This is a genomic window from Streptomyces tailanensis, from assembly GCF_008386495.1.
In the GTDB taxonomy this organism is placed as follows: domain Bacteria; phylum Actinomycetota; class Actinomycetes; order Streptomycetales; family Streptomycetaceae; genus Streptomyces; species Streptomyces tailanensis.
In genome coordinates this window covers 1-40,483 of record NZ_VTHJ01000015.1, presented here as the reverse complement: position 1 = coordinate 40,483, position 40,483 = coordinate 1, and the positions used below count along the sequence as shown (strand labels likewise).

32 protein-coding genes and 3 pseudogenes are annotated in these 40,483 nt (G+C 68.4%); 21 read left to right on the top strand and 14 right to left on the bottom strand.

Annotation, left to right across the window (positions count from 1 at the left end):
- Positions 1-241 precede the first annotated feature (241 nt).
- The 4 genes from F3T56_RS14685 (at position 242) to F3T56_RS14665 (ending at position 3,866) form a co-directional block, all read left to right on the top strand.
- The gene (locus F3T56_RS14685) at positions 242-535 is read left to right on the top strand and encodes a DUF503 domain-containing protein (RefSeq protein WP_149825726.1); all 294 of its coding nucleotides are present in this window, start codon (positions 242-244) and stop codon (positions 533-535) included.
- Between the two features lie 84 nt (positions 536-619).
- Positions 620-1,066, top strand: coding sequence for a 30S ribosome-binding factor RbfA (rbfA, locus tag F3T56_RS14680; protein ID WP_149825635.1), 447 nt, complete (start codon positions 620-622; stop codon positions 1,064-1,066).
- On the top strand, positions 1,063-1,977 hold the full coding sequence (truB, locus tag F3T56_RS14675; protein WP_149825634.1) for a tRNA pseudouridine(55) synthase TruB: 915 nt from the start codon (positions 1,063-1,065) through the stop codon (positions 1,975-1,977). The genes rbfA and truB overlap by 4 nt, the downstream gene beginning before the upstream one ends.
- Positions 1,978-2,912: 935 nt before the next feature.
- On the top strand, positions 2,913-3,866 hold the full coding sequence (locus F3T56_RS14665; RefSeq protein ID WP_149825633.1) for a bifunctional riboflavin kinase/FAD synthetase: 954 nt from the start codon (positions 2,913-2,915) through the stop codon (positions 3,864-3,866).
- 81 nt (positions 3,867-3,947) lie between these two features.
- Here the strand turns inward: F3T56_RS14665 and F3T56_RS14660 are convergent, their stop codons facing one another.
- The 3 genes from F3T56_RS14660 to eccE form a co-directional block, all read right to left on the bottom strand.
- Positions 3,948-7,058 (bottom strand): SCO5717 family growth-regulating ATPase, encoded by a 3,111-nt coding sequence (locus F3T56_RS14660; RefSeq protein ID WP_149825632.1) that lies wholly within the window; start codon positions 7,056-7,058, stop codon positions 3,948-3,950.
- Between the two features lie 263 nt (positions 7,059-7,321).
- Positions 7,322-8,152 (bottom strand): hypothetical protein, encoded by an 831-nt coding sequence (locus F3T56_RS14655; protein ID WP_149825631.1) that lies wholly within the window; start codon positions 8,150-8,152, stop codon positions 7,322-7,324.
- Positions 8,152-9,513 (bottom strand): type VII secretion protein EccE, encoded by a 1,362-nt coding sequence (gene eccE / locus F3T56_RS14650; RefSeq protein ID WP_246203622.1) that lies wholly within the window; start codon positions 9,511-9,513, stop codon positions 8,152-8,154. The genes F3T56_RS14655 and eccE overlap by 1 nt, the downstream gene beginning before the upstream one ends.
- 176 nt (positions 9,514-9,689) lie before the next feature.
- On the opposite strand from eccE, the gene eccB reads away from it, so the two are divergent.
- Positions 9,690-11,228 carry a type VII secretion protein EccB gene (gene eccB / locus F3T56_RS14645; RefSeq protein ID WP_149825629.1) on the top strand — a complete coding sequence of 513 codons (1,539 nt, stop codon included), beginning with the start codon at positions 9,690-9,692 and terminating at the stop codon, positions 11,226-11,228.
- 35 nt (positions 11,229-11,263) lie between these two features.
- A complete protein-coding gene (mycP, locus tag F3T56_RS14640) occupies positions 11,264-12,532 on the top strand; it encodes a type VII secretion-associated serine protease mycosin (RefSeq protein ID WP_149825725.1) in 1,269 nt (422 codons plus the stop codon).
- Between the two features lie 306 nt (positions 12,533-12,838).
- Here the strand turns inward: mycP (F3T56_RS14640) and F3T56_RS14635 are convergent, their stop codons facing one another.
- On the bottom strand, positions 12,839-13,162 hold the full coding sequence (locus F3T56_RS14635) for a DUF397 domain-containing protein (RefSeq protein ID WP_149825628.1): 324 nt from the start codon (positions 13,160-13,162) through the stop codon (positions 12,839-12,841).
- Between the two features lie 405 nt (positions 13,163-13,567).
- Between F3T56_RS14635 and F3T56_RS14630 the strand changes: the two genes are divergently transcribed.
- Together F3T56_RS14630 and F3T56_RS14625 are read left to right on the top strand one after the other, a co-directional pair.
- Entirely contained in the window at positions 13,568-13,954 is a 387-nt protein-coding gene (locus F3T56_RS14630; protein ID WP_229913773.1) for a WXG100 family type VII secretion target, read from the top strand.
- 19 nt (positions 13,955-13,973) lie between these two features.
- Positions 13,974-14,285: a WXG100 family type VII secretion target gene (locus F3T56_RS14625; RefSeq protein WP_149825626.1), complete on the top strand. Its 312-nt coding sequence runs from the start codon at positions 13,974-13,976 to the stop codon at positions 14,283-14,285.
- A 63-nt stretch (positions 14,286-14,348) separates the two neighbouring features.
- Here F3T56_RS14625 and F3T56_RS49705 read toward each other — a convergent pair whose 3' ends face one another.
- The gene (locus tag F3T56_RS49705; RefSeq protein ID WP_172638946.1) at positions 14,349-15,062 is read right to left on the bottom strand and encodes an ATP-binding protein; all 714 of its coding nucleotides are present in this window, start codon (positions 15,060-15,062) and stop codon (positions 14,349-14,351) included.
- Positions 15,059-15,337, bottom strand: a complete 279-nt coding sequence (locus F3T56_RS14615; protein ID WP_149825625.1) for a hypothetical protein — start codon at positions 15,335-15,337, stop codon at positions 15,059-15,061. The genes F3T56_RS49705 and F3T56_RS14615 overlap by 4 nt, the downstream gene beginning before the upstream one ends.
- Positions 15,338-15,566: 229 nt before the next feature.
- Here F3T56_RS14615 and F3T56_RS14610 point away from each other — a divergent pair, with 229 nt between their 5' ends.
- Together F3T56_RS14610 and F3T56_RS14605 are read left to right on the top strand one after the other, a co-directional pair.
- Positions 15,567-16,430 (top strand): helix-turn-helix domain-containing protein, encoded by an 864-nt coding sequence (locus F3T56_RS14610; protein ID WP_149825624.1) that lies wholly within the window; start codon positions 15,567-15,569, stop codon positions 16,428-16,430.
- Entirely contained in the window at positions 16,427-16,672 is a 246-nt protein-coding gene (locus F3T56_RS14605) for a DUF397 domain-containing protein (protein ID WP_342786927.1), read from the top strand. Before F3T56_RS14610 ends, F3T56_RS14605 begins: the two co-directional genes overlap by 4 nt.
- A gap of 181 nt (positions 16,673-16,853) precedes the next feature.
- On the opposite strand, the gene F3T56_RS14600 is transcribed toward F3T56_RS14605, so the two are convergent.
- From F3T56_RS14600 to eccCa, 7 genes are all read right to left on the bottom strand, one after another.
- Entirely contained in the window at positions 16,854-17,654 is an 801-nt protein-coding gene (locus F3T56_RS14600; RefSeq protein ID WP_425473574.1) for an HARBI1 family protein, read from the bottom strand.
- Between the two features lie 467 nt (positions 17,655-18,121).
- The gene (locus F3T56_RS14595; RefSeq protein WP_149825621.1) at positions 18,122-19,351 is read right to left on the bottom strand and encodes a hypothetical protein; all 1,230 of its coding nucleotides are present in this window, start codon (positions 19,349-19,351) and stop codon (positions 18,122-18,124) included.
- Between the two features lie 15 nt (positions 19,352-19,366).
- Complete coding sequence (locus tag F3T56_RS14590) at positions 19,367-19,741, bottom strand: hypothetical protein (protein ID WP_149825620.1); 375 nt, start codon at positions 19,739-19,741, stop codon at positions 19,367-19,369.
- A 117-nt stretch (positions 19,742-19,858) separates the two neighbouring features.
- Complete coding sequence (gene mycP / locus F3T56_RS14585) at positions 19,859-21,241, bottom strand: type VII secretion-associated serine protease mycosin (RefSeq protein WP_149825619.1); 1,383 nt, start codon at positions 21,239-21,241, stop codon at positions 19,859-19,861.
- A 31-nt stretch (positions 21,242-21,272) separates the two neighbouring features.
- Positions 21,273-22,799 carry a hypothetical protein gene (locus F3T56_RS14580; RefSeq protein ID WP_149825618.1) on the bottom strand — a complete coding sequence of 509 codons (1,527 nt, stop codon included), beginning with the start codon at positions 22,797-22,799 and terminating at the stop codon, positions 21,273-21,275.
- Entirely contained in the window at positions 22,799-23,317 is a 519-nt protein-coding gene (locus F3T56_RS14575) for a hypothetical protein (protein ID WP_149825617.1), read from the bottom strand. The genes F3T56_RS14580 and F3T56_RS14575 overlap by 1 nt, the downstream gene beginning before the upstream one ends.
- Before the next feature lie 79 nt (positions 23,318-23,396).
- Positions 23,397-27,356, bottom strand: coding sequence for a type VII secretion protein EccCa (gene eccCa / locus F3T56_RS14570; RefSeq protein WP_149825616.1), 3,960 nt, complete (start codon positions 27,354-27,356; stop codon positions 23,397-23,399).
- A 163-nt stretch (positions 27,357-27,519) separates the two neighbouring features.
- Between eccCa and eccD the strand changes: the two genes are divergently transcribed.
- From eccD to F3T56_RS14540, 6 genes are all read left to right on the top strand, one after another.
- Positions 27,520-28,989, top strand: a complete 1,470-nt coding sequence (gene eccD, locus F3T56_RS14565; RefSeq protein ID WP_172638945.1) for a type VII secretion integral membrane protein EccD — start codon at positions 27,520-27,522, stop codon at positions 28,987-28,989.
- A gap of 225 nt (positions 28,990-29,214) precedes the next feature.
- The gene (gene rpsO, locus F3T56_RS14560; protein WP_033529274.1) at positions 29,215-29,502 is read left to right on the top strand and encodes a 30S ribosomal protein S15; all 288 of its coding nucleotides are present in this window, start codon (positions 29,215-29,217) and stop codon (positions 29,500-29,502) included.
- 406 nt (positions 29,503-29,908) lie between these two features.
- The gene (locus F3T56_RS14555; protein ID WP_149825614.1) at positions 29,909-32,131 is read left to right on the top strand and encodes a polyribonucleotide nucleotidyltransferase; all 2,223 of its coding nucleotides are present in this window, start codon (positions 29,909-29,911) and stop codon (positions 32,129-32,131) included.
- The gene (locus F3T56_RS14550) at positions 32,128-33,507 is read left to right on the top strand and encodes a M16 family metallopeptidase (protein WP_149825613.1); all 1,380 of its coding nucleotides are present in this window, start codon (positions 32,128-32,130) and stop codon (positions 33,505-33,507) included. The genes F3T56_RS14555 and F3T56_RS14550 overlap by 4 nt, the downstream gene beginning before the upstream one ends.
- Positions 33,508-33,530: 23 nt before the next feature.
- Positions 33,531-34,283 carry a 4-hydroxy-tetrahydrodipicolinate reductase gene (gene dapB / locus F3T56_RS14545; protein ID WP_149825612.1) on the top strand — a complete coding sequence of 251 codons (753 nt, stop codon included), beginning with the start codon at positions 33,531-33,533 and terminating at the stop codon, positions 34,281-34,283.
- A 5-nt stretch (positions 34,284-34,288) separates the two neighbouring features.
- The gene (locus F3T56_RS14540; RefSeq protein WP_149825611.1) at positions 34,289-34,741 is read left to right on the top strand and encodes a tetratricopeptide repeat protein; all 453 of its coding nucleotides are present in this window, start codon (positions 34,289-34,291) and stop codon (positions 34,739-34,741) included.
- Positions 34,742-34,821: 80 nt separating this feature from the next.
- On the opposite strand, the gene F3T56_RS14535 is transcribed toward F3T56_RS14540, so the two are convergent.
- Complete coding sequence (locus tag F3T56_RS14535; protein WP_149825610.1) at positions 34,822-35,376, bottom strand: hypothetical protein; 555 nt, start codon at positions 35,374-35,376, stop codon at positions 34,822-34,824.
- 185 nt (positions 35,377-35,561) lie between these two features.
- On the opposite strand from F3T56_RS14535, the pseudogene F3T56_RS47775 reads away from it, so the two are divergent.
- From F3T56_RS47775 to F3T56_RS14520, 5 genes and pseudogenes are all read left to right on the top strand, one after another.
- Positions 35,562-35,852: pseudogene (locus F3T56_RS47775) on the top strand (FAD-dependent thymidylate synthase); the annotation flags it as partial.
- Positions 35,832-36,758: pseudogene (locus F3T56_RS47770) on the top strand (HNH endonuclease); the annotation flags it as partial. The pseudogenes F3T56_RS47775 and F3T56_RS47770, both read left to right, overlap by 21 nt.
- 3 nt (positions 36,759-36,761) lie before the next feature.
- A pseudogene (gene thyX / locus F3T56_RS47765) lies at positions 36,762-37,211 on the top strand (FAD-dependent thymidylate synthase); the annotation flags it as partial.
- Between the two features lie 211 nt (positions 37,212-37,422).
- The gene (dapA, locus tag F3T56_RS14525) at positions 37,423-38,322 is read left to right on the top strand and encodes a 4-hydroxy-tetrahydrodipicolinate synthase (protein ID WP_149825608.1); all 900 of its coding nucleotides are present in this window, start codon (positions 37,423-37,425) and stop codon (positions 38,320-38,322) included.
- A 151-nt stretch (positions 38,323-38,473) separates the two neighbouring features.
- Positions 38,474-40,159, top strand: coding sequence for a ribonuclease J (locus tag F3T56_RS14520; protein ID WP_149825607.1), 1,686 nt, complete (start codon positions 38,474-38,476; stop codon positions 40,157-40,159).
- The last annotated feature ends 324 nt before the right edge of the window (positions 40,160-40,483 follow it).

Here is a 40,483-nt window from a genome sequence, read left to right as displayed (position 1 = left end):
GGGTCGTGTGTGGTTGCTCGCGCAGTTCCCCGCGCCCCTATAGGGGCGCGGGGAACTGCGCGACAAGCCCCCACCGACCCGCACCCGAATATCGGGGGGAGGGACGGGTAGGGGCGGCGGGGGCGAAAAACAATCCCGTCGAGCCGCCCGCAGGGTTCGTTGTACGGTTCTGATGTTCCCGCCCAGGCACATCGCCGGACGGGCCACCTATCCCGTACCGGCGGGTGAACCGGCTACACACATGTACGTGGGGACTCTGTCCTTCGATCTCCTCCTCGGCGACGTACGGTCACTGAAGGAGAAGCGCTCCGTCGTCCGCCCCATCGTGGCCGAGCTCCAACGCAAGTTCGCGGTGAGCGTGGCGGAGGTCGACCACATGAACCTGCACCGCCGGGCCGCCATCGGAGTGGCCATGGTGTCCGGCGACACGGGACACCTGAGCGACGTACTGGACCGGTGCGAGCGCATGGTCGCAGGCCGCCCCGAGGTGGAACTGCTCTCGGTCAGACGACGCCTGCACGGCGACGACGACTGACCGACTGAAGGACCGCCCGACTGCCCGACCGCAGAGACAATTCAAGAAACAGCAGTAACGCAGAACGAGCTAGGAGACGGACCAGTGGCCGACAACGCGCGTGCCAAGAGGCTGGCGGACCTCATCCGAGAGGTGGTGGCCCAGAAGCTGCTGCGCGGGATCAAGGACCCGCGGCTCGGCTCACACGTCACCATCACGGACACCCGGGTGACCGGGGACCTGCGGGAGGCGACCGTCTTCTACACGGTGTACGGGGACGACGAGGAGCGGGCGGCAGCCGCCGCGGGACTGGAGAGCGCCAAGGGCATCCTCCGTTCCGAGGTCGGGCGGGCCGCGGGTGTGAAGTTCACGCCGACCCTCACCTTCGTGGCCGACGCCCTCCCGGACACGGCCAAGACCATCGAGGACCTCCTCGACAAGGCGCGGACCTCGGACGCCAAGGTGCGCGAGAGCGCGTCGGGGGCCGAGTACGCCGGTGGCGCCGACCCGTACAAGAAGCCGGGTGACGACGAGGACGACGCCGCCGAATGACCGAGCAGCGCCAGAAGAACACCACGCCCGACGGCCTTGTCATCGTCGACAAGCCGTCGGGCTTCACTTCGCACGACGTGGTCGCCAAGATGCGCGGCATCGCCCGGACCCGGCGGGTCGGGCACGCGGGCACGCTCGACCCCATGGCCACCGGCGTCCTCGTCCTCGGCGTCGAGAAGGCGACCAAGCTCCTCGGCCATCTCGCGCTGACCGAGAAGGAGTATCTGGGGACCATCCGGCTCGGACAGACGACGATCACCGATGACGCCGAGGGGGAGATCACGTCCTCCGTGGACGCCTCCAAGGTCACCCGGGAGGCCGTCGACGCCGGGGTCGCCAAGCTGACCGGTGCCATCATGCAGGTGCCGTCCAAGGTCAGCGCCATCAAGATCGACGGCGTACGGTCGTACAAGCGGGCCCGGGACGGCGAGGACTTCGAGATTCCCGCTCGGCCCGTCACCATCTCCTCCTTCGCCGTGTACGACGTCCGCGACGCCGTCGCCGAGGACGGCACCCCGGTCCTCGACCTGGTCGTGTCGGTGGTGTGCTCCTCCGGGACGTACATCCGGGCCCTCGCCCGCGACCTCGGCGCGGACCTCGGCGTCGGCGGCCACCTCACCGCGCTGCGCCGGACGCGCGTGGGGCCGTACAAACTGGACTCCGCGCGCACCCTCGACCAGCTCCAGGAGGAGCTGACCGTGATGCCGATCGCCGAAGCGGCCGCGGCCGCGTTCCCGCGCTGGGACGTGGACGACAGACGCGCGCGGCTGCTGCTGAACGGGGTGCGGCTGGAGATGCCGGAGGAGTACGCGGGCCGGGGCGCGGTCGCCGTCTTCGACCCCGCCGGCCGCTTCCTGGCCCTGGTGGAGAACCAGAAGGGCAAGGCGAAGAGCCTGGCCGTCTTCGGCTGACGGTGCCTTTTAGGGCATGGGGGACTGCAGGTTTTTCAGGGGCGCGGGGCTGTATCAATTTGCGGCTCCGCCGCGTGGGCGCGAGTAACCACGATTCACCCGCACTCGCCACTCAACCCCGCACTTCCCGAGCTCATAGGCGGGGTCCAGGGGCGTAGCCCCCTGGCTTCGACGGGGCGCCGGGGGCACCCGGCGCTCACCGGCTGAGCCCAGCCGAGCGTGGAGCGGCGTTCACGGGGCTTGAACGTTCCCGCCGCTCCACGTTCCCCCCTCGGTTCCCCCACACAAAGGTGTATCCATCCGCTGACGGCTATTCACCCCTTCGTGCGGGCGCTCGGAGTGAACCGAGGGAGCGGAAGGGGGCGCGTTCGCAAGGGCACCGGTGTCGGGGCGGCAGGCGACGGCTACCGCTTCGCCCACGAGGAGCCAGCCGACTGGATCCAGGGCGCGCACCTGGACCTCGACGCGGTCCTGCACGCCCTGGTGCACCGTGGCTGGGTCGCGCAGGCAGAGGCCCGGCGGGGCTGGGGCACCATGCCGGCGGAGGCCCGCGTCCGGCGCCAGGCCCGTCGAACTCGCCGGGCGCCTGGAGGAACCGCTCGACGCCCTGGACGCCCTGCTGCCGCCGGACGACCCGACGTGGTGGGCCACCCACCTCCTCGCCGACGCCCTGTTGCTCGTGTCTGGGTCCAGGTAGCGCGGTCCTTCGCCGGTGGCCGGGTCGGCCGCACCGGCGGGGGGACGAGCTGCTCGCCGTCACCTGGCGGGGGTGTCGGGAGTGCGGGTGCCCGCGTGAAGGGGAGGCGTGCGGCGCCGGGGTTTCGTGCTCCGGGTCACAGGCCGGATGCCGATGCGGGCCGAGGGCATCGGGCATGGCACCCTTAGACCTGCGTATGAGGCAACCACGGACACAGGTTCGACGAGGAGCGGTCACAGTGCAGCGCTGGCGTGGCTTGGAGGACATCCCCGAGGACTGGGGGCGCAGCGTCGTCACCATCGGTTCCTATGACGGGGTGCACCGGGGGCACCAGCTGATCCTCCGGCACGCCGTGGAACGCGCCCGTGAGCTGGGCGTTCCCTCCGTCGCCGTCACCTTCGACCCGCACCCCAGCGAGGTCCTGCGCCCCGGCAGCCACCCCCCGCTGCTCGCCCCGCACCACCGCCGCGCCGAACTGATGGGCGAGCTGGGTGTGGACGCGGTCCTGATTCTGCCCTTCACGACCGAGTTCTCGCGGCTGTCGCCCGCCGACTTCGTCGTCAAGGTCCTCGTCGACAAGCTGCACGCCAAGGCCGTCGTCGAGGGCCCCAACTTCCGCTTCGGCCACAAGGCCGCCGGGGATGTGGCGTTCCTCGCCGAGCAGGGCAAGACGTACGACTTCGAGGTCGAGGTCGTGGACCTGTTCGTCACCGGCGACGCGGGCGGCGGGCAGCCCTTCTCCTCGACCCTGACCCGGCGGCTGGTTACCGAGGGGGACGTCGAGGGCGCCCGCGAGATCCTCGGCCGCCCGCACCGCGTCGAGGGCGTCGTCGTACGCGGTGCCCAGCGCGGCCGCGAGTTGGGCTTCCCCACGGCCAACGTCGAGACACTCCCGCACACCGCGATCCCCGCCGACGGCGTCTACGCCGGGTGGCTGCACGTCGAGGGCGAGGCCATGCCGGCCGCGATCTCCGTCGGCACCAACCCCCAGTTCGACGGCACCGAGCGCACGGTCGAGGCATACGCCATCGACCGCGTCGGACTCGACCTCTACGGGCTCCATGTCGCCGTCGACTTCCTCGCGTTCGTGCGCGGGCAGGCGAAGTTCGATTCGCTGGACGCGCTGCTCGTGGCGATGGGGGAGGACGTGAAGAGGTGCCGGGAGTTGATCGCGGCGTATGAGGGGGAGTAGCCCCACGGCGCTTCGGAATCGCAGAGGGCCCGCACCGTTCGTTCATGAACGGTGCGGGCCCTTTTCGCTGTCCCCTACTGGCTACTGCTGGGGCGGCGGGTTCTGGCCCTGGGGCGGATACGGCTGTTGGTAGGGCTGGCCCGGAGCGGGCTGCCCCGGCGCCGGCTGCCCGGGGTGGCCGTAAGGTTGCTGGGGATGGGGCTGCTGGCCGGGCTGTGGGGCGGCCTGGCCCGGGTAGGCCTGACCGGGCTGACCGGGGTACGGCTGGGCCTGCTGCGGCGGGTAGGGCTGGCCCGGATACGGCTGGCCGGGCATCGGCTGGCCCGGCATCGGCGGGGCGGCGACCGGCGGCGGGTTGCCGTCGGACGTCCACAGGCCGTGCGACTGCTGGTGCCGGGACATGTCCTCGGCGACCATGGCCGCGAGCGTGAAGTACGCCTCCCGCACCTTCGGCCGCATCATGTCGAGGTCCAACTCCGCACCGGCGGCGAGGTGTTCGTCGAAGGGCACGACGACCACGCCACGGCACCGGGTCTCGAAGTGCGCGACGATGTCCTCCACCTTGATCGTCTTACCGGTCTCGCGCACACCGGAGATGACAGTGATGGAGCGTGCCACCAGGTCCTGGTACCCGTGCGCGGAGAGCCAGTCCAGCGTCGTACTGGCGCTGCTCGCACCGTCCACGGACGGCGTCGAGATGATGATGAGCTGGTCGGCGAGGTCGAGAACCCCGCGCATCGCGCTGTAGAGCAGACCCGTACCCGAGTCGGTCAGGATGATCGGGTACTGCTTGCCGAGGATGTCGATCGCGCGCCGGTAGTCCTCGTCGTTGAAGGTAGTCGAGACGGCCGGGTCGACGTCGTTGGCGATGATCTCCAGGCCGGAGGGGGCCTGGGAGGTGAACCGCCGGATGTCCATGTACGAGTTGAGGTACGGGATCGCCTGGACCAGGTCACGGATGGTGGCGCCGGTCTCGCGCCGCACCCGGCGGCCGAGCGTGCCCGCGTCCGGGTTGGCGTCGATCGCGAGGATCTTGTCCTGGCGCTCGGTGGCGAGGGTCGAGCCGAGGGCCGTGGTGGTGGTCGTCTTGCCCACGCCGCCCTTGAGGCTGATGACCGCGATGCGGTAGCAGGACAGGACCGGCGTCCTGATCAGCTCCAGCTTCCGCTGCCGCTCGGCTTCCTCCTTCTTCCCACCGAGCTTGAACAGCCCGCCGCCGGACGCCGGCCGACTGCTCCTCTGCTTCTGCTTCTTGCTGTTGAGCAGCCGATCGGAGGACAGCTCCACCGCCGCCGTGTAACCGAGCGGCGCCACACCCGGGTTGGTGGGCTGCCGCTGGTCGTGCTGCACGGGCTGCGGCCAGGCGGCGCCGGTACGGGGGTCGACGGGGGCGGGCGCCGCGGCGGCCTGGGGGTGACCGGGCTGGCCGGGGGCGCCTGCGGGGCCGGGTTGGGCCGGGTGACCTGCACTTTCGGGCTGGCCGGGGTGGCTCGGGTGGCCCGGGTGGTTGGGCTGGCCGGGGATCTGGGGCTGCGGTTGACCGGGCTGGGCGGGGGGCTGGGGGAAGCCGTAACCGCCCGGAGGAGTGGGGGAGTTGGGCGGGCCCTGGGGGTTGGGGGTCGGTGCGCCGGGGGCGCCGGGGCCGCCCTGCTGGGGTACGGGCGCGTCCGGGTGTGGGAAGCCGTAACCAGCGGGAGGCTGCGGGGCGTTCGGGGGGCCCGGCTGGGCCGGCTGCTGGGGGAAGCCGTAGCCGCCCTGTGGGGGTACGGGGGCCTGGGGCGCGGGTGCGCCCGGGGGCGGGAAGCCGTAACCGGGGGCGGGCGGGGCCGGGGGAGCGGCGGGAGAGGGGGCGCTGGGTTGACCGGGCTGGCCGGGCTGTGCCGGGGGTTGGGGGAAGCCGTAGCCCGCCGGGGCAGGTGCGGCCTGCTGGGGCGTGGGGCTCGGGGGCGGCGGCGTAGTGGGCGCGCCGGGCGTGGCATCGGCAGGGGGGGTGCCCCAGGCCGCGGGCGCGCCCTGAGGAGCCTGCGGCTGGAACGGCTGCTGCGGCGGCATCGGCGGCTCCCCCTGCGCGGCCGCCGGCTGCGGCGCCTCGGGGAAGCCCTGGGCGGCCGGGGCCGACGGCACGGACGGGGGCCACTGCGCCGCCGGGGCGGGCGCGGCGGGCTGATACGCGGGCGGCAACGGCGGAAGCCCGCCCTGCGGAACCGGCGGCGGAGCCCACGCGGGGGGCGTCTGCGATTCACCACCGGACGAGTCCGCGGCGGGCGGGGCATCCTGGGGTGCCGCACTGCTCTGCGGGACGGCGGCCGAGGGCTCGGGGTCGGCGGGGGTTGCGTCGGCAGGCTCGTCGGTGCCCGGGAGGGGCTGCGGAGTCGCGTCCTGAGGTGCGGCATCCGTTAGCTCGGCCTCGCCGGAGGCGGCGTCCGAGGCGACCGCGGGACCGGGCTGCTCACCCTCCGCGGCACCGGCTTCGCTGCCTTGGTCGGCATCGGCGGACTGCTCGGCGGCATCGGCGTCGGCGCCGGATTCGGCGCTGTCCCGCCCCTGAACCTCGGCATCCGGACCGGCCTCCGCGGCCCCAGCATCACTGTCACCGGCACCGGCAGAGGTATCGGCACCGGCCACGGACTCGGCGTCGGGCACAACGGCACCCTCGGACGCCTCACCCTCCGCCCGCGGAGCGTTCAACTCGAAGTCGGCCCCACCCGCGTCACCACCCTCAGCGGCGACACCCTCATCGGCCTTGGCCGCAGCCCCTTCCGCGATCTCGCGCTTCAACGCGGTGGCCGAGATCCGCATGGTCGCGCCGCTCTCGATGTCCCCGCTGTCGGCACCGGCCTGCTCGGACACGGGCACGGGCCCAACCGGAGGCCACGGAGGCGGAACAGCGCCCCCCGAAGCCGCACCCCCCGAAGCCCCACCGGCCATGTCGACAGGCGGACCGACAGGCGGCGCGGGCGGAGCCGGCACCGAACCGGCGGCCGGGACAGCACTCCCCGCACCCGCCCCTGCCCCCGCAGGCGCACCCGAATCCGAACCGACCCCTCCCGACGAGGCGTTCTGCGTATACCAGGCAGGCGGCGCATAGTCGATGGTGAACTCGCCCGTCGTCTCGATGGCGGACTCGGCGTCGGACTGGTCATCGCCGGGTGTGGCCCAGCCCCCGCGGATCCCGTCCCGATCGCTGTTCACAATTCCTCCTGGTGTGGTCGTGCACCCTCAAAGCCGTGCCGGGGCCGACCGTTCTTGTCGTTCCAGCCGTGTCGTCGTGACGTCGTGGCGTGCGCCCCCGGTCCCAGCCTAATCACCACGAGCGCGACGACGGCAGGCCCGTCCACCCCTCCGCGCCCGCCCGCTTCGTCACACCTGCCCGAAGGCGACCTACGTATCCCCAACGAGAACCCATCAAACCGGTTATTACCGGTGAACATCCCGAAAAGAGAAGCGCTTCGCCGTCAGTCCATCCGCCGAGGCGTCCCCAACAACCCGATCTCCGCATCGGTCGGCTGGGTCATCACATACTGCCGATCGCGATCGGCGCACCAGAGCGTCACCCCGTCGGCGAGTGTCGGCAACGAGTCCACGTCCGCCCGAGGCAGCGCCATCGCGCGCCCCAACTCGCCCGCCTCGTCCGGCGAGACCCGCTGGACGCCGACGAGCCGTGCCTGACGAATGAGCCGGGGAGCCACCGGACTGAGGTACGGCAGCAACGTCAACACCGACTGCCAGGGCCCGGAGACAACCCGCCCGCGCGGCGGCCGCATACCGCAGTCCCGCACAACGAGCACAGGACCGCCGGCCGACGCGCCCTGCGGCGGAACCCGCCCCACGTCGTACACGGCCATACCGTTCTGCCCGCCGCCCATGGCATGCACCATCTGCATCCAGGACTGTGCCCGCCCGGTCTCCACCGCGACCCGCGCCCCGGTCGCCGCCGCGCGCAGGGCGAGCACCTGGGCGGTCCAGAGCCCACCGATGAGGACGACGTCGTACGGAGTGGGCCGGTTGACACCCAGCACCGCGGGCTGCCCCTCGGAGTCCACGCCTACGACGACCCCGTCGTCCCCGATGGGCAGTCCGAGGGAGTCGACCTGCTCCGGCGACAGCGTGTGGCGCCCGTGCCGGGGTCCGATGAGCCCGAACCCGGAGCGCACACGCTCACGTACGCGCTCCCCGACGGAAGGCGCGGAGGAAGAGGAAGGAGAACCGGACGGCTGCGGACCGGGCGGCTGCGGACCGGGCGGATACGAACCCGGCGTATTCGCCCCCGCACTGGTCATGGCCATCACCGAACACCCCCGAGAGGCAGAGTCGCGAGCATGCCCGGCAGCTGTTGACGGTCGAGTCGCGCGAGCCCGGCGCCGGCCTGTCGGGCGGCATGCTCCAACGCGCGCCGGGCCGCGACGAGTTCGTCGTCACTGCGCCCGGTCACCCGCAGATGCCCGGTGAGCGCCACCTCCTGCCGCTCCCCGCGGGCCAGGGTCAGACTGAACGTGGTGGCGAGCGCGGGCACGGCCGTGAGCGCCCCCAGGAGCTGCGGAAGCGACGGCCCCCTGCCTCCCCCCAGGTGCGGCCAGCGCCGCACCCAGTAGGTGGTGTGCCGACGGTTGTCGCACCGCCAGCTTCGCCCCGACTCCTCGGTGCGCCGCTGCGGAGTGTCCGTACGCCCGGCCTCCGCGGTCACCAACGGATTGGCACAGGCGGACGTGGCGACGGCCGCGACCAGTTCCTCCTCATCGAGGACGGTCGTCCGGAACCCGGCCCCGGTCAGCCGGCTCGCCAGATGGTCCGCGACGCGCACGACACACTTCTGTGCCCCCACGAGCCCACCCCCACGCGCGGCCACGGCCTCCGGGCACAGCTCCGGGTCCAGCTTCAACGCGATCCAGGTGATACGGACCGCCGGAGCCCCCGTCTGAGCCTGCAGCGGCGCGTAGTTACTGACCGCCACCGACTGCTGGGGCAGCTGTATCGCGGGCGCCGGCTGGGTGTGCAGGACGACCTGCGCCCGCTCCAGCCGAATCCCGTCGACCTCCAGCGCGTCCCGCACCAGCCCCAACGGCAACGGCTGCCGGCTCCGCTCCGCCCGCAGCGCCGTCGCGTCCGCCTCGACCTGCAGTAGGGCCGTGACGAACGTCCCGTCCCCGATGATTCCGACCGGCCGCTGGTCCCGCCCGCCGAACGCGTACGTCCGCAGACTCGGGTCGCATTCCACCGCGGGCGCCAGGCCCGGCTCCGTCCCCGGCGGTACCACCGCCTCGGCGGCCTGCCGCTGCCGCGTCTTCAACGCCCGTGCGGTGGCCAGCCATTCGGGCAGCGACCGCCCCCGGCGACGTACGACGGCGAGGAGGACGAGCAGAACGGCGACCACGGCCGCCGGGACGAGTGCGAGGGGGTGGACGGCCCAGCCGACGAGCAGCACGGCGCCGGCTGCCTCGACGAGAAGCAGCTGTTGCAATCGGAACGCCCCGAAGTGCCCGTTGTTCGCTTTGAGGTGAAACGTGACCGAAGTGGAAGTGGACGGCGACACCGCGGGCGTGGGTGCAGTGGGTGCAGTGGGTGCAGGAGAGGGCGCGGATACGGAACGCGGGTCGGCCGCCTGTGTACGCGACCGCGACCGCGATCGCGTCCGGCTTGCGGAAGCCATTGCTGCAAACCCCCCGTAGTCACCTGAATCGCCCCGCTCGACGGCGGCCTCCATGCGGAACGCACCCTACCCGCCCCACGCAGGCAAAGACTCAACGGGCATAGTAGGGGGCCGATCTGACAACGGAGGGCGGGGGCGCCGGCCCCCGGGCGCGGTACGGGGAGAAACAGGCACTCATGGCATCACGGCGGGATGAACTCAACGCCTACACGTTCGCGAAGCGGCGCACGCTCGCGGCCTTTCTCCAGCCGTCTCCCTGGGGCTCGGAGGAAGGGGCTCCGAAGCCGTTGCGCGCCGTCGTACCGAGCCTGATCGCCGGCGCCCTCGTGCTGGGCGTCTTCGGAGCCTGGGGAATGTTCCAGCCGACCGCGCCCAAGGGGTGGAACAAGCCCGGCACCCGGGTCATCGTGGGCAAGCAGTCGACCACCCGCTACGTGGTCCTCAAGACGGACGGAACCACCCGCCTGCACCCCGTCCTCAACCTCGCCTCCGCCCGTCTGCTGATGAACGGCGCCGACTACGAGGTCACCCAGATCAATGATGAGATCCTCGACGCGGGGAAGCCGCCTCGCGGCCCCATCCTCGGAATCCCCTACGCCCCCGACCGGTTGCCGACCCCTGAAGAGGCGGGCAAGGCCAAGCGCTGGGCGGTGTGCGAGCAGCCCGGTGGCAAGGGCAGCACGGTCCAGGAGGCCACGTTCGTCCTCGCGGACCGGGACGCGAAGAAGACGGACGGCTCCGGTCGCCTCTCCGGCGGCGAGGTGCTGTACGTCAAGGCCCGTACCGGAGAGCGCTATTTGGTCGACGCCACGGGCAAGGCGTACCCCATCGCCGGTGAAGCGACCGAGGGGGACCACGACGACCTGACCACCGCACTCGTGGGTTCCAGGCCGCCCCAGCTCGTCACGAAGGAGTGGATCGCGACCCTGCACAAGGGTGATCCGATCGCCTACCCCGAACTCCCCTCCGGTGTCGGCTCCCCGGCCGGGATCCAGGGCCAGCTCTCCGAGGACGAGAACCGCGTCGGCATGGTCCTCGAGACGCAGACGGGCGAAGGCAAGAAGTACTACGTCGTGCTCCCCGGCAAGGTGCAGCCCATCAGCGAGTTCACGGCCTGGCTGCTGATCACCTCCCCGCAGACCGCCACCCTGAACATGAACGGCGTAGCCGCAAAGGTGGGTCTGCAGGACTTCACCGCAGACAGCAGCACTTTCGCCGGACAGCCGGCGAATTGGCCGACGCTGCGCGCCTCCATGGTCAACTCCGCCGCCGTGAACACGGGCCGCGACACGGTGTGCAGCGTCCTGCGCGACGTGGACGACGACAACGACACGACCCTCGGCACCTGGGCGGGCACCGAGTACCCGGCCGAGATCACCGCGGGTGGTACGAGCACGTACGTCACCCCCGGCACAGGCCTGCTCTACACCCAGATCCAGGGCACCGACGCCGACTCCGGATCGCTCTTCCTCGTGACGGACACCGGCCTGCGGTACGCGGTCCAGGCGAACGGTGACAGCGACAGCAGGCAGTCCGACATCGGCACCGACGGCGAGCAGACGACGTCCGACGGTACGCCGGCACCGAGCGAGGCCCAGGTGAAGCTCGGCTACGAGAACGTCAGGCCGGCGAAGGTGCCGCTCGTCTGGTCGGAGTTCCTGGCGAAGGGACCCAGGCTCGACACCAACAGCGCACGGCAGCCGCAGGGTTCGTGACCGCGACGACAGAGAAGGACGGGAGCGACGTACCCGTGTCGCCGAAGAAGACAACCCTCCCGGCCGCGGCCGCGGCCCTGATACTGACCGCGCTGACCACGGCCCCGCCGGCCGCCGCGGCCGTACCCGAACTCCACGCGCGCGTGGAGCTCGACGGCGGTCACGCGCGCGTGGAGCTCGACGGCAGTGGCGAGTGCACCTTCCCCGCCAAGCAGATCAAGGGCCGCCCCTGGGCGCTGCAACGCGTCCTCCTGGACGAGCTCTGGCAGGGCACCAACAAGGGCAAGGGCATCCGGGTGGCGGTCATCGACACCGGAGTCGACGACAAGAACCCGCAGTTGACCAAGGCGGTAGACAAGGCGGCCGGCCGCGACTTCCTCACCAAGGGCAAGGGCGGCGGCGACCCCACCAACGATCAGGTGGGACACGGTACCAAGGTCGCCGGCATCATCGCGGCCCGCCCCCACACGGGCACCGGGTTCGTCGGACTCGCCCCCAACGCCACGATCATCCCGATCCGCCAGAACGACGCAGAGAACAGCGGTGACTCGGACTCCATGGCGGAGGCGATCACCTACGCGGTCTCCCGGGGCGCCCACGTCATCAACATCTCCCAGGACACGACGAAGCCCCTGTCGAACACGTCCAATCTCGCCCAGGCTGTGCGCGACGCCATCGACCGGAACGTCGTCGTGGTGGCCTCCGCCGGCAACGACGGCCTCGACGGCCAGGTCAAGAACACCTACCCGGCCGCCTTCGAGGGCGTACTCGCCGTCGCCTCCTCGGACCGCAACAACGAACGCGCCTCCTTCTCCCAGGCGGGCGAATTCGTGGGCGTGGCGGCCCCCGGCGTCGACATCGTGTCGACCGTCCCGGGCGGCGGCCAGTGCACGGACAACGGCACCAGCTTCTCCGCCCCGTTCGTCGCGGGCGTCGCGGCCCTCCTCAAGGAGAAGCACAAGGACTGGTCGACCGCCCAGATCGTGACCCAGATCGAGCAGACCGCCGAACGTTCCGTCAACGGCCACGACAACTTCGTCGGCTGGGGCGTCGTCGACCCGGTCCGCGCGGTACAGGAGTCCGACCTGACCGACCCACCCTCGTCGCCGACCCCGGACCCCGGCGTGTCCAAGGCCCCGGCCCCCGACACCGCCCGTTTCTCCCTCGCCGAGACCCCGCACGAACGCGACGAGCGCTACGCCACGTACGCCCTCGGCCTCAGCGCGGTCCTGGTCACGGTCATCGCCGGCACGGCGGTCGTACTGCGCGATCTGCGCCGGAGGCACCGCGGTAAGGACGCCTGAACATGACCTTCGGGCCACTTCCCTCCCCGTTCACGGCATCCGCCGACGCGGCGCGGACGGCGCGCCGACGCCGTACGAGGCTGCTGGGATCCGTGGCGGCCGCCGTGGTCGCCGCACTGTGCGCAGGGCGCCGGGATCCTGGTGTACGCGACCGAAGACGATCCCGCCCCCGCGACGGGCCCGGAGGACGGCCAACAGAAGAAGTGCCCGTGGCTGGTGCTGGGCATGGAGGGCGTGAGCCCCGGCACATGAGGCGAGTCCCCGGGGCCCGGCGAGCCGGCCCCGTCCCCGGGAACCACCCCACTCTCACTGAGTGGCGTCGGCCCCTTGATCAAGCCCGCCGTTGTGAGGCGCCGGCTCCAGATCGAACTCCCCGTCCCGCGCCCCGAGCACAAAGGCCCGCCACTCGGCCTCCGTGTACCGCAACACGGTGTCCGGATCGAGCGACGACCTCATCGCCACGGCCCCCTCGGGCAGGTACGCGATCTCCACCCGCTCCTCATGCTCCTCGGTCCCCGGCGCGCTGTGCCACTCCACCCCCGAGATGTCGAGCGCATACAGCTCGTCCTTCTCGCGCTCTTTGCGTTCCTTGAGTGCCTTCTCAGCATCCTTGTCCAGCCCATCGGCCATGACGGCGCGATCCCTTCCCGACGTACGAACGAGCTACGGGGCCACAGTACTTGTGCGGTGGCCCACCCGTGACCGACAAACAGAACAGCAATGCGTCACACCCCGCAATCCTCGCATCACCCCCTGTCGGCAACCGGAGTTCCTGGTGCGACTCTTGTCCCGATACCTGCCCGACCCCTGAACTGCCCGTTACCACTTTGCAGTTGGAAGCGTCACGCCAAGTGACTAGAGTGGTATGCGGTATCACTTGGGTGGTACGGCACGGGGGCGGTGTAATGCTGTGGCCGCGCGTCGCGCGACGATCACGGTGGTTCTTGCCCGCCTGGACCATCTGGGCGTCCGGCCTCGATGGACGCGTCGCGGCGGTCGATCCCGCCGTCACATCAAGAGGAGGGTGGAGAACCTGTGAGTGGGACCGCGGACCAGAAACGCGAGAATGACCAACTCATCGCGCTGGCCAACAAGATCCAGAACTTCCATGTCGAGGTGAGCCGTCGTGTGACGTCGCTCAACACCGTGGTGGACATGATTCAGGGCGGCTGGCAGGGCGCGGCGAGCCAGGAGTACGACAGGGTGCAGCGAGAGGTGAACGTCCACCTCAAGAAGCTCCAGGACAACCTCGTCGACCTGGAAGACGTCATGCGCATGGCCGTCAACGGATTCGACGAGCATGAGCAGGAGCGCATCGCGGAGATCCGGAGGGTGGACAACTCCGGGGAGTCCCAGGCCCAGGCCGAGGCGGGTATGAGGGGCCAGACGTACACCACCGACCGCATCACCAGCCTCGCCTGAGCCACGGAGGATACCCACGATGAGCACCGGCTACGACCGCACAGCGATCAACTACGCCACGGTCACCCAGGCTGCGAGCGACGTCCGTAAGACCGCCACCGACCTCACCCAGGAACTCGACGCCCTCATGCAAGAGGTGAAGCGCGTCGCCGAGACCTGGGAGGGCGAGGCGAAGACGGCCTACGGCGACATCCAGCGCAAGAACACCACCGAGATGCAGCAGATGACCGAAAAGCTCCGCTTCATCGCCGAGCTCCTGGACAGGTCGGTCATCGGCTACCAGGGCACAGACCTGGACGGCGCGAAGCGCATCCGCATGCTGATGGGCTGACACACGGCTGAGGGACGGGGGAGGCAGCGGCACAGGCTGCCTCCCCCGTTGCACTGCTGACGGTCACCCGGCAGACTCCGGAGCCTCAAGGGGAACCTCGGCCCAGACCGTCAACTCGCCACCGCCCCGCAGCGTCCCCCAACGGACGGCCAGCGCTTGGGTGATCAGCAGCCCGCGACCGCGTTCCTGCTCCAACCCCAACAGTTCCGTCGACGTGTGCAGAGCCACGGACGTCGGCCCTCCACCCTCGTCCGTCACACTGATCACAGCGGTGTGGGAGGTGAGGCCACAGTCGACGGTAATCGTGTGGCTTTTACTGTGTTCCAGGGCGTTGGCGACGAGTTCTCCGGCGATCGTTTCCACGTCGTCGATGACACTCTGGGGCAGTCCCCACGAGTCGGCCGTGTCACGGACGTGACGCCGGGCGAAGCACGCGGAGGTGAGATCGGTACCGGGGAGGGCGATCCGGCCGAAGCGTCGATGCTCAGCCGGTACCCTGCCGAGCCGAGCGCCACGAGACTCGGCGATGAGCAGCACGTCGTGGAGCGCCTCGGCCAACTGACCTGCCATCGGAGCCCACGGACCGCCATCCGCGCTCTGATCTGGCAACACGGCCCGCGCTCGCCCCAGAAGCCGGCCCGCGAGCCCGAGCTGCGTGCGCTCGATCCGGTCGGCCATCCGAGAGGCCGTGCCCTCGCCGTTGGTGAGGAGGAGACAGGGCTGGCCGTGGAAGCCGGTCCAGGGCAGGAGCCGTACATGCTTCCCCTCGTCGTTCATGACGCAGCCCCCAGGTGGGCGTGGATGTCGCGGCGCAGCGGCTGGATCCTTGTCTTCTCCTCGTACTCGTACGCGGCAAGGCAGAGGTGGGCGAGAGCTTGCGAGGTGCCGTCGAAGGGTTCGTACCAGTGGCGGACGGTAGGGGCGAGGGCGGTACGGAAGATGAACGAGCCGGAGGATTGATGCAAGGACGATAGAGGATCTTCGCGATAGCGGCCGGTCGGCATGAAGAACAGACGCTTCCCGCAAGCGAGTTGGTTGATCAGTCGTCGCATGAGATTCCTCCAGCGTGGTTGAGCCCGGGAGTTGGCGACAGCAAGCATCGACTCCCCTTCACTGCCTGGAGTGTGGCACTGAACATCTCGCTGTGAGAATCTCGCAGCGAACATCTCTCAGAATCCCCTCATGTGGGTGACGCCATCCCGCACAGATGTGTGTGAGCGTGGTCCCGGCCCATGATGGGGGGCGCCTTAAGAACGGCACAGACGCAGAGAAGGGTCAGCAGTGGGACCGACCACCAGACGCCGCCAGCTCGGCGCAGAACTGAAGCGGCTCAGGGACCTGAAGGGGCTCACCCTGGAAGCAGCAGGCGAGGCGGCAGGGGTCTCCCGGGCAACCGTGAACCGCTACGAGTCCCACCAAGGCCCAGTGAAGTGGCTCGTCGTGGACGCGCTGTGCCGTGTGTACGGAGTCGGCGACGAGGAACGCGCCACGCTCGTCACACTGGCCAAGAACGCCAAAGTACAAGGCTGGTGGAAGAGCTACACCGACGCGATTCCAGGCTGGATCACACCGCTGCTCACGCTGGAGGACGAGGCGGTCGAAGAGTGTCACTGGGCCAACACCTACGTACCCGGACTGCTGCAGACCCGGGCATACGCAACAGCCGTGATCCAGGCTGCCGAAGTGCGTGCCGAGCCCGAACTCGTCGAACGCATGGTGGATGTCCGGATGAAGCGGCAGGAGGTCCTCAAACGGGAGACTCCACCCCATATTTGGGCCATTCTGGACGAGGCAGTCGTCCGCCGCCGTGTCGGATCCCACCAGGCCATGGCCGAGCAGCTGGAACACCTGCGTACCGTGGCCGGCACCCCACACGTCACCCTCCAGGTGCTCCCTTTCGAGGCCGGAGCGCACGCCGCCGAAAGCACCAGCTTCATCATCATCCGTGGCCCCGAGCAGTCACTCGACGTGGTCCACCTCAGTAACCTCAGCGGCGCCTTGTACCTGGAGAAGTCGGCCGACTTGGAGCGGCATAGGGTGGTGTTCGAGTATCTGCGATCGCAGGCGCTCAGCCCTTCGGAGTCGAGCGGCCTGCTCGCAGATCTGACCGGAGAGTTCGCGGCCTCGGGAACCAAGGAGCGATGATGACGCTGGCTCAGGGAACGAAAAATAACAACGTCCGGTGGATCAAATCCTCTTACAGCGGTGGATCCGGGAGCGACTGTGTTGAGGTGGCGATCAGCCACCAGAGGACCTCAGTACGCGACTCGAAGGCCACTCAGCAAGGCACACTGATAATTCCAAGTGACGTGTTTGCTGCCTTCATTGACACTCTGAGGGGGGGTGAACATTCGCGAAGCTTCATGAAAGGCTCTCTTCGAAGTTGAGCGATGGAGCCGCCGCGAGTTTGGCAGATCCGTTCCACTTCCGGCATGGAAATGGCCTGGTTGGAGACTTGAACCTGGAACGAATCTGCCTCTCGCTGCCCGGACCGCCTTGCCGTCCGGGCGCTTCTGTAGTTCACTGAGTCTTTCTCGGTAACGTCTCGTGACGGTTCGTGATCTTCGTTCAGGTGGTTCGGCCGTGTTCGAGTTGGAGCAGAACGAGGGCGGCGCGGGCGATCCGGGTGATGGCCGCGGGGTCGAGGCTGACCCGTCGCAGCGCCTTGAAGGTCACCTTGAGCAGGGCGTTGGCGCGTTCGGCGACGCCGTGGACGCCACGGATGACGGCGTTGAACGTCCTTTGTCGTTCGGTGAGTTCGCCGCCTTTGGGCTTCTTGACCGGATGGCGGAAGCCGGGCCCGGCGTTCTCGTAGCCGAGATCGGTCAGGATGGGGATGCCCAGGGCGGCGGCGAGGCGGTTCAGGGCATCGACCAGTCCGTGCGCGCGGGCGCAGGTGGTGTCGTGCTCGCGCCCCGGGCGGACCGCGGAGACCCAGATCGGCCAGCCGTCCGGAGCGGCGATGACCTGCACGTTCCCGCCGTGATGCTTGTGTTTCCCCGACCACCACAGGTCCGCCTTGTTGGGGCCGGCGGCGGCCACACGGTCCGTGCGGATCACGGTGCCGTCCAGGTTGAGATGGGTGTACCCGGCTGCTGCCGCGCGTTCCAGGGCGGTGGACAGGTCGAGCGCGTGGTCGGCGAGTACGGTCAGCCCCTCGTGCAGGTAGCGGTAGGCGGTCGGGGTCGCGACGCCGTTGTCGCGGGCGAGTTGGACCAGACGGCTGCCGTCGACGAACCAGCGCAGCACCAGCACCGCCTGCTTGAACGGGCCCAGCGCACGGGTGCCCTTGCGGGTGCCGAGCCGCTCGCGGTGTCCGGCGAGAAGCTTCGCGAGGTACTCGGCGGTGGCTCTGCTGACATCGAGCACGGCGGTGTAGGTGATACTGGTCAACGCGTGAAGCCTCTTGCCGGGAACGTGATCTTCGCAGACCAGTTCCTACCAGGGGCTTCTCGTGTTTCTGACGCCAGGTCATCCTCTGCCAGACCGGCTGGCGGACCGTCACGCAGCGCATCCGTCACGTTGCTGAGAAGACCTCACTCAGCAATGTTGTCCCGGGCCGGGCGTTCCCTCGGATTGGTGTATGCGCGATCGGACGGCCAGTGGTTATCTCTCAAGCGTTTTCAAGTTACCTGAAGAAGCCAACCACTATGAAGAACGCTCCTAGTGGGATCCAAACCCCCCCCACAATGCGCAGTGTCTGCGGGGTCGCAGTCCCAACGGTCGGAGTTAGCCGCGCATAGATTTGGAAGGCGCGTTCGGCGCTCTTGGAGATGTTGAAAGCGAAAAGAATTCCGAGGGTGAAAAATAGGATTCCGATCACACCGAAAGACATGTTATTCCTTTTCTTCTTCCCAGAGGGTCCAGCCGTCGGCCTGGCTGAATCCAGTGGAGACTTCGTTTCCCACGCCTAGCCCCACGCCATACGAGAACGTGGCGACATCTTCTCCCTTTGAGTTGGTCGCCCCAATTGCGTTCTGGTGGTTCCCCCAGGCGCCGATTCCGGCATGGAATGAGCCACCCTTGTCCCATCCCGTTCCTTTGAGCTGGCTTATGTCGTCCGCGTTACTTTTTACGATACCGACGTTACCTGATATTCCGAAATCCCACCCTGCAGTTGTGGTTGTTTTGGAATACATCAAGTTAATCTGGGAGCGCCCGTCGGGTGTTTGAGTGTTAACCAGTGAAATATCTCCGCCGATGCCAACGCCAAATCCAACGGACCCGCTCAGGGAAATTCCTTTAGTGTTATTAAATCCGGTGAATTCTGCAACCCCTTCGATGGCGGTACCTACAAATTTTGTCCCTATGTCTCCCGGCTGCTTTGAAAATGTATCCACTCCATAGCTGATGCCCCTGATTATGGTCTTCAGGTTTTCGCCTTCGCCTTCCTCTTCTCTTTTCTCTCGTTCGGCCTCGGCTTTTCGTTGTTCTTCTTCCTTCTTGGCCTCTCTTTCGTATGTCTCTATGTCGCCGATAGCAGCCCCGTTGAACTTGTGTCCCTGTCCTAGTGCCCGATCCATCAGGCGTTCGGCCCAGCCCTTGACGCCGACTGCTTCACGGAGGGCTAGTTTTACGCCCTGGTCAGCTTGGGCGACGGCCTGCACGGCGTTTTTGATCTGTTCCGTCCAAGCGGTTTCAGCCTCTTTGGCCTTCGATACATAGGTAAGGTACTCGGGGTCATGTCGCATGGCGGTGAGCTTGCTGAAGTCGTATATGGCCTCGCCCATGGTGTTGATGTGCATATCGGCATGCTTGGCCTCTTCGACGAGATCCTTCACTCGTCCGACCAGTCGGGAGAACCGCTCATGGGCGTCCCGCAGAATCGAGGCGAGTGCGCGGGCCTCCACCTGGGCATCGGCGAACTGCTTGCGGGTGGCCGCGAACCGGTCTCCAGCTGCTCCCGCGCTGACCCCTACCCAAGTGCCATCGGTGGCGACCCCCTCCACCTTCGCTGCGTAAAGCGACTCCAAGTCCTCGAAGGCGCCCGCCATATCATCCCAGTCCTTGGCCGCCGTGCGCAGAACGCCGATCCGGATGGTGATCACATCCTGATATGTGAGCACAATCTTCCCCCGCTGTTATCTGTCGTGTTGCGGGTTACTGCCCGCGTCGATTTGTGCTATCCCGCTTCGAATGCCGAGGTCAAGGTACTGGAAGTCCCTCTTGATCCCCGCTAGTGCCTCCCGGTCCCCCTCAAGACGGCTCTTGAGGTTCTTTACCTGGAGCTCCCATTCGTTGTACGCCTCCTTGAGGCCGGTGCCGGTTTCCCAGTCTGTGAACTCCTGTGCGGCCGCGTCTGAGCTCTCCTCTACATGACGTCCAGCTTTTCCCGTCTCCAGGGGGAGGCCATCGGGTTGCAACAGTTTGATTGCCACCGTCTTGCCCAATGAGTTCGTCTTAAGATCCGCAGTGTTACTCCCACCCCCGTCAGCGGGCAGTTGGTTCAGCTGCATGTTGCTTCCTTGGCGGGCTGCAGCTGCGGTGCGTGCTTGCCCCCACGCTTCATCGAACGACATTGCTGATCCCCTCGTAGTACTCGCTGGCTATCAGGCCACCGTTGCCCGGCATGCTCAGTAATGCCGTCCTGCGCTCGGCGGGGCTTCCGGCTGTGAGTCGATGGCATGACTCTGGTCTGGGCTGTCGGGCGGGTAGTGGTGCTGTGGTGCGTACATGGGAAACGGGGAAACGGTGAGAGGAGAGGGATGTCGGCGTCGCACGCGAATTACGGGCACGGCGACCGCTGTACCGAGAAGCGCCGCAGCTCCGACGCCAAGGCCGATCCATAGAGCCGGGTTGGTGTCGTCTACTGGGGGCGCTGCTGCGGTGGGCTCGTCGTCCTTCTTGTCTTTGCTGGAGGAGCTGCTGGATTTCGACGGTTCGGGAGACGGCGAAGGGGACGCTGCCGCAGCCAGGTCAGGGAGCGGATACTCGTCGGCTGGCCCAGGGGCACCAGGGCTTTGGAGCGCGATACGCGGACGGACCATGCCGTAACCAATGGCGTTGTTCCAGGTCCACTTCTTCTCGTTGCCCTTCATCGTGTTGATCAGGACGCGCAGGACCTGGTTGTTCGTCCAGGTTGGGTGCTTCGACCAGATGAGGGCGGCGGATGCGGAAGCGATCGCGGTGGCGTCGCTGGTTCCGTCGGAGTTGCAGACTTGAGTTCCGCCTAGGCACGCATGGACCATCTTTTCTCCGGGGGCGGCGATGTCCACCTGTGATCCCCATTGGGAGAAAGAGCTGCGGTCAAGTTCCTCATTGATCGATCCCACACCGATGACACCAGGTGTGGCTGCGGGGTACATAGGCTGGTTGTCTTTGTCTCCGCGGTTGCCGACACCAGCGAAGATCAGTTTCCCTTTGCCAAGGGCGTACTTCACGGCAGCGGCGAGTTCCGGGGTTCCGACGTTCTGCATCCCTGTACCGTCGGCACGGGCCATAGAAATGTTGATGATCCGAGCCTTGGAGTCCGCCGCGAATCGGATCGCCTCCGTCATCTTTCTGGAGTACTCGGCTCCTGCATCCACCTTTCCATAGTCTTCGGTCGCGTACCTCATGCGGATGGGGAGGATCTTCACCCCTGGGGCGAGGCCGTAGGAGCCGTTGAGCCCTCCCCGTGCCCCCGTGGCCGCGATGAGCGCGGCGACGCCGGTGCCATGTCCTTCAAGGTCTGTGTGTTCGTCGCCGGACTGGTTCGAGTAGTCCTTACCGTCAAGAACCTGGCCTTTAAGATCGGCCAAGCCGTCATCGACTCCGGAGTCGATGACGGCGACAGTTATTCCCCGCCCGGTACTGGTTTTCCACATCTCCTCAGCACGCATGGCATCGAGGTGCCATTGTCGGGAGCGAATCGAGTCAGCATGCGCAGGAGTTGCGGTGATGCCCACCAGCAGCAGGCCGAGGGCACCCGCGACTGCCGACGTGGGTCGCAATGTTTGCTTACTGCTGGTTCGCATGTGCCTTCCAGGGTCGCAACCGAACAAGGAGTCAGTCCACAACTGGTGGCAGCGGGCGACGATTGGCGCGCTGCCAGGTCTCCTCGTCCTCGGTCAGGTAGTCGGGTCGATCGCTTGGACGGGGATCGCGTCGCACTGATGGCGAATTGGCTGCGTGCGCAGGTGTGCCATCGCGGCGCTGTGTGGAGCCCTGCGCGGGCGAGGCGCCGCTGGCATGTCGAGTGAGACCCGTTCCTCCTGGGGTGAAGGGCCCGGATCCGCCATTGCCAGGCTGGTTCGGACGGCTGCCGATCATCCCGCCGGTCTCCGATGCCAGACGTCGGCCGGCAGGTGCACCATTGCTGTGCCCGGCACCGGAATTGCCTCCGAGAGGCATGCCAGGGGTGAGGCCACGCCCCATCGCCGTACGTCCCTGCGTGCCTTCGCCGATGACGGTCCCCCTCGGAAGGGACCCAGCCGGACGGCCTGAGGTGGGGGGCACAGGGCGACCTCCGACGATTCCGGTCTCGCGTGGCATGCGAGCACTGCCGTTGGCCATGCCCTGACCGGGCAGGAACGGTGCCCGAGTGGCGGACGGAACGCGGCCGGGGGCAGTAGGACCAGTGCCGCTCCTGTTACCGTTGAAGGGCGGGATCCCGACCGGTTGCGACGGAAGACGTGTGTCAGGACGCTCTGAGCCGCCGGGAACAATCGGGGGTTGGGTGAGGTCTGGCCCTGGAGATTTCGGGAGGGTGTTCAGGCCATCAAGCCCCATGGCGACCGGCTCGGAGCGAGAAGTTCGTTCCTTGCCGGGCAGCGTTGGGGTCGACTGCGAAGTGGATTCGCGTTCGCGGCCGTTGAGGCCGGAAGCGGTGGACGAACCTGTTCCGTTGCCACTTCCACTGGAGAGAACAGTGATCGATTCATATTGATTGCCACCGCCGACCCACTCGCCCGCATCCATGTTCTTCGCCGGCGGCGAGAACGTGGGCGGCTCCACAGAATTAACCTGCGCAGCCGACTGCTGATACGTCTGTGCCAGCTTCCGCATCTGTTGTGCCGCCTCGTACCGGGCCGCGTCGATGCGGCCCGGTGCCGCCGTCGCGTCGGACTGGGCGGTCTGGGCCAGCTTTCGGGCGTCGGGGTCGTTGCGCGCGCCCGGCTCCTTGGCTGCCGCGAGGGACTTCTCCGCGGTCCGGAGGTCCGCCTGCGCGGCCGTGGTTTCGGAGGTGTCCGGCATGACCGCCTTCGCCTCCGCGATTGCCTGGGACACGACGCCCATCCACCGCGACGCCACCTCGGCGTACTCCCCGAGGTGGAGCGTGGCGCTGGCCGTCTGCCCGCCCCACTCACGGAAGGTGTCGCCGGCCTCGCCCTGCCATTCCAGGCCCTTGACGTACGTCATGAGGTCATCGCCGATCTTGGTGATCGTCGAGGCGGCCTTGGAGAGCTTTGCGGCGAGGTCGTAGGCGCTCTCGGAGTTCGCCGAGTTGAGCATGGCCACCAGCTGGGCGTGGGTCATCGACTCGAAGTCGGTGTGCTGGGGCGTAGGTTGCTTCCGCTTGGGCTGCTCGCTCATTACAGGGCCTTCTCACTGTCGGCGACCTCCGCGACCGGCTCGCCCTGTTGCTGCTCGCCCTGGCGCCGCGCGTACGGATCCCGGTCCACGTCGTAGTACTTGTCGACCTCCGCGTTGACCTCCCGCATCCGCGCCTTGATGTCCTCGTCGAGGTTCTCGAAGCCCACCCGGGACGCGTGCACAGCCAGTCCCACCCCCTCGATCTGGGCGCTGAGCGCCTTCGAGAGGTTCTCCAACTCGTCGTGGACGATGGCGTACGACTCGTAGAGGAACTGTGCTTCCTTGAAGTCGGCCGATCCCAGTTGGGCGCGGGACAGGCGGTCCTGGCCCACTTGGTCGGGGGCGGCCTCGGACTTGCCGAGTTCGATGAGGAGGTCGTCGACGCGCTTCTTGAAGTTCTTCATGGCGTCGTGCTGGATGTCCAGCGCCATTTGGGGATTGACGCCGTACAGACTGTCGAAGGACCTGCCGGTGTCCGGCGTGCCCCCCGCGCCGTTGCCGCCCCCGCCCGAACTCACGTCGGCCGCCTCCCCGTTCTCCCTGTGCGCCCAAGTCAACCAAGGCTTCATTCAACGATGTTGGTCACTCTTCATCACTCTAATGGCGTTGCGGAAGCAAGCCCACCTGGATAAGAGGGGCTCCCCGCTTCCGTGACACGAACGTGCCCCGCCCCGGTGGCATGGGCCGCGCCCGGACGTTGCCGAGGATGTCGCCCTCCATGGGGTCGCCGGACAGGACGACCCCCTGTGCGCCGAGCTCCTTCACCCGCTGCATGAACGACTCGTACATGGAGCGCGAGGCCCCCGCCGCGTTGCGGGCGATGATGAACTTGACGCCCACGTCACGGGCGAAGGGCAGGTGTTCGACAAGGACCGACAGCGGGTTCCCGGAGTTCGTGGCGACCAACTCGTAGTCGTCGACGATGATGAACAGCTGCGGGCCGTTCCACCAGCTGCGGTCGCGCAGCTGCTGCGGGGTGATGTCGGGCTTGGGGGCGCGCATCTCCATGAACTGTCGGATGGCGTCCATGTGGACCTCCATCGCGGACGACATCGGCGCGTATTCCAGCAAATGTTCTTCGGAGACGGTCTCCAGCATCGTCCTGCGGTAGTCGCCGACGACGATCCGGGCCTCCGCGGGTGTGTAGCGCTCGGCGATCTGCTTCGCGATCAGGCGCAGCAGGTTCGTCTTGCCCGACTCGCTCTCGCCGAAGACGAGGAAGAAGGGGTCCGTGTCGAAGTCGATGAAGACCGGTTCGAGGTTTGCCTCGTCGATGCCGATGGCGATGCCGTGCTGCGGGAACTCGAAGCCCTTGGGCAGCTGGTCGGCCGGCAGCCTGCGGGGCAGGAGGCGGACGGTCGGGGCCGCGGGGCCCTGCCAGTTGCCCTTGACCGCCTGCACCAGCTGCGCCGTGGCATCCGACAGATCGTCCGCGTCCGGCGAGGAGTCGATCCGTGGCATCGCCGTCATGAAGTGCAGCTTCTCCGGGACCTGACCGCGACCGGGGACACCGGGCGGTACGTTCGCCGCGACCTTGCGGTCGAACTCGGAGTCCATGACGTCGCCGAGACGCAGCTCCAGCCGGCCGAGGATCTGGTCCTTGAGAGCGGAGCGCACCTCCATGTAACGGGACGCGGAGAGCACGATGTGGATGCCGTATCCGAGGCCCCGTCCCGCGATGTCGTTGACGATGCCTTCGAGGCCCTCGTAGTCGCCCTTGAAGCTGCCCCAGCCGTCGATCAGCAGGAACACATCACCCCAGGCCTCGCCCGGTAGATCGCCCGCCGCGCGGCGCCTGCGGTACGTGCCGATGGAGTCGATGCCGTTGGCGCGGAAGAACTGCTCGCGGCGGTTGAGGATGCCCGCCACCTCGGCGACCGTACGACGGACCCGCTCAGGGTCCAGCCTGGACGCGACCCCGCCCACCTGCGGCAGGTCCGACAGGGACGACAGACCGCCGCCACCGAAGTCCAGGCAGTAGAACTGCACCTCATGGGGAGTGTGGGTCAGCGCGAAGGACGCGACCAGTGTGCGCAGGAGGGTGGACTTGCCGGACTGCGGGCCGCCGACCACCATCATGTGGCCTGCCGCGCCGGAGAAGTCCCGGTACAGCACTTCGCGCTTCTGCTCGAACGGCTTGTCGATCAGACCGAGGGGGACCGTCAGCCCGCCCAGCCGTGTGTACTCGGCGGCCTGCAGGCCCCGTTCGGCCGTCAAGGCGAGCGGCGGCAGCAACTGATCCAGCGTCGGCGCCCGGTCCAGTGGCGGCAGCCACACCTGGTGGGCGGGCACCCCCTGCCCTTCCAGCCGCCGCACGATGACGTCGAGGACGGTGTCGGCCAGTGCGTCGTCCTCCTGCCGCGAGGGAACCTGCACCTGCGCCGGGTCCGGCGCCGCGTAGACCACCGGCACCGGCGTCGCCGTGAACAGCGCGGGCCTGCGCTCGATCGGCAGCCGGTCCCGGGAGACCTCGGGGCCGCCCGCGCGGTACGTGCCCGAGACGTACGCCGCCTTGAAACGGGTCATCTCATCCGTACCGAACTTCAGATAGCCGGAGCCGGGCACGGACGGCAGGTGATACGCGTCCGGGACCCCGAGCGCGGCGCGCGACTCGGCGGCCGAGAACGTGCGCAGACCGATCCGGTAGGACAGATAGGTGTCCAGGCCGCGCAGCCGGCCCTCCTCCAGGCGCTGCGAGGCGAGCAGCAGATGCACACCCAACGAGCGGCCGATACGGCCGATCTGGATGAACATGTCGATGAAGTCCGGCTTCGCCGTGAGGAGTTCGCTGAACTCGTCGATCACCAGGACGAGCGAGGCCAGCGGCTCCAGCGGGGCACCGGCGGCCCGCGCCTTCTCGTAGTCGTGGATGTTGGCGTAGTTGCCCGCCGAGCGCAGCAACTCCTGGCGGCGCTGGAGTTCGCCGCGGATCGCGTCGCCCATACGGTCGACGAGGGTCAGGTCGTCGGAGAGGTTGGTGATGACGGCGGCGACGTGCGGCATCTGGGACATGCCGGCGAAGGTGGCGCCACCCTTGAAGTCCGCGAGGACGAAGTTCAGCGTCTCGGAGGAGTGCGTGACCGCGAGACCGAGGACCAGCGTGCGCAGCAGCTCCGACTTACCGGAACCGGTTGCCCCCACACACAGACCGTGCGGGCCCATACCGTCCTGTGCGGCCTCCTTCAGGTCCAGCATCACGGGCTGCCCGTCCTCACCGACACCGATCGGCACCCTCAGGCGCTCGGGCGTCGACCGGGGCCGCCACGTACGGCTGACGTCCACGGAGGCGGCATCGCCCAGACCCAGCAGATCCGTGAAGTCCAGGTTGGCGAGCAGCGGTTCGTCGTCGTCCCCGCTGCCCATGCGCAGCGGCGCGAGCTGCCGGGCGAGCGCCTCGGCGGCGGGCAGGGACAGCCCGTCGGGCGTGCCCTCGTAAGCGACCGATCCACCGGAGTCCAGCCACAGCCGGTCCGGTCGTACGACGATGGAGAGGCTGCCCCGGGGCTGGTCGAGCTCGCCCGACACCACCTCGATGATCGTCACGCCCTGCAAACCCTCGGCGGCCGCGAAAGCGGAGGTCGGGGGCACGATGCCGCCGTCGAGGACCATCACGATGTGCGGCTGGTCCAGCAGCGGCTGGCCGTCCCGGCTGAACCGCGGGCGCCCTTCGAGGCGCGCCGACAGCAACTGCTCGAGCTCCCCGAGGTCGTCGCCGAAGAGCCGTCGGGTACCCGAGCCGTCGTGCTGGCCGGGCAGCTGGCTGTGCGGCAGCCACTTCGTCCAGTCCCAGCGGCCCACCGCGCTCGGGGCGGCGACCACGGCCAGCAGCAGGTCGTCGGGGGAGTGCAAGGTGGTGAGCTGGCCCACCAGGGCGCGCGCGGCGGCCTGCGCACTCTCCTGCTCACCGGACACCGTCACGTGATAGAAGGCGCGCATCGACACCGCGACCGGCAGCCCGTCCAACTGGCCGTGCACCGCGAGGAAGCGCTGCATGGCGCCGGCGCACAGGGGTTCGAGCTCGTCCACGGGTGCGGTCTCGGGGGCCACCAGGGGAGAGGACAACTGCTGCGGGCCCAGACCGATGCGTACCTGCCCGAAGTCCGGGTCCCCGACGCGCCGTTCCCACACCCGGCTGCCCTCGGCGACCACGGACCACAACTGCTCGGGGGACGGATGCAGATACAGCTGGGCGTCACGCTGTTTCAGGCCCGTCCTGCGGACCGTACGCCGGGTCTGCGCGAGATATTTGAGGTAGTCCCGACGCACATCGGCCATTTGCCCCTGCGTACCACGGCGGTGTCGGACGATCTGCGCGATCACCATCGCGGCCGTCGACACGAGCATCACCACACCCATGATCCGCATGAACGGATGGGCGTTCGGGGACGCGAAGTAGAACACCACCGACGAGCCCATGCCGAGCGTCGGCAGGATCTGCATCAGCATGCCCTCCTGCTGCCCCCGCGGCAGCTCCGGCGGAGCCTCCAAATGCAGCTCGCTGGAAGGCACTTCGGGCGGCAGGGAACGCGGTGGGCGCTTGATGACGATCTGGCTCACCGGAGCATCAATCCCCCTACACGGACGAGCAGTTTCCTACCGGCACCCCCGTGGTGACGGCCGCCCTCCGCTTGCGGGGGGATCCTACTTGTCACCGCTGACAGCCCCTACCGGTAGGGTGACGCCCGCAGCGTACGCATCCGCGAACAGGGGGTCAGTGAAGGTGAGTACGACCGCGGCGACCGGCTTCTGCCGAGTCACTGTCGTGGCACCCGACAGCCGCATCGACGTGGCCCTTCCGGTGGACATCGCCATCGCCGACATCTACCCCGAGGTCCTGCGCCTCACGGGGCAGACCCAGCCGGTCGGTACGCCGACGGGCTACCACCTCGTACGTCGCGACGGCACCGTCCTGGAGGGCGCCCGCACGCTCGCCGACGAACGCGTGCTCGACGGCGAGGTGCTCAGCCTGCGGCCCTTCGCGGAATCGCTGCCGCCCGCCGTCCACGACGACGTCTCCGACGCCGTCGCCTCCGCGGTCGTCCGCGACCGGCACCTGTGGAGCGACGACCTGCTCCGCGTCTCCGGACTGATCGGCGGCGCCCTGCTCCTGCTCCTGGTCGGCTTCGTGCTCTGGTACGCCGACCCGGTCCGCCACGACATGCAGGGCCTGCCCGGCATCATCGAGGGCGGCCTCGGCGTCATCCTGACCGCTTACGCGGCCGTACGCGCGCGTGTGTACGCCGACCGCGCCGCGACCGTCGCCCTCGGACTCGCCGCGCTGCCCCTGCTCCTCCTCGCGGGCTCCGGCATCGTCGGCCCCGTGGACGGCCAGGGGCCCGGCAAACTCCAGTTCATGCTGGGCTGCGTGGCCGTCCTGGTCGCCTCGGTCGCCCTCGTCGCGCTCACCCCCAGCGGGGACGCGCCCTTCGTGGCCTCCACCTTCCTCGCGGCGGTGGGCACCCTCGCCACCTTCTTGGCGATCGTCACCGACGCCTCCGCGACCGACGCCGCCGCGGTGTGCGCCCCGGTCGCCATCGGCCTCGTCGCCTTCCTGCCTGGCCTGTCGGCCCGCTTCGCGCGCCTGCCCATCGGCTACGCCTCGCCGCGCTCCTCCACGCACGAGGACTTCGACCTGGACCCCGGTCAGGGCCCGGACACCGACCCCCTCGATGCCGAGCGCATCGCCGCCCAGGCCCGACGCGGCCACGAGATGCTGCTCGGTCTCGTCGGCGGCACCGCCGCCGTCGCCGTCGCCTCGACGGCCGTCCTCGGCTTCTCCGACAACGTCTGGGCCAAGCTCCTGGCTCTCGCCACGGGCCTGGCCATGCTCATCCGCGCCCGTCTCTTCCGCTACACCTCCCAGGTCGCCTGCGCCCTGGTGGCCGGCCTCATGGCCATCGCCCTTCTGCTCGTGGGGCTCGCTCTGAACCCCCCGGCCGAGGCCCTCACCGAGTTCGTCCTCCACAACGACCGGGGCGCCCTCGACTTCCGCACCATCTGGCTGACCGCGGCCATCGCGGCCGGAGCCGCGCTGATCACCGCGATCGGCCTGATCGTCCCCCAGAAGGGCCTCTCTCCCTTCTGGGGCCGCCTCCTCGACATCGCCGAGGGCTTCGTACTGCTCACCCTGATTCCGCTGTGCCTGGCGGTGCTGGGAGTCCTCACCACCGTGCGCTCCCTCACCGGCTGAGGGACGGGCGTGGTGTACGAGAGCAGCGGCTGAGCCCCGGACCCCGCGCAGCCCCGACCTCGCAGGCTGGTACCCTGTGTGACGGCCGTTCGTGTACGCACCCCCGACCCACCAAGGTCCCGGAGGCAGCCCCCAACGGCCCCCGCCACCCGAGTCACAGAAGCCCCCCTGAGACGAAGACCAGGGGCACTCGGTGGCATCGAAGAGACTCATGAGGAGTATCGCGTGTCGCTCGACGCCGCTACGAAGAAGCAGATCATCAGCGAGTTCGGTACCAAGGAGGGCGACACCGGCTCCCCCGAGGTCCAGGTCGCGATGCTCTCCCGCCGGATCTCGGACCTGACCGAGCACCTCAAGACCCACAAGCACGACCACCACTCCCGTCGTGGTCTGCTGATCCTGGTCGGTCAGCGTCGCCGCCTGCTGCAGTACCTCGCCAAGAAGGACATCCAGCGCTTCCGTACGCTGGTCGACCGCCTCGGCATCCGCCGTGGTGCGGCGGGCGCCAAGTAAGACGCCGTGAAGGGAGCGGTTCCCGAAACGATCGGGGGCCGCTCCCTTTTGCCGTACGCACGGAAGCCGCCGTACATGCGGAAACCGTCCCGCGGAAGCCGCCGTATGTGCGGAAACGTGCGGAGTGTCACCACCCCTTTGTAGTGTGGTAGCAGAACGCAATATGTACGACGCGATATGTACGACACAGCGTGGGGGCCCCGTACCCGGGTGACCGCACGCACCGAACGAGGAGAAGCGCACCTCGCCGCCGCCGGTCCTCGGTAGTGGCCCCCGGGGGATTGCGAACCCCGAGGGCTTCGATCGAAGACCGGCCCGCACCAGACGGCGCGCTTCTCCGCCACCGTCCCCCTGCCACACGGGCAGGCCCAGGGACAAAAGACGATACGTAACGGAGAAAACGCTAGTGGAGAACGAGACCCACTACGCCGAGGCCGTCATTGACAACGGCTCCTTCGGCACCCGCACCATCCGCTTCGAGACGGGCCGCCTGGCCCGCCAGGCCGCCGGCTCCGCCGTGGCCTACCTGGACGACGACACCATGGTGCTGTCGGCCACCACCGCCTCCAAGAACCCCAAGGACCAGCTCGACTTCTTCCCCCTGACGGTGGACGTCGAGGAGCGGATGTACGCCGCCGGCAAGATCCCCGGCAGCTTCTTCCGCCGTGAGGGCCGTCCCTCCGAGGACGCCATCCTCACCTGCCGCCTCATCGACCGCCCGCTGCGCCCGTCCTTCAAGAAGGGCCTGCGCAACGAGATCCAGGTCGTCGCCACGATCATGGCGCTCAACCCCGACCACCTGTACGACGTCGTCGCGATCAACGCCGCGTCCGCGTCCACGCAGCTGGCCGGTCTGCCCTTCTCCGGCCCGATCGGCGGCGTCCGCGTCGCGCTGATCAACGGCCAGTGGGTGGCCTTCCCGACCCACTCCGAGCTGGAGGCCGCCGTCTTCGACATGGTCGTCGCCGGCCGCGTCCTGGAGGACGGCGACGTCGCGATCATGATGGTCGAGGCCGAGGCCACCGAGAAGACGATCCAGCTGGTCCAGGGCGGCGCCGAGGCGCCGACCGAGGAGGTCGTCGCCGCTGGTCTGGACGCCGCGAAGCCCTTCATCAAGGTGCTCTGCAAGGCCCAGGCCGACCTCGCCTCGAAGGCCGCCAAGCCGACCGGTGAGTTCCCGGTCTTCCTCGACTACCAGGACGACGTCCTGGAGGCGCTCACCGCCGCCGTCAAGGACGAGCTCTCCCAGGCCCTCACCATCGCGGGCAAGCAGGAGCGCGAGACCGAGCTGGACCGCGTCAAGGCGCTCGCCGCCGAGAAGCTGATCCCCCAGTTCGAGGGCCGCGAGAAGGAGATCTCCGCCGCGTACCGCTCGCTGACCAAGAGCCTGGTCCGTGAGCGCGTCATCAAGGAGAAGAAGCGCATCGACGGCCGCGGCGTCACGGACATCCGTACGCTCGCCGCCGAGGTCGAGGCCATCCCGCGCGTGCACGGCTCCGCGCTGTTCGAGCGTGGCGAGACCCAGATCCTGGGCGTCACCACCCTCAACATGCTCCGCATGGAGCAGCAGCTCGACACCCTGTCGCCGGTGACGCGCAAGCGCTACATGCACAACTACAACTTCCCGCCGTACTCCGTCGGCGAGACCGGCCGCGTCGGCTCCCCGAAGCGCCGCGAGATCGGCCATGGCGCTCTCGCCGAGCGCGCCATCGTGCCGGTCCTGCCGACGCGCGAGGAGTTCCCCTACGCGATCCGTCAGGTGTCCGAGGCCCTCGGCTCCAACGGCTCGACGTCCATGGGCTCGGTCTGCGCCTCCACCATGTCGCTGCTGAACGCCGGTGTGCCGCTGAAGGCCCCCGTCGCCGGTATCGCCATGGGCCTGATCTCCCAGGAGATCAACGGCGAGACGCACTACGTCGCCCTCACCGACATCCTCGGTGCGGAGGACGCCTTCGGTGACATGGACTTCAAGGTCGCCGGCACCAAGGAGTTCGTGACCGCCCTTCAGCTCGACACCAAGCTGGACGGCATCCCGGCCTCCGTCCTGGCCGCCGCCCTCAAGCAGGCCCGTGACGCACGCCTCCACATCCTCGACGTGATGATGGAAGCGATCGACACCCCGGACGAGATGTCCCCGAACGCCCCGCGGATCATCACCGTCAAGATCCCCGTGGACAAGATCGGCGAGGTCATCGGCCCCAAGGGCAAGATGATCAACCAGATCCAGGAGGACACCGGCGCCGAGATCACGATCGAGGACGACGGCACCATCTACATCGGTGCCGCCGACGGCCCGGCCGCCGAGGCCGCCCGCGCGACGATCAACGGCATCGCCAATCCGACCATGCCGGAGGTCGGCGAGCGCTACCTGGGCACCGTCGTGAAGACGACGACCTTCGGCGCGTTCGTGTCGCTACTCCCGGGCAAGGACGGTCTGCTGCACATCTCGCAGATCCGCAAGCTCGCCGGCGGCAAGCGCGTGGAGAACGTCGAGGACGTCGTCGGCGTGGGCCAGAAGGTCCAGGTCGAGATCGCCGAGATCGACTCCCGCGGCAAGCTCTCCCTGATCCCCGTGATCGAGGGCGAGGAAGGTTCCTCGGACGACCAGAAGGACGACGGCGACAAGTGACGTCCCGTAGCTCCAAGGCGACGGCCCGCACCTCCACGGAGGCGCGGGCCGTCGCCCGTACCCAAACCCTGATCAAGGGCATGAACGGCATCGGTACGGTCCGCAAGACCACCCTCCCGGGCGGCCTGCGCATCGTCACCGAGACCCTCCCGTCCGTGCGCTCCGCCACCTTCGGCATCTGGGCCCACGTCGGCTCCCGCGACGAGACGCCCGCCCTGAACGGCGCCACGCACTACCTGGAGCACCTGCTCTTCAAGGGCACCTCCCGCCGTAGCGCCCTCGACATCTCCTCCGCGATCGACGCGGTCGGCGGCGAGATGAACGCGTTCACGGCGAAGGAATACACCTGCTACTACGCACGCGTGCTCGACAGCGACCTCCCGCTCGCCATCGACGTCGTCTGCGACATGCTCACCGGCTCAGTCATCCGCGAAGAGGACGTCGACGTCGAACGCGGCGCCATCCTCGAAGAGATCGCGATGACCGAGGACGACCCAGGCGACTGTGTGCACGACCTGTTCGCGCACACGATGTTCGGCGACACCCCCCTCGGCCGCCCTGTCCTCGGCACGGTCGACACGGTCAACGCCCTCACCGCCGACCGCATCCGCCGCTTCTACAAGAAGCACTACGACCCGACCCACCTCGTGGTCGCCTGCGCCGGCAACATCGACCACAACAGGGTCGTACGACTGGTCCGCGCGGCCTTCGAGAAGGCGGGTGCAATGACCCGTACCGACGCCACCCCGATCGCCCCGCGTGAAGGCCGCCGCAGCCTCCGTCCGGCCGGCCGCGTCGAGCTCATCGGCCGCAAGACCGAGCAGGCGCACGTCGTCCTCGGCCTGCCCGGTCTCTCCCGCACCGACGAGCGCCGCTGGGCCCTCGGCGTGCTCAACACCGCGCTCGGCGGCGGCATGTCCTCCCGTCTCTTCCAGGAGGTCCGCGAGAAGCGGGGCCTCGCGTACAGCGTGTACTCGTACACCTCCGGCTTCGCCGACTGCGGCCTCTTCGGCGTCTACGCCGGCTGCCGCCCGTCCCAGGTGCACGACGTGCTGAAGATCTGCCGCGACGAGCTCGACCAGGTCGCCGAGCACGGACTGCCCGACGACGAGATCGAGCGCGCCGTGGGCCAGCTCCGCGGCTCCACGGTCCTCGGCCTGGAGGACACCGGTGCGCTCATGAACCGCATCGGCAAGAGTGAGCTGTGCTGGGGTGAGCAGATGTCCGTCGACGAGATGCTGACCCGGATAGCCATGGTGACCCCGGACGAGGTCCGTGCCGTGGCCCGCGACATCCTGGGACAGCGTCCCTCCCTGTCGGTGATCGGCCCGCTCAAGGACAAACAGGCGTCCCGTCTGCACGAAGCCGTCGCCTAACACCCCAGTTAAGGAACCAAGCAATGAGCAAGCTGCGCGTGGCGGTCCTCGGCGCCCAGGGCCGTATCGGCTCCGAGGCGGTACGGGCCGTCGAGGCCGCCGAAGACATGGAACTCGTCGCCGCCCTGAGCCGGGGCGACAAACTGGAGACGCTCGCCGAGAAGGGCGCCCAGGTCGCCGTCGAACTGACCACCCCCGCCTCGGTCATGGGTAACCTCGACTTCTGCGTACGTCACGGCATCCACGCGGTCGTCGGCACGACGGGCTGGACCGACGAGCGCCTCGCCCAGCTGAAGGGCTGGCTGGCCGGGTCCCCGGAGACCGGCGTGCTCATCGCGCCCAACTTTTCCATCGGGGCCGTCCTCACCATGAAGTTCGCGCAGATCGCCGCGCCCTACTTCGAGTCCGTCGAGGTCGTCGAACTGCACCACCCGAACAAGGTCGACGCCCCCAGCGGCACCGCCACCCGCACCGCCCAGCTCATCGCCGAGGCCCGCCGAGCGGCCGGCACCGCCCCGGCACCGGACGCGACCGTGACCGCCCTAGAGGGCGCCCGGGGTGCGGACGTCGACGGCGTCCCGGTCCACGCCGTACGCCTGCGCGGTCTCCTCGCCCACCAGGAGGTCCTGCTCGGCGGCGAGGGCGAGACCCTGACCGTCCGCCATGACTCCCTGCACCACAGCAGCTTCATGCCGGGCATCCTCCTCGGCGCCCGTCGCGTGGTGACGACCCCGGGCCTCACCTTCGGCCTCGAACACTTCCTCGACCTGGGCTGACCAGCATGCGCGCGAAGATCACGTACGCCATCACGGCAGCCGTCCTGGTCGTCTACTTCGTCCTGGTCGGTAGCCGCGGGGTCATGCTCATAGAGACCGGTACGCCGATCACGATCGCCTTCGGTGCCGCCGTCCTCGTGCTCCCGGTGATCGGCGTCTGGTTCCTGTGGAAGAACACCCAGTTCGTCCGCAAGGCCAACCAGCTCGCCGCCGAACTCGACGCCGAAGGCGGCCTCCCCGTCGACGAGTTGAAGCGCACCCCCAGCGGCCGCATCGACCGCGACTCGGCCGACGAGGTCTTCGCGCGGCGCAAGGCGGAAACCGAGGACGCCCCCGACGACTGGCGCACCTGGTTCCGCCTCGCCATTGCCTACCACGACGCCCGCGACACCCCCCGGGCCCGCAAGGCGATGCAGCGAGCCATCGCCCTCCACGAGGGAAGGCCCGTCCAGGCCTGAGCCGTACGAGCGCCCTCAGCCCGTACGACGATGGGGCCGGCCCGCGCGTGCGGACCGGCCCCATCGTGTCGTCGCCCGGCTCAGCCCCGCCCGTACTCCGCCGCCCACGCCTCGACCGTGTCGGCCGCCCGGTCGAAGGCCTCCGTACGGGCCAGGAAGTCGGCGTTGTGCGTGGTCATCAGCGGCGTCACATACTCCTGCGCACGGTCCCTGCGGACGAGGAGCAGCGCCTGCCCCTGCACGGAGCGCGGCAGCCCGAGCCACCGCACCGGCTGCTGCACGGTACGCACCGACACGGTCGGCTCCCAGGCCGCCGTACGCGTCCTGAAGAAGCCCACCTGGCGTACGCCCCGCGCGCTCACCCAGACACCGACCCGCAGCAGCCGCAGCGCGCAGGCGATGACCAACAGCGCCCCTCCGAAGCAGGCCGCGCCCGCATTCAGGGTGCCCGCCACCGCGATGATGACCGCCGCCGCCAGCACGTACGAGGCGAGCAGCAGCAGAAGCGCCGCAGCGCCCACCCGCCACGGCCCGGGCCGGTAGGGACGCCGCCAGCGGTCACGGTCCTCGAACGGCAACGGCTCGTCCACCGCCTGGTCGAAGGCGCGGTCGGCGGTCAGGAAGGGCAGGGGCACGACTGATCCTCACTCACGCACAGGTTTCGCCGGGTGAGGCTACCGACCCGGGTGCCCACTCACCACCTTCGGGGGGCCAACGGGGGCACAAGAGGGTGCAACCCGGTCCATCCGGACACCTTGTCGGTGCCGGGTCGTAGAGTGGGCGCCGCCCGAGAGCAGCAATGGGAAGGACCCTCCGAGCCGTGACCGACACCCCCGCCGACGATCTCAAGCCCAGCTTCCGCAGTGATGTCACCGTCGAGTTGGTGAAGCACAGCGCGTCGGACTCCGACGTCCTGTGGGCCGCCCGCGTCTCCACCGCCGGCGAGCAGTCCCTGGACGAGCTCAAGAAGGACCCCGAGCGCTCCAAGGGCCTCATCAACTACCTCATGCGCGACCGGCACGGCAGCCCCTTCGAGCACAACTCGATGACCTTCTTCATCAGCGCCCCGATCTTCGTCTTCCGCGAGTTCATGCGGCACCGGGTGGGCTGGTGCATCGCCGGTGACACCGAGATCACCCTGGAGAGCGAGGCCGGCAATCTCCGTCGACGCACCATCGCGGAGCTGTACAAGCTCTGGCACCTCGGCGTCGAGGACCGGCTCCCTCATTCCGCGGGTGGCGTGACCTGGCACAGCCGGGCCGGAAAGTGGATGGCCCAGGTCCGGCGCGGCGAGCAGAACCACTACCTCGGCCTCTACGAGAGCCGCGAGGCAGCCGAGTCCGCCGTGACCGAGTTCCGGGAGCTGCACCCCAGCACCCGTCTCCGCAAACTCGAATCAGTCCGCCGCAACCATGTGCGCTGCTATGACGAGGAGACACTGCTCGCCCAGCGGGCCAGGATCGTCGACGTCATTCAGTCCGGCGTCAAGTCGCTCATCAAGATCACCACAGAGTCCGGGAAAACGCTCCGCTGCACCGTCGATCACGCGGTGTTCACGCCCGAGGGCTGGTGCAAGGCCGGGGAACTGGCCGTGGGGGACTCGGTGATGGTGGCGGACACCGCCCCGCGCCCGTCGCAGGCGCTTGTCCCGCCGAGCCTCCGTCGGGGCATCGGCGTGTGGACCTCCATGCAGCGAGAGCGGCTGATCAAGGAGATCGACACCTGCCACCTCTGTGGCCAGGACTTCCCCCGTGCGGAACTCGCCCTGGACCACGTGGTTCCGGTCGCTGGTGACCTGACCCAGGCCCTCGACGAGAAGAACCTCGCACCCGCGTGTGAGCCCTGCCATGCGATCAAGAGCGCCGGAGAGCAGGCCCTGGACCAGCGCGGCGGCAAGATCGCCAAAGCCGTGCCGGACCGGATCGTCGCCATCGAGCAGGACGGCGAGGAGATGACGTACGACCTCTCCGTGGAGGGGCCCTGGCACAACTTCCTCGCCAACGGGATTGTCGTACACAATTCGTACAACGAGGAGTCGGGTCGCTATCGGGAACTCCAGCCCCACTTCTACGTCCCCGACGAGTCCCGCAAGCTCGTCCAGGAGGGCCGCCCCGGCAAGTACGTCTTCGTCGAGGGCACCCAGGCGCAGCAGGAGCTGGTCGGCCGGGTCATGGAGGACTCGTACGTCCACGCGTATGAGGCGTATCAGGAGATGCTCGCCGCCGGTGTGGCCCGCGAGGTAGCCCGCGCGGTCCTCCCGGTCGGGCTGTTCTCGTCGATGTACGCCACCTGCAACGCTCGCTCGCTGATGCACTTCCTCGGTCTGCGCACCCAGCACGAGCTCGCCAAGGTGCCGTCCTTCCCGCAGCGGGAGATCGAGATGGTCGGCGAGAGGATGGAGGCGGAGTGGGCGAAGCTCATGCCGCTCACGTACGCCGCGTTCAACGCGAACGGCCGGGTTGCCCCGTAAGGAGCCGCTGACTTTCGGCCAGGTACAGATGTACGGGTCAGCCGGGTGAAGTGTCCGTATTGCGGCATTTCGTGAAGTTCATCTAGCCTGATCAAACGGACCCGGCACTGCTTGAACCCCCGAGCAGGCAGTGCCGGGTTCCGCATTTGTCCTGACTTTTCCCGCCTCCCGCGGGCAGACCGCGCCCTGAGCAACGAGTAGCGTGTTACCCATGGCTCCGACCTCGACTCCGCAGACCCCCTTCGGGCGGGTCCTCACCGCCATGGTCACGCCCTTCACGGCGGACGGCGCACTCGACCTCGACGGCGCGCAGCGGCTCGCCACCCATCTGGTGGACGCAGGCAACGACGGCCTCGTCATCAACGGCACCACGGGCGAGTCCCCCACCACCAGTGACGCGGAGAAATCGGACCTGGTACGAGCCGTCCTCGAAGCCGTCGGCGACCGCGCCCACATCATCGCCGGCGTCGGCACGAACGACACCCACCACAGCATCGAGCTGGCCCGCGACGCCGAGAAGACCGGCGCCCACGGCCTCCTCGTCGTCACGCCGTACTACAACAAGCCCCCGCAGGAGGGCCTGTACCGTCACTTCAAGGCCGTCGCCGACGCGGCCGAACTGCCGGTCATGCTCTACGACATTCCCGGCCGCAGCGGCGTCCCCATCGACACCGAGACGATCGTCCGCCTCGCCGAGCACCCCCGCATCGTCGCCAACAAGGACGCCAAGGGCGACCTCGGCCGCGCCAGCTGGGCCATCGCCCGCTCCGGCCTCGCCTGGTACTCCGGCGACGACATGCTGAACCTGCCGCTGCTCTCCGTGGGCGCGGTCGGCTTCGTCTCGGTCGTCGGCCACGTCGTCACCCCCGAGCTGCACGCCCTCGTCGAGGCATACGTCTCCGGTGACGTCCAGAAGGCCACCGAGATCCACCAGAAGCTGCTCCCGGTCTTCACCGGCATGTTCCGCACCCAGGGCGTGATGACCACCAAGGCGGCGCTCGCCCTCCAGGGCCTGCCCGCCGGACCGCTGCGCGCCCCCATGGTCGAGCTTTCGCCCGAGGAGACCGCCCAGCTCAAGATCGATCTTGCCGCCGGCGGGGTACAGCTCTAACACCGGACTTCGCACAGCGCGGCACACCTGACTTCACAACTGAATAGGCAGGACCAAGGTGCCTGCATTCCCATCCACAACTGCTTTTGCACGAACGTCACGCGCGCCACGTGCCACAGAGGTACGTGGCGCGCGTGGTGAGGAGAGTCTTTTGAGTCATCCGCATCCTGAACTCGGCCCACCGCCGCCCCTTCCCGAAGGCGGCCTGCGCGTCACCCCGCTCGGCGGTCTCGGCGAGATCGGCCGCAACATGACCGTCTTCGAGTACGGCGGCCGTCTACTGATCGTCGACTGCGGAGTGCTCTTCCCCGAGGAGGAGCAGCCCGGAATCGACCTGATCCTGCCGGACTTCTCGTCCATCCGGGACCGCCTCGACGACATCGAGGGCATCGTCCTCACCCACGGCCACGAGGACCACATCGGCGCCGTCCCATATCTGCTCCGCGAGAAGCCGGACATCCCGCTGATCGGCTCCAAGCTGACCCTCGCCTTCATCGAGGCCAAGCTCCAGGAGCACCGCATCCGCCCCTACACCCTGGAGGTGGTGGAGGGGAACCGCGAGCGCATCGGCCCCTTCAACTGCGAATTCGTCGCGGTCAACCACTCCATCCCCGACGCCCTGGCCGTGGCCATCCGCACCCCTGCGGGCATGGTCGTCCACACGGGCGACTTCAAGATGGACCAGCTCCCGCTGGACAACCGCCTGACGGATCTACACGCGTTCGCACGGTTGAGCGAGGAAGGGATCGACCTCCTCCTCTCCGACTCCACGAATGCCGAGGTCCCGGGGTTCGTTCCGCCCGAGCGCGACATCTCCAACGTCCTGCGCCAGGTCTTCGCCAGCGCCCGCAAGCGCATCATCGTGGCCAGCTTCGCCAGCCACATCCACCGCATCCAGCAGATCCTCGACGCCGCCCACGAGTACGGCCGCCGGGTCGCCTTCGTGGGCCGCTCGATGGTCCGCAACATGGGCATCGCGAGAGACCTGGGTTACCTGAAGGTCCCGCCGGGCCTGGTGGTCGACGTCAGGACGCTCGACGACCTCCCGGACCACGAGGTGGTCCTGGTCTGCACGGGCTCCCAGGGCGAACCGATGGCGGCCCTGTCCCGCATGGCCAACCGCGACCACCAAATTCGCATCGTCCAGGGCGACACGGTGATCCTGGCCTCGTCGCTGATCCCCGGCAACGAGAACGCCGTCTACCGCGTCATCAACGGTCTGACCCGCTGGGGCGCCAACGTCGTCCACAAGGGCAACGCCAAGGTCCACGTCTCCGGACACGCCTCGGCCGGCGAACTGCTGTACTTCTACAACATCTGCCGCCCGAAGAACCTGATGCCGGTCCATGGCGAATGGCGGCACCTGCGCGCCAACGCCGAGCTCGGTGCCATGACGGGAGTCCCGCACGACCGCATCGTCATCGCCGAGGACGGCGTGGTCGTCGACCTCATCGAGGGCAAGGCCAAGATCTCCGGCAAGGTCCAGGCCGGTTACGTGTACGTCGACGGCCTCTCCGTGGGCGACGTAGGCGAGCCTGCCCTGAAGGACCGGAAGATCCTCGGCGACGAGGGCATCATCTCGGTCTTCATGGTCATGGACGCCTCCACCGGCAAGATCACCGCTGGCCCGCACATCCAGGCCCGCGGCTCCGGCATCGAGGACTCCGCCTTCAGCGACGTCATCCCGAGGATCACCGAAGTCCTGGAGCGTTCCGCGCAGGACGGCGTCGTCGAACCCCACCAGCTGCAGCAACTCATCCGACGCACTCTCGGCAAGTGGGTCTCGGACACGTATCGCCGCAGGCCGATGATCCTGCCTGTGGTGGTTGAGGTCTGACCCTTCGTCAGCGCCCGTTCCGGAGCGGGGCTCCTCGATTTGCATCGGGGCGCCCCGCTCCAGTACGTTTACGGCTCCGCCCAGGGGGGAACCCGGTGCCACCGAGCGTCAGGAGCCACCCGAGCCGGGCGGAAATTCCGACTCAGAACTTCTGATAAAGTTGGAGCCGCCGGAAAGGGAAACGCGAAAGTGGAAACCTGGAAGGCACCGAGGAAATCGGACCGGAAAACGATCTGATAGAGTCGGAAACGCAAGGCCGAAGGGAAGCGCCCGGAGGAAAGCCCGAGAAGATGCTCGGGTGAGTACAAAGGAAGCGTCCGTTCC

Excerpts from the sequence above, each read along its gene's own strand:
- F3T56_RS14685 (WP_149825726.1), top strand. The coding sequence starts at position 242 with ATGTACGTGGGGACTCTGTCCTTCGATCTCCTCCTCGGCGACGTACGG.
- truB (WP_149825634.1), top strand. The coding sequence starts at position 1,063 with ATGACCGAGCAGCGCCAGAAGAACACCACGCCCGACGGCCTTGTCATC.
- F3T56_RS14655 (WP_149825631.1), bottom strand. The coding sequence starts at position 8,152 with ATGGCCATGACCAGTGCGGGGGCGAATACGCCGGGTTCGTATCCGCCC.
- eccE (WP_246203622.1), bottom strand. The coding sequence starts at position 9,513 with ATGGCTTCCGCAAGCCGGACGCGATCGCGGTCGCGGTCGCGTACACAG.
- eccB (WP_149825629.1), top strand. The coding sequence starts at position 9,690 with ATGGCATCACGGCGGGATGAACTCAACGCCTACACGTTCGCGAAGCGG.
- F3T56_RS14635 (WP_149825628.1), bottom strand. The coding sequence starts at position 13,162 with ATGGCCGATGGGCTGGACAAGGATGCTGAGAAGGCACTCAAGGAACGC.
- F3T56_RS14625 (WP_149825626.1), top strand. The coding sequence starts at position 13,974 with ATGAGCACCGGCTACGACCGCACAGCGATCAACTACGCCACGGTCACC.
- F3T56_RS49705 (WP_172638946.1), bottom strand. The coding sequence starts at position 15,062 with ATGAACGACGAGGGGAAGCATGTACGGCTCCTGCCCTGGACCGGCTTC.
- F3T56_RS14615 (WP_149825625.1), bottom strand. The coding sequence starts at position 15,337 with ATGCGACGACTGATCAACCAACTCGCTTGCGGGAAGCGTCTGTTCTTC.
- F3T56_RS14605 (WP_342786927.1), top strand. The coding sequence starts at position 16,427 with ATGATGACGCTGGCTCAGGGAACGAAAAATAACAACGTCCGGTGGATC.
- F3T56_RS14590 (WP_149825620.1), bottom strand. The coding sequence starts at position 19,741 with ATGCAGCTGAACCAACTGCCCGCTGACGGGGGTGGGAGTAACACTGCG.
- mycP (WP_149825619.1), bottom strand. The coding sequence starts at position 21,241 with ATGCGAACCAGCAGTAAGCAAACATTGCGACCCACGTCGGCAGTCGCG.
- F3T56_RS14580 (WP_149825618.1), bottom strand. The coding sequence starts at position 22,799 with ATGAGCGAGCAGCCCAAGCGGAAGCAACCTACGCCCCAGCACACCGAC.
- dapB (WP_149825612.1), top strand. The coding sequence starts at position 33,531 with ATGAGCAAGCTGCGCGTGGCGGTCCTCGGCGCCCAGGGCCGTATCGGC.
- F3T56_RS14540 (WP_149825611.1), top strand. The coding sequence starts at position 34,289 with ATGCGCGCGAAGATCACGTACGCCATCACGGCAGCCGTCCTGGTCGTC.
- dapA (WP_149825608.1), top strand. The coding sequence starts at position 37,423 with ATGGCTCCGACCTCGACTCCGCAGACCCCCTTCGGGCGGGTCCTCACC.